General features: G+C 61.4%; 43 protein-coding genes and 2 tRNA genes. 17 read left to right on the plus strand and 28 right to left on the minus strand.

Translation table 11 applies throughout. The annotated features are described in order from the left end of the window. Nucleotide 1 precedes the first annotated feature (1 nt). The 5 genes from AC3ZU9_RS25680 to AC3ZU9_RS25700 all read left to right on the plus strand — a co-directional run bounded on the left by AC3ZU9_RS25680 (nucleotide 2) and on the right by AC3ZU9_RS25700 (nucleotide 5193). A tRNA-Val gene (locus tag AC3ZU9_RS25680) sits at nucleotides 2-77 on the plus strand. Between the two features lie 19 nt (nucleotides 78-96). Beyond that, nucleotides 97-173: transfer RNA gene (locus tag AC3ZU9_RS25685), tRNA-Asp, on the plus strand. A gap of 305 nt (nucleotides 174-478) precedes the next feature. Then, nucleotides 479-2062 (plus strand): BCCT family transporter, encoded by a 1584-nt coding sequence (locus AC3ZU9_RS25690; protein WP_043205103.1) that lies wholly within the window; start codon nucleotides 479-481, stop codon nucleotides 2060-2062. Between the two features lie 87 nt (nucleotides 2063-2149). Continuing rightward, a complete protein-coding gene (locus tag AC3ZU9_RS25695) occupies nucleotides 2150-4159 on the plus strand; it encodes a CocE/NonD family hydrolase (RefSeq protein WP_122810618.1) in 2010 nt (669 codons plus the stop codon). A gap of 83 nt (nucleotides 4160-4242) precedes the next feature. Then, complete coding sequence (locus AC3ZU9_RS25700; protein WP_122810617.1) at nucleotides 4243-5193, plus strand: LysR substrate-binding domain-containing protein; 951 nt, start codon at nucleotides 4243-4245, stop codon at nucleotides 5191-5193. On the opposite strand, the gene AC3ZU9_RS25705 is transcribed toward AC3ZU9_RS25700, so the two are convergent. The 3 genes from AC3ZU9_RS25705 to AC3ZU9_RS25715 all read right to left on the minus strand — a co-directional run bounded on the left by AC3ZU9_RS25705 (nucleotide 5184) and on the right by AC3ZU9_RS25715 (nucleotide 8387). Beyond that, complete coding sequence (locus AC3ZU9_RS25705; RefSeq protein ID WP_012723271.1) at nucleotides 5184-5306, minus strand: hypothetical protein; 123 nt, start codon at nucleotides 5304-5306, stop codon at nucleotides 5184-5186. The two genes, AC3ZU9_RS25700 and AC3ZU9_RS25705, sit on opposite strands and share 10 nt — an antisense overlap. A gap of 109 nt (nucleotides 5307-5415) precedes the next feature. Further along, nucleotides 5416-6582 (minus strand): catalase family protein, encoded by a 1167-nt coding sequence (locus tag AC3ZU9_RS25710; protein WP_012723272.1) that lies wholly within the window; start codon nucleotides 6580-6582, stop codon nucleotides 5416-5418. After that, on the minus strand, nucleotides 6579-8387 hold the full coding sequence (locus AC3ZU9_RS25715; protein ID WP_490091518.1) for a di-heme-cytochrome C peroxidase: 1809 nt from the start codon (nucleotides 8385-8387) through the stop codon (nucleotides 6579-6581). Before AC3ZU9_RS25715 ends, AC3ZU9_RS25710 begins: the two co-directional genes overlap by 4 nt. Before the next feature lie 258 nt (nucleotides 8388-8645). On the opposite strand from AC3ZU9_RS25715, the gene bamJ reads away from it, so the two are divergent. The 4 genes from bamJ (at nucleotide 8646) to AC3ZU9_RS25735 (ending at nucleotide 11027) form a co-directional block, all read left to right on the plus strand. Continuing rightward, entirely contained in the window at nucleotides 8646-9377 is a 732-nt protein-coding gene (bamJ, locus tag AC3ZU9_RS25720) for a BamJ family beta-barrel-assembly machinery protein (protein ID WP_012723274.1), read from the plus strand. Between the two features lie 387 nt (nucleotides 9378-9764). Beyond that, complete coding sequence (locus AC3ZU9_RS25725; protein WP_025859432.1) at nucleotides 9765-10223, plus strand: YkvA family protein; 459 nt, start codon at nucleotides 9765-9767, stop codon at nucleotides 10221-10223. 94 nt (nucleotides 10224-10317) lie between these two features. Continuing rightward, nucleotides 10318-10659: a helix-turn-helix domain-containing protein gene (locus AC3ZU9_RS25730; protein WP_012723276.1), complete on the plus strand. Its 342-nt coding sequence runs from the start codon at nucleotides 10318-10320 to the stop codon at nucleotides 10657-10659. Next, a complete protein-coding gene (locus tag AC3ZU9_RS25735) occupies nucleotides 10656-11027 on the plus strand; it encodes a hypothetical protein (RefSeq protein ID WP_005786715.1) in 372 nt (123 codons plus the stop codon). The genes AC3ZU9_RS25730 and AC3ZU9_RS25735 overlap by 4 nt, the downstream gene beginning before the upstream one ends. On the opposite strand, the gene AC3ZU9_RS25740 is transcribed toward AC3ZU9_RS25735, so the two are convergent. Then, nucleotides 11024-12793, minus strand: a complete 1770-nt coding sequence (locus AC3ZU9_RS25740) for a bifunctional diguanylate cyclase/phosphodiesterase (protein WP_012723277.1) — start codon at nucleotides 12791-12793, stop codon at nucleotides 11024-11026. The two genes, AC3ZU9_RS25735 and AC3ZU9_RS25740, sit on opposite strands and share 4 nt — an antisense overlap. 118 nt (nucleotides 12794-12911) lie before the next feature. After that, complete coding sequence (locus tag AC3ZU9_RS25745) at nucleotides 12912-14993, minus strand: carboxy terminal-processing peptidase (protein ID WP_490091519.1); 2082 nt, start codon at nucleotides 14991-14993, stop codon at nucleotides 12912-12914. Between the two features lie 138 nt (nucleotides 14994-15131). Between AC3ZU9_RS25745 and AC3ZU9_RS25750 the strand changes: the two genes are divergently transcribed. Then, on the plus strand, nucleotides 15132-16094 hold the full coding sequence (locus AC3ZU9_RS25750; RefSeq protein WP_012723279.1) for a zinc-binding dehydrogenase: 963 nt from the start codon (nucleotides 15132-15134) through the stop codon (nucleotides 16092-16094). A 133-nt stretch (nucleotides 16095-16227) separates the two neighbouring features. Here AC3ZU9_RS25750 and AC3ZU9_RS25755 read toward each other — a convergent pair whose 3' ends face one another. The 6 genes from AC3ZU9_RS25755 to AC3ZU9_RS25780 all read right to left on the minus strand — a co-directional run bounded on the left by AC3ZU9_RS25755 (nucleotide 16228) and on the right by AC3ZU9_RS25780 (nucleotide 21588). Next, nucleotides 16228-16881 (minus strand): HAD family hydrolase, encoded by a 654-nt coding sequence (locus AC3ZU9_RS25755; RefSeq protein WP_093546659.1) that lies wholly within the window; start codon nucleotides 16879-16881, stop codon nucleotides 16228-16230. 30 nt (nucleotides 16882-16911) lie between these two features. After that, nucleotides 16912-17901, minus strand: coding sequence for an ABC transporter ATP-binding protein (locus AC3ZU9_RS25760; RefSeq protein WP_093546662.1), 990 nt, complete (start codon nucleotides 17899-17901; stop codon nucleotides 16912-16914). Then, entirely contained in the window at nucleotides 17898-18698 is an 801-nt protein-coding gene (locus tag AC3ZU9_RS25765; RefSeq protein WP_093546665.1) for an ABC transporter permease, read from the minus strand. The genes AC3ZU9_RS25760 and AC3ZU9_RS25765 overlap by 4 nt, the downstream gene beginning before the upstream one ends. Continuing rightward, nucleotides 18685-19521, minus strand: a complete 837-nt coding sequence (locus tag AC3ZU9_RS25770; protein ID WP_012723283.1) for an ABC transporter permease — start codon at nucleotides 19519-19521, stop codon at nucleotides 18685-18687. Before AC3ZU9_RS25770 ends, AC3ZU9_RS25765 begins: the two co-directional genes overlap by 14 nt. After that, complete coding sequence (locus AC3ZU9_RS25775) at nucleotides 19518-20324, minus strand: alkaline phosphatase family protein (protein ID WP_043205111.1); 807 nt, start codon at nucleotides 20322-20324, stop codon at nucleotides 19518-19520. Before AC3ZU9_RS25775 ends, AC3ZU9_RS25770 begins: the two co-directional genes overlap by 4 nt. A gap of 187 nt (nucleotides 20325-20511) precedes the next feature. Then, nucleotides 20512-21588 (minus strand): ABC transporter substrate-binding protein, encoded by a 1077-nt coding sequence (locus AC3ZU9_RS25780; protein WP_012723285.1) that lies wholly within the window; start codon nucleotides 21586-21588, stop codon nucleotides 20512-20514. Nucleotides 21589-21935: 347 nt separating this feature from the next. On the opposite strand from AC3ZU9_RS25780, the gene AC3ZU9_RS25785 reads away from it, so the two are divergent. Then, complete coding sequence (locus tag AC3ZU9_RS25785; protein ID WP_043205112.1) at nucleotides 21936-22649, plus strand: UTRA domain-containing protein; 714 nt, start codon at nucleotides 21936-21938, stop codon at nucleotides 22647-22649. Between the two features lie 156 nt (nucleotides 22650-22805). Here the strand turns inward: AC3ZU9_RS25785 and AC3ZU9_RS25790 are convergent, their stop codons facing one another. The 8 genes from AC3ZU9_RS25790 to AC3ZU9_RS25825 are packed head-to-tail and all read right to left on the minus strand — an operon-like array spanning nucleotide 22806 to nucleotide 28962. Beyond that, entirely contained in the window at nucleotides 22806-23765 is a 960-nt protein-coding gene (locus AC3ZU9_RS25790) for a metal ABC transporter solute-binding protein, Zn/Mn family (protein ID WP_093546668.1), read from the minus strand. After that, entirely contained in the window at nucleotides 23765-24664 is a 900-nt protein-coding gene (locus tag AC3ZU9_RS25795; RefSeq protein ID WP_012723288.1) for a metal ABC transporter permease, read from the minus strand. The genes AC3ZU9_RS25790 and AC3ZU9_RS25795 overlap by 1 nt, the downstream gene beginning before the upstream one ends. Then, nucleotides 24661-25407 carry a metal ABC transporter ATP-binding protein gene (locus tag AC3ZU9_RS25800; RefSeq protein WP_490091520.1) on the minus strand — a complete coding sequence of 249 codons (747 nt, stop codon included), beginning with the start codon at nucleotides 25405-25407 and terminating at the stop codon, nucleotides 24661-24663. The genes AC3ZU9_RS25795 and AC3ZU9_RS25800 overlap by 4 nt, the downstream gene beginning before the upstream one ends. Beyond that, the gene (locus AC3ZU9_RS25805; protein ID WP_093546674.1) at nucleotides 25404-26324 is read right to left on the minus strand and encodes a metal ABC transporter substrate-binding protein; all 921 of its coding nucleotides are present in this window, start codon (nucleotides 26322-26324) and stop codon (nucleotides 25404-25406) included. Before AC3ZU9_RS25805 ends, AC3ZU9_RS25800 begins: the two co-directional genes overlap by 4 nt. 19 nt (nucleotides 26325-26343) lie before the next feature. Then, nucleotides 26344-26904, minus strand: coding sequence for a DUF6162 family protein (locus AC3ZU9_RS25810; RefSeq protein WP_122810609.1), 561 nt, complete (start codon nucleotides 26902-26904; stop codon nucleotides 26344-26346). Next, entirely contained in the window at nucleotides 26901-27230 is a 330-nt protein-coding gene (locus tag AC3ZU9_RS25815; protein WP_012723292.1) for a hypothetical protein, read from the minus strand. Before AC3ZU9_RS25815 ends, AC3ZU9_RS25810 begins: the two co-directional genes overlap by 4 nt. After that, entirely contained in the window at nucleotides 27227-27763 is a 537-nt protein-coding gene (locus AC3ZU9_RS25820) for a hypothetical protein (RefSeq protein ID WP_046036537.1), read from the minus strand. The genes AC3ZU9_RS25815 and AC3ZU9_RS25820 overlap by 4 nt, the downstream gene beginning before the upstream one ends. After that, nucleotides 27760-28962: a PepSY-associated TM helix domain-containing protein gene (locus tag AC3ZU9_RS25825; protein ID WP_102061092.1), complete on the minus strand. Its 1203-nt coding sequence runs from the start codon at nucleotides 28960-28962 to the stop codon at nucleotides 27760-27762. Before AC3ZU9_RS25825 ends, AC3ZU9_RS25820 begins: the two co-directional genes overlap by 4 nt. Nucleotides 28963-29250: 288 nt before the next feature. Here AC3ZU9_RS25825 and leuC point away from each other — a divergent pair, with 288 nt between their 5' ends. After that, the gene (gene leuC / locus AC3ZU9_RS25830; RefSeq protein WP_046036539.1) at nucleotides 29251-30669 is read left to right on the plus strand and encodes a 3-isopropylmalate dehydratase large subunit; all 1419 of its coding nucleotides are present in this window, start codon (nucleotides 29251-29253) and stop codon (nucleotides 30667-30669) included. Further along, complete coding sequence (gene leuD / locus AC3ZU9_RS25835) at nucleotides 30666-31280, plus strand: 3-isopropylmalate dehydratase small subunit (protein WP_490091521.1); 615 nt, start codon at nucleotides 30666-30668, stop codon at nucleotides 31278-31280. Before leuC ends, leuD begins: the two co-directional genes overlap by 4 nt. A gap of 126 nt (nucleotides 31281-31406) precedes the next feature. Here the strand turns inward: leuD and AC3ZU9_RS25840 are convergent, their stop codons facing one another. The 3 genes from AC3ZU9_RS25840 to soxR all read right to left on the minus strand — a co-directional run bounded on the left by AC3ZU9_RS25840 (nucleotide 31407) and on the right by soxR (nucleotide 34036). Continuing rightward, nucleotides 31407-32321: a LysR substrate-binding domain-containing protein gene (locus AC3ZU9_RS25840; protein ID WP_490091522.1), complete on the minus strand. Its 915-nt coding sequence runs from the start codon at nucleotides 32319-32321 to the stop codon at nucleotides 31407-31409. A gap of 54 nt (nucleotides 32322-32375) precedes the next feature. Further along, nucleotides 32376-33251, minus strand: coding sequence for an alpha/beta fold hydrolase (locus tag AC3ZU9_RS25845; RefSeq protein ID WP_490091523.1), 876 nt, complete (start codon nucleotides 33249-33251; stop codon nucleotides 32376-32378). A gap of 335 nt (nucleotides 33252-33586) precedes the next feature. Beyond that, nucleotides 33587-34036, minus strand: a complete 450-nt coding sequence (soxR, locus tag AC3ZU9_RS25850; protein ID WP_012723299.1) for a redox-sensitive transcriptional activator SoxR — start codon at nucleotides 34034-34036, stop codon at nucleotides 33587-33589. A 100-nt stretch (nucleotides 34037-34136) separates the two neighbouring features. On the opposite strand from soxR, the gene AC3ZU9_RS25855 reads away from it, so the two are divergent. Further along, the gene (locus tag AC3ZU9_RS25855) at nucleotides 34137-34502 is read left to right on the plus strand and encodes an antibiotic biosynthesis monooxygenase (protein ID WP_490091524.1); all 366 of its coding nucleotides are present in this window, start codon (nucleotides 34137-34139) and stop codon (nucleotides 34500-34502) included. Here AC3ZU9_RS25855 and AC3ZU9_RS25860 read toward each other — a convergent pair. From AC3ZU9_RS25860 to msuE, 4 genes are read right to left on the minus strand one after another with little or no spacing between them, the layout of a single operon-like run. Further along, nucleotides 34491-35594 carry a sigma-54 interaction domain-containing protein gene (locus AC3ZU9_RS25860; protein ID WP_490091525.1) on the minus strand — a complete coding sequence of 368 codons (1104 nt, stop codon included), beginning with the start codon at nucleotides 35592-35594 and terminating at the stop codon, nucleotides 34491-34493. The genes AC3ZU9_RS25855 and AC3ZU9_RS25860 overlap by 12 nt on opposite strands. A gap of 11 nt (nucleotides 35595-35605) precedes the next feature. Then, nucleotides 35606-36793, minus strand: a complete 1188-nt coding sequence (locus AC3ZU9_RS25865) for an acyl-CoA dehydrogenase family protein (protein WP_046036546.1) — start codon at nucleotides 36791-36793, stop codon at nucleotides 35606-35608. 37 nt (nucleotides 36794-36830) lie between these two features. Further along, complete coding sequence (gene ssuD / locus AC3ZU9_RS25870; RefSeq protein ID WP_490091526.1) at nucleotides 36831-37973, minus strand: FMNH2-dependent alkanesulfonate monooxygenase; 1143 nt, start codon at nucleotides 37971-37973, stop codon at nucleotides 36831-36833. A gap of 9 nt (nucleotides 37974-37982) precedes the next feature. Then, nucleotides 37983-38546 (minus strand): FMN reductase, encoded by a 564-nt coding sequence (gene msuE, locus AC3ZU9_RS25875; RefSeq protein ID WP_093546696.1) that lies wholly within the window; start codon nucleotides 38544-38546, stop codon nucleotides 37983-37985. Between the two features lie 400 nt (nucleotides 38547-38946). On the opposite strand from msuE, the gene AC3ZU9_RS25880 reads away from it, so the two are divergent. The 3 genes from AC3ZU9_RS25880 (at nucleotide 38947) to AC3ZU9_RS25890 (ending at nucleotide 42468) form a co-directional block, all read left to right on the plus strand. Beyond that, nucleotides 38947-39216: a hypothetical protein gene (locus AC3ZU9_RS25880; protein WP_064052260.1), complete on the plus strand. Its 270-nt coding sequence runs from the start codon at nucleotides 38947-38949 to the stop codon at nucleotides 39214-39216. A 233-nt stretch (nucleotides 39217-39449) separates the two neighbouring features. After that, nucleotides 39450-40610 carry a cysteine desulfurase family protein gene (locus tag AC3ZU9_RS25885; protein ID WP_012723305.1) on the plus strand — a complete coding sequence of 387 codons (1161 nt, stop codon included), beginning with the start codon at nucleotides 39450-39452 and terminating at the stop codon, nucleotides 40608-40610. A 49-nt stretch (nucleotides 40611-40659) separates the two neighbouring features. Beyond that, the gene (locus AC3ZU9_RS25890; RefSeq protein ID WP_490091527.1) at nucleotides 40660-42468 is read left to right on the plus strand and encodes an aminopeptidase P family protein; all 1809 of its coding nucleotides are present in this window, start codon (nucleotides 40660-40662) and stop codon (nucleotides 42466-42468) included. Nucleotides 42469-42626: 158 nt separating this feature from the next. Here AC3ZU9_RS25890 and AC3ZU9_RS25895 read toward each other — a convergent pair whose 3' ends face one another. Both AC3ZU9_RS25895 and rhtA read right to left on the minus strand, forming a co-directional pair. Further along, nucleotides 42627-42908, minus strand: coding sequence for a hypothetical protein (locus AC3ZU9_RS25895; RefSeq protein ID WP_012723307.1), 282 nt, complete (start codon nucleotides 42906-42908; stop codon nucleotides 42627-42629). A gap of 164 nt (nucleotides 42909-43072) precedes the next feature. Next, complete coding sequence (gene rhtA / locus AC3ZU9_RS25900; protein ID WP_012723308.1) at nucleotides 43073-43960, minus strand: threonine/homoserine exporter RhtA; 888 nt, start codon at nucleotides 43958-43960, stop codon at nucleotides 43073-43075. Nucleotides 43961-44188: the final 228 nt, after the last annotated feature.

Here is a 44188-nt window from a genome sequence, read left to right on the forward strand (position 1 = left end):
AGGGTGATTAGCTCAGCTGGGAGAGCATCTGCCTTACAAGCAGAGGGTCGGCGGTTCGATCCCGTCATCACCCACCATTCGCTTCATGTGTTACGCGCAGCGGTAGTTCAGTCGGTTAGAATACCGGCCTGTCACGCCGGGGGTCGCGGGTTCGAGTCCCGTCCGCTGCGCCATATTCGGTTACCTGGAACGCTGAACGCCAGGTCACCACAAGAAGCCCGCTCATTGAGCGGGCTTTTTTTCGTCTGCGATTTATCCTCCTGGTGCCTTGCCATTGTGCACTGCCTATTCGCCCTGAACTGTGCGGGTGCGTCATGACGTGGGGGAATACCCCTATGCACATTGGTTGATTGCGCCCTTGGCCGGTTAAACGTTTATCTATAGCCACGCGAAAGACTTCCAGGCGACTCGCTGCAGCAGGATGCTGCGGTGCCCGCCCTCTAACACAAAAAATAGTCTGCAAGGGGAATGGCTCTACATGAAATATCCACTGCGTCCGTTGGTGTTCTGGCCAACTTTCCTGATCCTGCTGGCGGCGGTGATCGCCAGCTACGTCGACCTGAATGCATTCCTTGCGGTCAGCAAACAGCTCAACAACCTGATCCTGAAAAACTTCTCATGGCTGTTCAGCGCCGGCTCGTTTGCCATGGTGGTGCTGACCGCTATCGTCTACTTCTCCGCGCTGGGCAAAGTGCGTATCGGCGGTGAAGACGCCCAGCCTTTGCTGAGCAAATGGCGCTGGTTCATGGTGGCGCTCTGCACCACGCTGGCAGTGGGCGTGCTGTTCTGGACCACCGCCGAACCGCTCTACCACCTGTACGGCCCACCCACCAGCCTGCCGATCGAAGCGGGCAGCTCGGCGGCCAAGAGCTTTGCCATGTCGACGATGTTCCTGCACTGGACCATCACTCCGTACGCCATCTACCTGGTGCCGTCGCTGGTGTTTGCGCTGGTGTTCTATAACCGCCGCAGCAACTTCTCCATCGGCGCCATGCTCGAGCCGCTGCTGGGCGCAGCGCGAGTCAAGCGCTATGCCGGGCTGATCGACACCCTGGCGATGTTCGCGCTGGTGGCCGGCATGGCCTCGTCCCTGGGCACGGGCGCGCTGACCTTGGCCGGTGGCATGGCCCAATACATCGGCGGTGAAACCACCCCATTGCGCCTGGCCATCATCATCACGATCATCGTCATCACCTTTGTCGCCTCGGCCGCCAGCGGCTTGCAGCGCGGTATTGTGATGTTGTCGTCGTTCAACACCTGGATCATGCTCGCCTTGGGGCTGTTCGTGCTGCTGTGCGGGCCGACCCTTTACATGTTCAGCTTGGGCGTCGAGTCCCTCGGCGTGTACCTCGACACCTTCTTCAGCCGCAGCCTGTTCACCGGCGCCGCCAGTGGCGACACCTGGCCGCACAGCTGGACCGTGTTCTATTGGTCGGTGTGGTTTGCCTGGGCCCCGGTGAGTGCGCTGTTCCTCGGCAAGATCGGCCGCGGCTACACCGTGCGCGAATTCATCCACATCAACATGCTCTACCCGGCGTTGTTCACGGCGGTGTGGATCTGCATCTTCTCCGGCACCAGCCTCTACTTCGACGCGCTGGGTGATGGCAGCCTCAACCGTGTGTTGAACGAGCAGGGCGTGGAGCACGTGCTGTACCAGATGTTCCAGCAATTGCCGGCCAGCGGCTTGATGATCGCGTTCCTGCTGTTCGTGGCGTTTATCTCGTTCGTCACCGCGGCAGACTCCAGCACCGATGTGATCGCCAACCTGTGCAGCAAAGGCGTGACCGCCGATTCCGACCTGGACGGCAACCCGCTGCTGAAGATCATCTGGGGCCTGATCATCGGCTCGGTATCGTGGGTGATGGTCGCGTTTGTCGGTGTCGATGGCGTGAAGATGCTTTCCAACCTCGGTGGCTTGCCCGGGATGATCCTGGTGTTGCTGGCCAGTACCTCGCTGATCTTCTGGCTGAAGAACCCGGCGCTGCTCGATGTGAAAAACCTCAGGCCGACCACCGAGCCCGAGCTGCGTGGCGCCAGCCCCGTCGCGGCATTCGCCCGCTAAGCCCGACAACCTGTGTGTCTCCCCCGTACGCTCCCCTCCGGGCGCGGGGGAGCCGTTTGTTTGCAATAAACGCGTTTGGAGTTACCGATGGAAATCGTTACCGAGTTTGCCTACAAGATTCGTGAAATCGAGCACTGCCTGATCCCCTTGAAGGACGGCACGCAATTGGCCGCACGCATCTGGCTGCCGGAAGTCGCCGGCCCGCAAACGTTCCCGGCGATTCTGGAGTACCTGCCGTACCGCAAACGCGATGGCACCGCCGTGCGCGATGCGCTGACCCACCCGTGGATGGCGGGGCAGGGCTATGTGTGCGTGCGCGTCGATATGCGCGGCAATGGCGAGTCCCAAGGGCTGATGGCCGATGAGTACCTGCTGCAGGAGCAGGAGGACGCCCTCGAGGTGATCGATTGGCTGTGCCGCCAGCCTTGGTGCGACGGCAACGTCGGCATGATGGGTATCTCCTGGGGCGGTTTCAACGGCCTGCAAGTCGCGGCGCGCCAGCCCGAGGCGCTGAAGGCAATCATTACCCTCTGCTCCACCGATGACCGCTTCGCCGACGACATCCATTACAAGGGCGGCAACCTGTTGATGGAGAACTTCGGCTGGGCCGCCACCATGCTCAACTTCAGCGCGGCGGTGCCTGATCCTCTGTTGGTTGGCGACGACTGGAAAACCCTCTGGCACCAACGCCTGGAAGCCATGCCGCTGCTCGCCGAAACCTGGCTGCACCACCAGACCCGTGATGACTACTGGCGCCACGGCTCGGTGTGCGAGGACTACTCGCAGATCAAAGCCGCCGTCTACGCGGTGGGCGGTTGGGGGGATGCCTACCGCAATACCGTTTCGCGCCTGATGGAAAACCTGCCAGGGCCGAAGAAAGCCATGATCGGCCCATGGATTCACAAATACCCGCATTTCGCCGTGCCCAATCCGGCCATCGGCTTCCTGCAAGAAGCCAAACGCTGGTGGGATCACTGGTTAAAGGGCATCGATAACGGGGTGATGGATGACGCATCTTGCACCTTTTACCTACAGGATATTCTGCCGCCGAAGGGCAGTTATGCTGAGCGGCCGGGGATCTGGGTGCAGACGTCGGGCTGGCCGGATCCGCAGGTGCAATGGACCGATTTCAGCCTCGGCGAGCACGGCCTGACTGCCGGCGCGCAGCCCTTGGTCACGCCGCGCAGTATCTGCTCGCCGCTGACCTCCGGCCTGCATCAGGGCGAATACTGTGCCATCTGGTTTGGCCCCGATGGCCCGACGGACCAGCGCCGCGATGACGCCCACTCGCTGTGCTTCGATTCCCAACCGCTGACCGAGCCCCTGGCGCTGCTTGGCGATGCGCGCCTCACGCTGCGTCTGGCCAGCGACACCGCCTGCGGGCAATTGGTCGCGCGCCTGAATGCGGTGGCGCCGGACGGCCAGGTCACGCAGATCAGCTACGGTGTGCTTAATCTCACGCTTCGCGAGGACCTTTCCCAGGTAACACCGGTCGTGCCGGGTGAAGCGATGGACGTGCACCTGAACCTCGACCACATCGGCATGCGCCTGCCCGCCGGCTACCGTTTGCGCCTGGCGCTGAGCACCGCGAGTTTCCCGCTGCTGTGGCCGAGCCGCGAACTGACCACGCTGACCTTGCTGCCGACCCTGCACAGCCTGCAGTTGCCGGTGTTCACCGGCGACGCGGTGGAGTGCCCGTTCGAAGCGCCACAATCGTCGACCCCGGCGAACCTGGAGGTACTGCGCGCCGCCGCGCCGAAACGCACCTTGATCGAAGACGTCGGCAGTGGTGAAGTCTGCGTGAAGATCGAAGATGACCTGGGCGCCATGCGCTTTACCGACCATGGCCTATGGGTGGACCAACGTTGCACCGAGCAATATCACACCTTGCCCTGGGACCCGCTGTCGACCCGTGCCGATATTGAATGGCACTACCGTGTCGGCCGTGACCAGTGGACGGTGGAAGTGGAAAGCCACTTGAGCGTGCACGCCGATGCCGAGTGGTTCTACCTCGAAGCGGAACAGACAGCCTGGGAAAACGGCCAACTGGAACACCGCCGGCAATGGAGTAAACGTGTGGCCAGGGTCGCGCTCTGAGCGAGCAACTGGCAGGATGCCTGCCAACGTGATCTCTGCGGGCCTGGGCAAACCCAGGCCCGTAATTGCCAATGGAATTGCTCATGTCGCGCCGAAACGTCGATCTTCCCCCGCTCAACTGCCTGCAGACCTTCGAAGCGGCGGCCCGTCATTTGAGCTTCACCCAGGCCGCCCATGAACTGAACCTGACCCAGAGCGCGGTCAGCCGCCAGGTCAAGCGACTCGAGGAGGACCTGGCCCGGCCGCTGTTTTATCGGCTGGCCCAGGGCCTGAGCCTGACCCCTGCCGGGGTGCGTTACTTCCGCACCATCCAGCGCCTGTTGCGCGAACTGGACCGTGAGTCCGCCGAGCTGCGCCGTCGCGGCGCCGATCGTCAGTTGACCCTGGCCAGCACGCCTACCATCAGCTCTATCTGGCTTGCCGGTTTATTGCCAGACTTCCAGCGCGAACACCCGGACCTGGATATCCGCATCCTGTGCAGCGATAACCCCGGCCGCCTGGATGTGAGTGAATATGACCTGGGCTTGTTCTATCACCTGGACGAACTCCCGGCGCCCCACGGCCTGGAACTGTCACCGGTGTTCGACAGCGAACAGGTCATCACCGTGTGCAGCCCTGGCTACATCGAGCGCCACGGCCCGATTCGCGATGCGCACCATCTGCTGCATGCCCACACCTTGCTGATCGTGGAAGACCACTATCACGACTGGCTGACCTGGACCGACTGGTTCGCTGACATCGGCGCCGACTACTACACCCCGCGCCATGCCTTGCGTACCAACAGCTATCAACTGTTGATGCAATCGGCGGTAATGGGGCACGGCGTCGCGCTGGGCTGGAAGAGCTTGCTGGAAAGTGACCTTGATTCCGGGCGCCTGCAAATGGCGTTGCCCCACACCATGCATAGCCGCGGCCGCCTGCATTTTATGCAACCCCACCACCGCAACCCGCCGTTGGCGGTGCGCAGTTTTCGTCAATGGTTGCTGGCTCAGACCGCTGAGGCGGGGGGCGCGTTGACTGAGGGTCAAGGCTGAGCCGTTTTTTTCTTCTTGGTCTGGCGTGTCGCCAGGTGTTCAAAGCAAAAAGACGCGGTGCCGAACACCGCAATAAGGGTGAGTACGAGCATGCCGAGGGTTGAGTTTTCCACGGTGATTTCCTACGGGTGATGGGTAGGTATTCACGGTAGTGGCGGGGTGAAAACGGCTCAATAGACCCGACGCAATCCTTACGCCGTCGGGCCCATTGTTATGCACTTTTTACGGGGCGTTACGGCTGTGGCGGTAATCGCTGACCGCTTCATACACGGCTTTGCGCAAGCGGTTGATGCCGCCGATGGGGCGGTGGTCCGCAATGCCGAACCAAGGGTTGAACGACTGGTTGTCGCACGCCAGGTTCTGCTCGGGCGTGTCGAAATCCTGCGCCGGGATACGCACCTTGGCCACGGTTTCATACGGCGCATCGCTCTCCTTCCATTCGATGCTGGTGTCTTCGATCGGCATGAATTTCTGCGGGTTCTGCCGCTGGATCTGCAACACGAAACACGCAGGCTTGCGATCGGTGGACAACTGCTGGCTCAACGCGCTACGCAGGAAATTCGGCAGGTCCTGGTTCTGTTTGGGCAGTTGATATTCCGGGCAGCTCTGCGGGTCGGGTGCGACGCGGAACTTGGCGTTGGCGCTGCCGAACTTGTAGGGCGAGACTGAAAAGTAGGTGGTCTGCGTCGGGCTGGCCGGCGCTGGCGCCAGCGTGGCCAGGGCGATAAACAAATGACGCACCTGCCAACTGCGCGGGTCGACCTTGGGGAAAAACGCCAGGACTTTTTTGCCGTCCGCCTGTGCACCGATGTTCTGCGCGTATTCCGCCACATCGCTGACAAAGAAGTTCGGGTGGCTGAACATCACGAAGTCCTGTTCCGTGCGTGTCTGCTGGTCGGCCAGCAGTTGCTTGCCCGGCACGTCCAGCAGCTTGAGCGCCATGCCGCGCGCGTCACGGATGCTGTCGAACTGCGGGTAGGCGTTGCCGTTGGACAGGCGCATCAGCGCCTGCCAGGTCTTGCCCGGCTCGGCGAACACGCCTTGGCGCAGCGTCGGGTCCAGATCGGCCGGCACGCTGACTTCGGCCTTCACGCAGCCATGGGCCTTGGCGTGGGCATCACGCAGGTAGCGCGTGCCTTCGCGATGCTGGTCGACGATGCGCACGGCCGTTTGGATGATGCCTTGGGTCATCGCCGCTTCGCCGGGCGGGATCTGCTCGTTCGGCGACACCGGGCCGCTGTGCTGCCAGGCGTACCAGGCGCTGGCGCCCAGCCAACCGAGCAGGCCGAGGCCAACCAGCCACAGTAAAGTCTTGCCGAGAAACCTGCCGATGCGCAGCCAGAGGCGGGCGAGCAGGGAAGGTTGGTCGTATCGGGATCGAATCATCATGGCAGTTGTTGCTCCAACGGGCCGCCCAGCACTTTGAGGTATTCCAGCAGCGCCCAGCGTTCCTGCGGTAGCAGGCCACGGCCGATGACGCCATTGCCACGAGCGCCTGCACGGAATTCGTGGCCGCTGTTGTGGTTGCCGGTGATTTTGGTATCGAACAGAAAGGCGTTCTTGAATGCCGCGGTCTCGAAGCCGAGATGGCGCGGGTCGTAGTTGAAGGTGCCTTTATAGAAGGTGGCGCTGCGCTCGTCCTGAGGCGAGAGCAACTGGTAGATCGTCGGCACCGAGCCGTTATGCAGGAACGGCGGTGTCGCCCACACGCCGGCCAGTGGCCGCGCTTTGTAGGCGCGCAGCTCGCGCACGCCGATGGGCAGGCCGTAACCGTCCAGGCGCGGGCGCTCGGCCGGGGTCACGCCGGCGGCACGGTAGGCATGCGCTTCGACGAAGGCAGTGACGTAGGCGAGGCCCTTGGCCACGGACATCTTTTTCAGGTCCAGCGGCTCGGTCGGCGTGGGGTGCAGTTCGACGTTGAGTGTGGCCAGTTCCGTCGGGTCCCACTGCAGGGCGCTGAGGTCATAGCGCTGGTCGGCGATGTTGCTGGCGGTGCCGGGGTCGGTGCCGATGTAGTCCACCGGCAGCATTTTCAGCTGTTGCACCGGGCGGCCGTTTTCCTGGGTGACGCTGGGGACGTGGCAGCCGGCGCAGTTTTCGGCGAAGAGTGCACGGCCTTGGGCGGCGAGCGGCTTATCGATAGCGCCGAACAAGTCCTCGGGCCAGGTCGGCGGCTTGAGGCGCTGCAAGGTTTCTTCAATCAGGTTGAGGTCGCGCACGCGTACGCTCGACGGGTAGCGTGCATCGCCCTGGAGCGGCTGGCCGGCAGCGTCGAAAAAGGTCAGGGTCGCGCCCACGCCCAGGGCTTCACCGATATTGCGCGCCATGGGCTGCTGCGCCGAACCGTTCCATTGCACCCAGTCGAAGGTCCAGATATCCCACAATTGCGGGTAGTCCACCGGCGCATTGGCGACGCGATAATTGTCCGGGGAAATGGCATCGCCAAAGCTGGCGTTGGCGATACGGCCAAAGGCGTCCGTGCGGCCGGGGCCTTCTTCGGTGGGGTAGAGGCCGCGGTGGGTGTCGTTCCAGGCCACCTTGAGGAACTTGTTCAGTGACTGCTTGAAGTCCTGGCGCAGTTGCTTGTGCTCTGCGTCGTAGCGGTCGCCCAGCACCTGGCGGGCGAAGCGTTCGAACTTCCACGGGTTGTAATAGGTGGCGGCGAGGCTGGCGACCAGGGCCTGGCCGAAACTGCCGCCGCGCAGGGTGGGGACGCTGGAGGGCAGCACATGCTGGGCCGAGCCGCCGTCAATGCGCAGGGCCTGGCCTTTGAAATGCAATTCGCCGGTATGGCAGGCGGCGCAGGTGATATCCAGGTAGTCGACGTTGCTGTCGGCGTTTTTATGCCGGGCGAAACCCACGGGCAGGTTGCCGGGGTTTTGCGCGGTGGGCACCTGCTTGGGGTCGACCAGGAAACCGAAGCGCGCCAGATACTCCGGCGTGGCGAAGCGTTGTTCGGAAAACGGCAGTTCCAGGGCGGTGAACCAGTCGTAGTGCAGGCCTTTTACTTGAGTGCCCTGGGGCGTGAAGTAATAGGTCTGGCGGTCGGCGGCACTCCATTGGTCCTGGTAGTGCACCTGCTCCACAGGCACGTAGTCCGGTAGCTTGGGGTTGAGGGTGTAATAGAGCACCACGGCCAGAATCAGGCCGAGTGCGGCGAGTATCAGGAGTAAAACACGGGAAAAAATGCGCAAGATGGCTATCCTTGTCTCGGTCTTGTCGACGGGTCGCGTTGTTATGCCACTACGCCACAAGTGCGGCAAGTGGCCATGAGCCTGGTAGTCGGCGGTCCCACGATCCTTCGCGGGACCCCATCATGAATGAAAATGCTTTTAAACACGTGAACTTATCAGAAGTTTCCTGCTCAGATGCCGGTAGCCATTGGTCGTGGCCGCCTGATAAGCTCGCGACTTTATTCGATTGCCCTTTTGGCGCATGAACAAGGAAATAGCATGAAACAGCATCGGTTGGCGGCGGCGGTGGCCCTGGTTAGCCTGGTACTTGCGGGTTGTGATTCGCAGACCAGCGTAGAGCTGAAAACCCCGGCGCAGAAAGCTTCCTATGGCATCGGCCTGAACATGGGCAAGAGCCTTGCCCAAGAAGGCATGGATGACCTGGATTCCAAAGCAGTAGCCCAAGGCATCGAAGATGCCGTCGGCAAGAAAGAACAGAAGCTCAAAGATGACGAGCTGGTTGAAGCGTTTGCCGCTTTGCAAAAGCGTGCTGAAGAACGCATGACCAAGATGAGCGAAGAGTCGGCAGCCGCCGGCAAGAAATTCCTCGAAGACAACGCCAAGAAAGACGGCGTCGTCACCACTGCTTCCGGTCTGCAGTACAAGATCACCAAGAAAGCCGATGGCCCTCAGCCTAAGCCGACTGACGTGGTGACTGTGCACTACACCGGTAAGCTCACCAACGGCACTACTTTTGACAGCTCCGTAGATCGCGGTAGCCCGATTGACCTGCCGGTCAGCGGCGTGATCCCGGGTTGGGTCGAAGGCCTGCAACTGATGCACGTCGGCGAGAAGGTCGAGTTGTACATTCCTTCCGACCTGGCCTACGGCGCACAGAGCCCGAGCCCGGCGATTCCAGCCAACTCCGTGCTGGTATTCGACCTGGAACTGCTGGCCATCAAGGACCCAGCCAAGGCTGAAGCTCCTGCAGCACCAGCCGCCAAGAAGTAATCGGCGCCTGAACACACAACGCCCCGTCTCGACGGGGCGTTGTTGTTTGTGGGAGGGGGCTTGACCCCGATGGCGGTGGATCAGTCACCTTATGCAGTGGCTGATCCCTTGCTATCGGGAGCAAGCCCCCTCCCACATTGAAGCCTCTGCAGATCCGAACGAACGTCTGTAGCGGGCAACAGTCTGATATAAAACCTGAGCATGGCTATCCGCACATCAACGCCAAGTCAATGAAATCTTGGGTTTTTCTTCAGTGCGCAAAAAACGCCCGATCTGACTGAAAGCCATGTAATCCGTGGCTTTCAGCCCGGAAAATGGGCTCTGTTCACAAGGTTATCCACAATTTGTGTGGATAACCTTTCATGTCGCCTGGAACTGGAGTGACAAATGAAACCACCCTTCAATTTCACCCGTTTCCTGCCCATGGCCGCGCGTCTTCTGGGGCGCGGCCGTCTGCCGACGCTGTTGTTCGCGGTCGCCGCCAAAGGCTCGAGCCAGGGGAATCGCCTGGGCAAGCTCAAGGATGACCTCAAGTTGCTTCAGGCGTTGTGCCTGGCGTACTGGCGCGGCGAATACCGGGCGATCAGTCCCAAAGCGCTGATCTCGGTGGTGGCGGGGTTGATGTATTTCCTGAGCCCGATCGATGCGATCCCGGACTTTATCCCCATGTTCGGCATGCTCGACGACATCGCTGTGTTAGCGTGGGTCATGAAGACCCTGGAAGGCGAACTGAGCGCCTTTCGCGCCTGGCGTGACGCCCAGCGTCCGGAAAAGCTCGCCGTGGTTGAGCGCCTGCCTGCGACGCCTGCGCTGCTGTCCAAGGAAAACCCGCAAAAAAACCGATGACACGGGCTATCCCCCTGCGACCTTTGTGGCTGTTAGGATTACACTCCTAAGGAAAGAGCTTACTTAGTAAGTGTTGTTATCCTACGGGGCAGTCATGGATATTCAGATAATTTCACGGAATGGCGAACCCGAATACGCGGTGTTGCCATGGGATCAGTACCAGGCGCTGCTAAAAGCTGCCGGTCAGCAACAACCTACGCTACCTCCTTCTATATCGACTGCCCAAGCCGCCCCCGAACAGGATCTGCGCCCGCTCGCAGACCTGCGCGGCCTGCGCGAAGCCAAGGGCCTGGCTATCGAGACACTGGCCCGCACCGTGGGCATCAGCCCGTCATATCTTGGATTGATTGAAAGTGGTGAACGCCAGCCGGATGCCGCGATCCGCCGCAGCCTGGCCTGGGAATTGGGCGTTGCAGGTTGGAGGGATGAATCTTGAGCCTACGTATCAGCCGTCAACATTGGGATGGGTTACTCAACGAACTGGACCAGGCGCGTCGCCAGCGCCATCTGCTGACGTACCGCGCCTTGCTGGAACGCCTGCAATTTCCTACGCCGGCCATGCAAACCCTGGCCGCGGCCCTGGAACACCTGGCGGCGCTGGATGCCAAGGCCGAGCAGCCGTTGCGCAGCTCACTGGTGATCAGCCAGGGCGCCAGCCGCTTGCCGCGTACCGGTTTTTTTGAATGTGTGGAGCGGCTCGGCCGTTTCAGCGGACCCTCCGATGGCGTGGCCGCTGCCTCCTGGCATGCCTCGGAAGTGGTGCGGGTATTCGAATACGAATACCCGGAATCCGCCGAGGCCTAAAGCGCCTGGGGCAGGGCGTCCATGCTGTCGATCACATGGATACTGTAACCGGCCACGTCCTTGGCATGGTGCTTGGCTTGCGAGGCCAGTTCCGCCAACTGGCTGGCATCGAGTTGTCCACAGGCCTGTGGATATAAATGCACCACGCCGATGGACAGCGACAGCAGCGCAAACTCCTGGCGCACACCCTGGCGGTTCAACGCCACGAAACAGCCGGCGTCGAGGTGTTCGGCGCGGTAGAAGCGCCGGCATTGGGTGTGAAAGTCATCCAGCAATTGATTGAGCCGTTTGCGCCAATCCTGCGGACCCAGCACCAACAAAAAGTCATCGCCACCGATATGCCCGACAAAGTCACGGGTGGGATCGACGCGGTCATTCAGGCACTGCGCCAGGCACAGCAACACCTCATCCCCACGCCCGTAGCCGTAGATGTCATTGAACGGCTTGAAACTGTCGATATCCACGTAGCAGATCACCGACTCCCGTTGTTGTTGCAGCAGGCGTGTGAGGCACTGCTGGATCGGCACGTTGCCCGGCAGCAGGGTCAGCGGGTTAGCGTAGCGCGCCTGCTGGATCTTCAGCTCGGTGATCAGCTTGAGCACGTCGATCACCCGGCCCAGGCCCAGGTAGTCGCCATTGAGCGTGATGATGAAATCTTCTTCGATACGTTGCCGCGCGCGGCTGGTGAGCAGGCGGCTGACTTGTTGCAGCGACTGGCTCAACTCCACCGCCAGGAAGTCGGTGCTCATCAGGCGGCTGATGGGCTTGCGCGCAAACAGGTCGGTGGCGAACGGCTTGAGCAGCGCATCCGACAATAAGTGCCGATGGACGATACCGATCGGCTGCCCGCGTCCGTCCAGCACGGCCAGGGAGTTGAGGTTGGCCTGTCGACGAAACGCTTCGAGCACTTGGGCGGTGGCGGTGTCCTGGTCCACCGCGGGGTGCTCGCTGAGCAAGGCGCTGAGGTCGCTGCCTTCTTCCGTGAGGGTAATGTTGGCTGTGTCGGGCTTGGGCAGCATCTTGCGTGCTTCTTGTGGTGGGTGTTCCTGCGGGCGGCAGAGCAGGTAGCCCTGGACCAGGTCCACGCCCATCTCCGTCAGCACCGCCAACTCCTCCGGCAACTCGATGCCTTCGGCGATCACCTGGGCACGCGAAGCCTTGGCGATCTGCAGGATGGAGCCGACAAACTCGCGCTTGAGCGCATCCTGATGAATGCCGTCGATGAAGTGCCGGTCGATCTTTACGTAATCCGGGCGTAACTCCGACCACAGCCGCAGGCTGGAATAGCCGGCGCCCAGGTCATCGAGGGCGATGGCAAAGCCCATGTCGCGGTAGTGATGCAGGGCGGTTTGCAGCAGGTCGAAGTCGTCAGTGGGTGTCTGCTCGGTGAGTTCGATCACGACCTGGCTGGGTGGAATGCCATAGTCGCGCAGCAGTTGCAGCGTGCGTCCCGGCTGGTGCGCCGTTTCCATCAAGGATTCCGGCGAGATGTTCAGGAACAGCTTGCCCGGCAGCTTCTGTTCGCTGAAACGTCGGCAGGCGCTTTCGCGGCAAGCTATTTCCAGTTCGCTGAGACGTCCCGCATGGCTGGCCACCGAGAAGAGGGCGACGGGGGAGTGCAGGGGGCTGTTGGAGGGGCCGCGGCTCAGGGCTTCGTAGCCAAGGATTCGTCGTTCGGAGAGGCAGATGATCGGTTGGAACAGGCTGTGCAAACTGCCTTGAGCCAAGATAGAGCCCAGTGCATTCAGCTGTTCGGTCATGGTCATGGCGATCTCGATCGAAAAAAAAGGACCGCAGGCGAGAAGCCTGCGGTCCTTCATTTCACGACAGAATGATGTCTATATGATGACACTCCGAGGAGCGACCACATTAAATCGCCATCATTTACTGCTTGGCCACCTGCTTGGTGATTTTCAGGTAGTCCAGCAAAATCCGGCCAGTCTCGGCCAGGTAGGCGTCGTCTTCCGGCTTGGTTTTGTCGGCCTCGGTCGGCAGCGCATCTTCATCTTCTTTCTTCAGCTCCTTGAGTGGATCTTCACCCTTGGCCTTGCGGCGGATGTTTTCCAGTGCAAGTTGCTTGTTTTCGATGTCGCTGTGCTGCGCGCGGCGGTCGACTTCGTTGAGGCTGACGGTTTTTTCTTCCATCAGCTTCTTGGCCAGGGCCAGCTTGTCGCGGATAAACACGAACTCGGCGTCCTTGGCGGAGCGGGTGTCGTGATCAGCCTTCAACTGCGCCAGGAATGGCTTGAACGGATCCGACGCCGGCTTGATCGCAGGGCGGATGGTGTCCCACGGCATGGCTTCCGGCAGGGCGCTTTCGCCGATTTCCTTGGTGTCGATGATCGACGGGAAATCGATGTCCGGCAGTACGCCCTGGTGCTGGGTGCTCTGCCCGGAAACCCGGTAGAACTTGGCCAGCGTCAGCTTCAGCTCACCATGGTTCAGCGGCTGAATGGTCTGCACGGTGCCTTTACCGAAGGTCTGGCCGCCGATGATCAAAGCGCGGTGGTAGTCCTGCATGGCACCGGCGAAAATCTCCGAAGCCGAGGCCGAGAGGCGGTTGACCAGCAATGCCATCGGGCCTTTGTAGAAGGCGCCCGGGTTCTCGTCTTCCAGCACATCCACGCGGCCGTCAGCGTTGCGTACCAACACCGTCGGGCCTTTGTCGATAAACAGGCTGGTCAGCTCGGTGGCTTCCTGAAGGGAACCACCGCCGTTGTTACGCAGGTCGATGACCACGCCGTCGACTTTTTCCTTCTGCAGCTCGGTGAGGATTTTCTTAACGTCGCGGGTGGTGGACTTGTAGTCCGGATCACCGGCACGGAACGCCTTGAAGTCCAGGTAGAAGGCCGGAATCTCGATCACGCCCAGCTTGTAGTCCTTGCCATCCTGCTTGAGGTTGAGGACTTTCTTCTGCACGGCCTGGTCTTCGAGCTTCACCGCTTCACGGGTGATGGACACGATCTTGCTGGTCTGGTCGTTCGGTGCATTGGTGTGCGGAATCACTTCCAGGCGCACCACGCTGCCTTTCGGCCCACGGATCAGCTTGACCACTTCGTCCAGGCGCCAGCCGACGACATCAACCATCTCTTTGTCGGCTTGGGCCACACCGATGATCTTGTCGGCAGGCGCCACTTGCTTGGTCTTGTCCGCCGGCCCCGCCGGCACCAGGCGCACGATCTTGACCTGGTCATTGTCGCTTTGCAGGACGGCACCGATGCCTTCCAGCGACAGACTCATATTGATATCGAAATTTTCCGCGTTATCTGGCGACAGATAATTGGTGTGCGGATCGTAGGACATCGCGAAGGTGTTGATGTAAGCCTGGAAGATATCTTCGGCACGGGTCTGGTCCAGACGTGCCAGCTGATTCTTATAGCGCTTGGTCAACAGCTCCTGGATAGCCTTGGGGTCTTTGCCGGCGATCTTCAAACGCAGCACTTCGTCCTTGACGCGTTTGCGCCACAGGTCGTCGAGTGCGGCGGTGCTGGTCAGCCAAGGGGCGTCCTTGCGGTCCACCAGAAGGGATTCCTTCTGGGTGAAGTCGAGTTTGTCGACACCCTTGTTCAGCTCGGCCAAGGCGAAGTCCAGACGCGCTTTGACGCGGTCCAGGTAACGCTTGTAGATGGTGAAGCCGGGCTGCAGGTCGCCGCTCTTGAGGAAGTCGTCGAACTGGGTTTTCCACTTGTCGAACTCAGCGATATCGCTGGCCAGGAAGTAGCTGCGCGACGGATCCAGCAGCTTGAGGTAGCTGTCATAGATGATCACCGAGCGAGCGTCGTCCAGCGGCGGCTTGCTGTAGTGATGACGCTTGAGCAGTTCGACGACGTTAAGGCTGGCAATCACCTCATCGCGATCCGGCTGAAGGTTGTCCCAGCTGTTGGCTGCGAACGTATTGGTCGGCATCGACGCGAAGCCGAGACCAATGAAAAGAGCGAGGGCGGTGCTGGGGAACAAATGCTTCATGCTGATTCGACGCGGGGGCAATTGATAACGCATATTAGGCCGTCTTTGAGGGAGCCGGTTCCATATGGTCCGGTCGCATAATGCAAAAAGCCCGGCGATACAGCTACGGGCTCAGTCCAGACTCACTATGGAGGCACTGTGAAAGCATTGCAAGGCGTTGACGGTCATGTGGAGTGGTTGGAAGAACCCAGTCCTACCTGCGATGTAGGGCAAGTTCGCATTCGTGTGGCGGCAGCGGGCCTCAATCGCGCCGATTTATTACAGCGTGCGGGGCTCTATCCACCGCCACCGGGCGCCAGTCACGTGTTGGGCCTTGAGTGTTCCGGGGTGATCAGTGAAGTGGGCGCGGGCTCATCCTGGCAAGTCGGCGACCGCGTCTGCGCGTTGCTCGCCGGTGGCGGCATGGCCGAAGAAGTGGTGGTGGATGCGCGCCACGTATTGCCGGTACCGGAAGGCCTGTCGCTGATCGAAGCGGCCGCGTTGCCTGAGGTGTACAGCACGGCGTGGCTCAATCTGTTCCAGCTGGCGGGCCTCAAACCCGGTGAAAAAGTGCTGTTGCACGCTGGCGCCAGCGGCGTGGGTTCCGCGGCGATCCAGTTGTGCAAGGCATTTGGCAGCCCGTGCTGGGTCAGTGTCGGCTCGGCGGAGCGCCTGGCCTATTGTGAGGAACTCGGCGCCCAGGGCGGCGTGGTACGGACCGACGGGATCGAAGGGCTACGGGATTTCGGGCCGTTCGATGTGATTCTTGACCCGGTGGGCGGCAACTATGCGGCGCTGGACCTCAAGCTGCTGGCCCTGGATGGGCGTTGGGTATTGATCGGCTTGATGGGCGGTCGTGACGCGCAGTTGGACTTGGCCCAGGTGCTGGGCAAGCGCATTCAATTGTTGGGTTCGACCCTGCGCAGTCGTGACGACTCGTTCAAGGCGGACCTGTTCAGTGATTTGAGCCAACACGTGTGGCCGTTGTTTGTTGAGGGCCGCTTGAGCCCGCAATTGGCCAAGACCTTCTCGATCCAGGACGCTGAGGCGGCGTTTGAAGCGCTGGCGACGAATCAGATTTCCGGGAAGCTGGTGTTGGTGATTGACGAAAGCCTGAGCTGAATGGGGATGCGGTGAACAATGTGGGAGGGGGCTTGCCCCGATAGCGGTGTGTCAGTGAAGAATGTTTCATCTGACAGACCGCCATCGGGGGCAAGCCCCCTCCCGCATTTGATTGCATTTCACTTCAAGAGAGTCAGATCCAATGGTGGATTGGCCAGCCTGCCTGTTCGGCGTGGGCGCGTAGCACCGGGTCAGGGTTAACGACTTGCGCAAACTCCACCTTACTCAGCAACGGCAAATCATTGCGCGAGTCCGAATAGAAATACGCGCCCTCCAATGTTTCCCCTTCTTGCTCCAGCCATTCCAGCAACCGCGTGATCTTGCCTTCACGATACGTCAGGACACCCACGGTACGCCCGCTGTACACGCCATGGCTGACGTCCAGTTCAATCCCCAGCACTTCATCGATGCCGATTCGCGCCGCAATCGGCGTGACCAAGTGCGTGCTCGAGGCGGAGATCACCAGAATCCGGTCGCCATTCGCACGGTGGCGGGCGATGGTCTTGGTGGCGTCGCTGTAGATCAACGGCTCGATCACATCCTCGACCCACGGCGCCACCAAGTGCTCGATTTCTGCCGGTGTGCGGCCGATCATCGGCTCCAGGCTGAAGTCCATGAAGTCTTCCATCTTCAGCTCGCCCCGGCTGTAGGCATCCATCAATTCGTGGTTCTTGCGCATGAACGACTCGGGATCGACCCAGCCCAGCCGGCCCATCTGCTCGCTCCACAGGGTGGCGCAGTCGCCGTGGATGAGGGTGTCGTCCAGATCAAAAATTACCAATGCCATCCGTCATGCTCTCTCAAATAAAACGTTGCATCAGGCTACTTCACACAGGGCACTGGGGTCGATGGAAAGTGCCAGGCGTTGTCCGTCCGGGTGCAGGTCGTCGGCCGAGCGGTTGAGCACGTCGACCACCAGTTCCACGCCGCGCGCTTCGATGCGGTAGCGAATGACGTTGCCCAACAGGCTGTGGCTGCGCACCAGGGCGTCGAGTTCGCCATTGCGGCTCAGCTCGATGGCCTCCGGGCGAATGGCGATACGGCTGTTGATCGGGCGTTGCAGCAGTTGGGTGGCCTTGTCGGCGTCCAGCAGGTTGTAGTTGCCGATAAACCCGGCGGCGAATACATCCACCGGTGCGGTGTAGAGGGTCTCGGCATCGCCGCTTTGCACGATCTTGCCTTGGTTCATCAGGAAGATCCGGTCGGACATGGTCAAGGCTTCTTCCTGATCGTGGGTCACGAAGATGGTGGTCAGGCCTAGTTCGCGCTGGATCTGGCGGATCTGTTCGCGCAGGTGCTTGCGGATCCGTGCATCCAGCGCCGACAGCGGCTCATCCAGCAGCAACAGGCGCGGGCGGGTCACCAGGGAGCGTGCCAGGGCCACGCGCTGGCACTGGCCGCCGGACATCTGGTGCGGGTAGCGGCCGGCGAGGTCATTGAGTTCGACCAGTTGCAGCACTTCCTGCACGCGCTTGTGGCTGTCGTCGGCGTTGACCTTTTGCATGCGCAGACCAAAGGCGACGTTCTGTTCCACGGTCATGTTGGGAAACAGCGCATAACTCTGGAACACCATGCCGATATGGCGTTTCTGCGGGCTCAGCGGGACGATGTCCTGGCCGTCGAGCAGGATTTGCCCGCTGTCGACCGAAGTCAGCCCGGCGATGCAGCGCAGCAGCGTGGACTTGCCGCAACCGGACGGGCCGAGCAAGGTGACGAATTCGCCCTTGGCGATCTCGCAGTTGATATCACTGAACACCGGGGTGCCGGCGTAGCCTTTTTGCAGGTGTTGGACGCTGACGAAGCTCATTGGCTTTTGTCCTTGTTCAAGATATTGGCGGCCCAGGTCAGCACCAGCACAAAGAAGAAATAAGAAATCACGACGGCGCTGGTGAAGTGGCCGCTGCTGTTGCGCATGTTGTTCAGGTACACCTGCAGGGTTTCGTAGCGGGTGCCCACCAGGATGTTGGCGAACACGAACTCGCCGAACAGGAACGAGAACGACAGCAACAGCGCCACCATCAGGCCTTTGCGCAGGTTCGGCAGCACCACCAGGATCGCCGCCTGCCAGGTACTGGCACCGAGCAGTTGCGAGGCGTCCATCAGGTCGCGCAGGTTGATCGCCTGCAGGTTGTTAGTGATCGCCCGGTACATGAACGGCAGTGCGACGGTGAAGTAACAGCCGATCAGGATCCACGGCGTGCCGACCATCGCCATCGGCCCGGAGCCATACAGTTGCAGCAGGCCCACCGACGACACCACCGGCGGCACCGCGAAGGGCAGCAGGATGAGGATGTTCATCAGCGCGTCGAGCCGGGGGAAGTGATAATGCACCACGAACAGCAGCGGCAAAATCAACACTACCGAGAGGATCAGCGCGCCCACGCACACCAGCAATGACTGCCCGAAGGCCATCAGGAAGCGCGGGTCGCTCCACAGCTGCACGTACCATTTCACGGTGAAACCGGCGGGCAGGATCGTCGCCGACCAACTGCTGGCAATGGAATAGACAAAGGTGCCGATCAGCGGCAACACCAGGATCGTAAACAGCAGGTACACCACCACGCGGTGGTAGAGGGAGGCCGGGCCGGCTTCAGCGCGAGACATGGTAGCTCCTCTTGAGCAGCAGTTGATGGACCACGGTGACCACGGTCATCAACGCCACCAGCACCACGGCCAGGGCGCTGGCCAGGTTCGGGTCGAGCGACACATCACCGGACACCAGCCCGGCAATGCGGATCGGCAACACGTTGAAGTTGCCGGTGGTCAAGGCGTAGACGGTGGCATAGGCGCCGAGGGCATTGGCCAGCAGGATCACGAAGGTACCGAGCAGGGCGGGGGTGAGCACCGGCAGGCCGATATGCCGCCAGAACTGCCAGCCGTTGGCACCCAGCAGGGACGCCGACTCACGCCAGTCTTCGCGCAGCGCGTCGAAGGCCGGGTACAGCAGCAGCACGCCCAATGGAATCTGGAAGTAGGTGTAAAGGATGATCAACCCGGTCTTGGAGTAGAGGTTGAAGTCCTGGATGATTCCCGCCTGCTTGAGCATGAGGGTGATGCTGCCGTTGAACCCCAGCAGGATGATGAACGCAAAGGCCAGGGGCACACCGGCAAAGTTGCTGGTCATGTTGGCGAAGGCGGTGACGAAATTGCGCAGCGGCGAATCCACCCGACGCAGGGAGTAACTGCCCAGGGTGGCGATGATGATGCCGAAGACACTCGAGTAGAAACTGATCTCGAGGCTGAACTGGATCGCTTGCAGGTAGAACTTCGAGCTGAAGATCCGCGTGAAGTTTTCCAGGCCCCAGCCGGCTTCCTCGGTCTGCAGGCTGTTGATCAGTACCCACACCAACGGGGCGATTTCGAACACGATAAAGAACAGTGCGAAAGGCACCAGGCACAGCAGTGCCAGCCATTTACCACGGATCATTTCAACAGCTCCCGGCACACAGGTTTGTCGTGGGGCGCGCCCAGCAGTTCGCAGACGGTGCCGCACAGCTCGGTCTGTTTCGGCGCAGCGTGGGTGTCCAGGCTGAAGGCATCGCCGAGCACAAACAGCGGCACTTCGCGTTCTTCCGGCAGCAGGCCATTGTGGGAGCGGTCGTTGTTCATGCCGTGGTCGGCGGTCACCAGCACTTGGTAACCGGCGTCGAGCCAGGCTTGCAGGTAATCGGCCAGGATGATGTCGGCCGAGCGTGCGCTGTTGCGGTATTGCGCCGTATCGAGGCCGTGCTTGTGGCCGGCGTCGTCGATGTTCATCGGGTGCACCACCAGGAAGTTCGGCGCGTGCTTGAGGCGCAGGCTTTCGGCGTCGGCAAACAGGTGGGAATCCGGGTAGTGGTCATTCCAGTAGAAATGCCCGTGCTGGATCGCCAGCGCCGTGTCGTCGGTGTGACGGTCGCGGGCGGCGAGAAAGGGCGTGCGGTTATACAACTCGCTGACCCAATGGTAGGCCGCCGCTGCCGTGGTAAGGCCGGCGTCGGTGGCGTAATGGAAGATGCTGCGCTGGTTGGACAGGCGCGAGACGTTGTTGTGGACGATGCCGCTCTGGATGGGAGGCACGCCGGTCAGGATGCACTCATACAGCGGGCGGGACAGGGCGGGCAGTTCACATTCCAGTTTGTAGAGGGCTGCGCGTCCTGCGCCGACATAGGCCTGCAAGTGCCCCATGGCGTGTCGGGCAACCTCGAAGTTCAGGCCGTCGAGCACGACTAGGATGACATTGTGCTTCATGGGGGCTGGCGCTCCGCAACGATGGACTTGACTCAATATTCCTGGTGCATCTGGGTTCAAGTGTGTGAGGGGGCTTGCCCCCGATAGCGACGTGTCAGTTTGAATATCTGTGACTGATCCATCGCCATCGGGGGCAAGCCCCCTCCCACATTGGATCTCCAGTGGAGCTCCAATGTGGGTACCCGGCTTACTTCATCTCTACGATGACTTGCTCGTTCCACAGCTGCGGCAGCTTCTTGGACGTCGCTTCCCACGCATCGGCATCCTTGATCGGCTGCGGGTTGGCCTTGGTGTACTGCTCGCCCGGGATCAGGTTCTTGGCGATGTCGGCCGGCAGTTTCAGGTCGGTTTCAGCGCGGATCGGACGTGCATTGCCTTTCGCCAGGTTGAGCTGGCCGGCATCGCTGAAGATGTACTCGCGGGTCAGCTTGGCGGCGTTCGGGTGCTTGGCGTATTTGTTGATGATAGTGGTGTAGCCGGATTTAACCGAGCCGTCCGATGGGATCAACACCACGTAGTCATCCGGGTTGGCCATCTTGGCCTTGTAGCTCAGGCCGTTGAAGTCCCAGACCACGCCCACTTCGACTTCGCCTTTCTCCATGGTGGCGATGGTCGGGTTGGACAGCGAGAGACGGCCTTGCTGGGCGATCTTGGTGAAGAATTGCAGGCCGGGGGCGATGTTCTTTTCGTCGCCTTTGTTGGCGATGGCGGCTGCCAGTACACCGTTGGCCGCTTGTGCCGCGGTGCTTACGTCACCAATGGAGACCTTGTACTTGCCGCTCTGCAGGTCAGCCCAGCTTGTAGGTACTTCAGAGCCGTGCAGCAGCTTCTTGTTGACGATAAACGCGATGGTGCCGGTGTAGGCCAATGCCCAGTGACCGTCTTTGTCTTTAGCCCAATCCGGCACCTGGGCCCAGGTGGACGGTTTGTACGGTTGGGTGACTTCCTGCTTCACCGCGATTGGACCGAACGCCGCGCCGACGTCGCCGATGTCGGCGCTGGCGTTGTCTTTCTCGGCCTTGAACTTGGCGATTTCCTGGGCCGAGCTCATGTCGGTGTCGATGTGCTTGAGGCCGTATTTCGACGCCAGGTCTTCCCAGGTGCCTTTCCAGTTGGCCCAGTCATCGGGCATGCCGACGCTGTTTACAGCGCCTTCTGCCTTAGCGGCAGCTTCCAGGGTTTTTAGATCGGTATCAGCGGCCATGGCGGCGGTGCACATGGCAATGGTCGAGCCTAACAGTGATGCCAGGAAAAGCTGTTTCATCCGAAGCTCCTTTGGGCGTTTTCAACGCGGCGTTTGTTTCGACGGTGTTGTTGGTCTAGGTCAGAGCAATACCTGAGCCAATCTAGACGCGATGGATGACAGTTTCATGTCGATGTCGTTTTCAAAGCGCTGATGTCGCTGCGCGCTGACTTAGCGTAGACCATGCCCAAGTGCCCGTAGGGATTGGACTTGGCCGATGTATTGCAGGGTGTGCTGTGGAAGATGTACACGGACTGTCATCTGTCGGTCATCTGTAATGCCTAGGCTGGCACGCAGTAAGGCAAGCCCGATTACGGAGCGGTTTGTGCACCTCATCGGTGCTGGTCTAGTCCAGATAGGTAACGTTGATGCGAGATGAGGCAATCAAGGCGGTGACCTCCATTGGCCTGGCGCTGCAAGAGCAGATTGACCACGGCCTGTTGCCGCCTGCCAGCAAACTGCCCGCCGAGCGCAAGCTCAGCGAGTTGTTTGGTACCACTCGGATCACGGTGCGGGAAGCCTTGTTACAACTTGAGGCCCAAGGCCAGATCTATCGCGAGGAGCGGCGCGGCTGGTTTGTCTCGCCGCCGCGACTGGCCTACAACCTGATGCAGCGCAGCCATTTTCACGCGATGGTCAGCGATCAGGGGCGCGTGGCGTCCACCGAAGTGATCTCTGCACGGCTGCAACCGGCGTCGGCGGCGGTGTGTGCGTGGTTGCAACTGCCGGCGCTGTCCAGCGTGATCCAGATTTGTCGGGGCCGGCGGATTGATGGGCGCTTGGTGTTGTATGTGGAGCACTACCTGAACCCGCAGTATTTTCCGGGGATTCTGGACTGCGATTTGAATCAGTCGATGACCGAACTGTATGCGCGCAAGTACGACCTGCACTACGGGCGCGTACGCTTTGAAATCGTGCCGACGTCACTGCCGGTCGAAGCCGCCGCCGCGTTGCGCGTGTCGGTGGGCAGCCCAGGCTTGCGGATCGCCCGGGTCAACTATGACCAGCACCAGCGTTTGATCGACTGCGACCTGGAGTTCTGGCGGCACGATGCCATCCACGTCGGCGTGGATGTGGTCTGAGACATGTAGTGAGCGGGCTTGCCCTGCGCTGGGCGGCGAAGCCGCCCCAACCGAGCCCCCCTCAGTGTGTCAGGTGCACCGCGGTGTCGGGTTTTGGGGCGGCTTCGCCACCCAGCGCGGGGCAAGCCCGCTCACTACAACAATTCTATTTAGATGTTAGGGTGTGAGCGCCTTGATCACCTGGTCCACATTGGTTTCCAGCTCTGTCACCGGCTCCGCACCGTCGACATTCAGCACCAGCAACTGCGAACCGCCGGCTGCAACCGCGGCCTTGACCGCCTCATTCGGCTGGCGATGATGCAGCACCACCGCGACGTCGTTGTCCTTCAACTCGGCACTGAGTGCCTGCAACGCCTCGGGTGTCCAATCGGCGTCAGGCCGTGCGTCGGTGCTGAGCACTTCCAGGTTTAAACCGCTGACCAGGTACGCGAAGTGATCACTCAAGCTAACCACGCTCAGGTTATCCGCCTTGGCCAGTCGCGCTTCGCTGTCGGCGGTGAGCTTGAGCAGGCGTTGCTTGAGGGCGGCGAGGTTGGCGTCGATCTTCGGCTTGGCGGTGGGCGCCAGGCGGCTCAGGTCGGCGGCCAGCACATCGGCCATGCGGCCCATATTGTTGCTCGACTGCCACGGCTGGCTGTTCAGGCCATCGGTGACGCCTGGCTGCACCGCGATGCCCGGTAAACCGCCATCCACCGGGCGGGCGGCGTCGACTTCAACGATGCGGATATTGCTGCGTCGCGCCACTGGGTACAGCGGGTCATCGGCCCACAGCGAGCGCAGGCCGATGGCGGCGTCGGCGTCCAGCGCCAACGTGCTCAGGGCCTGCGCGCCGCGGCCGGTGAAGTAGGACACCTGGCGCGAACCGGGCAAGTTGGCCGGAGCGGCTCGCTCCAATTGCACGTCGGTGCCTTTGAGCAGCACCTCGGCCAGGCCGTAGGTGATCGGCAGCGAGGCAAGGACCTTCACCGGTTTTACAGACTTGGCTTTGCTCAGTGCGGCGTGACCCAGGCCGGGATGGATTTTGAGGGTCTTGGGTTCTGCACCGTCGACAGCCAGTGCCGAAGTGCTGATCAAACAAGCGATGGCCAGGGCCAATGGACGAAAGACAGGGCGCATTATCCAAGATTCCCTTTGAGGCTGGGCACGGTGCCGCGCGCGATGGCGGCCAGGGCGAAGGCGATACCGGCAACCAGAATGATCGCGGCGCCGGATGGGATCGGCAGGTCGAAGATGATCGGCAGCAGGATCCCGCACAGTGTGCTGACGGTGGCAATCACCACCGAGACCCAGAAGAACCCCTTGAGCGACTGGCTCAGCAGGCGCGCCGCTGCGGCCGGAATCACCAACAGCGCGCCTACCAGGATCGCGCCGATGACCTTGACCGCCGCCACGGTGATCAGCGTCACCAGGATCACGAACAGGTAATCCAGGGTCTTGACCGCCACGCCGCGCACTGCCGCCAGTTGCGGGTTGAAGCTGGCGAGCATGATGCGGTTGTACAAGGGCAGCGCCAGGGCCATCACCAGCGCGCCGACAATTGCCAGCACCGCCAGATCGTTGCCATTGACCGTCAGCACTGAGCCAAACAGCACGTTTTCCAGGATATGCACGTTGATCTTGCCGGCCAGGATCAGCAACAGGCTCGCCCCCAATGCCAGCGACACCGACAGGAACACGCCGATCAAGGTATCCGGCGCCAGGCCCGTGCGGTTGCGCAGGTAGTTGAGCAGGATGCCGAACAACAGGCAGTAGCCGAACAGGCTGCCGTAGGGCCCGGTGTAGGGTTCGCCGAGCAGAATGCCCACGGCGACCCCGGTCAGCGCGGCGTGGCCGACCGCTTCGGAGAAAAACGCGAAGCGCTTGACCACCACCAGCGTGCCCAGGCCGCCCAGCACCGGACCGATCAGCAGACCGGCGAGCAGGGCGTTGACCACAAAACCGTAGGCCAGTGCCTCCGGCAAATAGCCGGAAGAGGCCCAGCCCTGGACCATCAAGCGAAAGGCTTCATAACTCATTGCGCCGGGCTCCGAGGGTGGGTGGAGAACAGGGTCAGCAGGCGGTCCGGGGTCAGCGCCTCCTTGGGCGTGGCGTCGAACAGCACACGGCGGTTGAGACCGGTGACGCGGTCGGCCAGGCGGCCCACGGCTTCCAGGTCGTGCTCGATCCACAGCACGGTGATCCCGGCCAGGCGCCAGTCATTGAGCAGGCGTTCGAACACCTGGATACCGGCTTCGTCGAGGGCCGACATCGGTTCATCCAGCACCAGCAGTTGTGGCGCCGGGATCAGCCCCTGGGCCAGCAACACGCGCTGGCGCTCACCGCCAGATAACGCCCCCATGCGGCGCTTGCGTTTGTCCTGCATGCCGACTCGCTCCAGCGCCTCGCCAATAGCACCGGCGTACTGCTTGGACAGGCCGAGAAACGCCGGGCGTCGCTGGCACATGGCAGCCATGAAGTCATCGACGGTCATCGGCAGTCCGCGATCGAACTCCAAGGCCTGGGGCACATAACCGATGGTGCCGGGCGTGGTCGGCCAGTGCAGGCTCAACGTGCCCTGATGCGGGGTTTGCCCCAGCAGTGTCTTGATCAGCGAGCTTTTCCCGCCGCCGTTCGGCCCGACCAGCGCATGGATGCTGCCCGGCTGTACCTGGAAACTCACGTCATTCAGGATCGCGGTGCGACCCAAGGTCAGGGAGACCTTATCGAACTCAATCGTCGGGCCGACGCTGACCGCCTTCAGTTGTTCCACCGCCGTCATGCGCCCGACTCCTGAATCGCCCGCACCACGGTATTGAGGTTGCCGGTCATTTCCACTTCGTACTTCTCGGCGCTGTATTCGCCGTAGGAAATATGCGACAGCGGGTACAGCTTGACCCCGGATTCACGCTGGATGGTGTCGACGTAGGTGGACGGGAAGTCCATCTCCGAGAAGATCACCTTCACGTCCAGGGCCCGCAGTTCATCGATGGTTTTCTTCAACTGGCTGGGGCTGGGCTCGATGCCGTGGGCCGGTTCGACCACGGCGGTGACTTCCAGGCCGAATTCGCGCAGCAGGTAGTCGTAGGCGGCGTGTACGGTGGCCACGCGCAGGTCGGGGTTGGGGGCGTTGGTCAACTTGGCCAGGGCATCGGCGCGCATCTGGCGCAGGCGCTTGCCGTAGGCGCGGGCGTTCTGGGTGTAGGCCTTGGCGTTGTCCGGGTCGAGCTTGCCCAGTTCGCGGGCGATGTTGTTGACCTGGGCAATCGACGCACTGATCGACAGGAAGGTATGCGGGTTGACCACCTTGCCCGCACCGCGTGCGGCATTGCCGGTAGCGGCCAGCAGCGGCACGTTGGCGTTGGCCTCGACCACCGGGATGTCCGGGCGTTCGCTGGTGGCGATCATGCGGTCGGCGAAGTCATCATGGCCGACGCCGTTGAGCACGATCACGTCCAGGGTGCCGATGCGCTTGATGTCTTCGGCGCGTGGCTCGTAGGCATGGGGGTTGAAACCGGCCGGAATCAGCGGCACCACCTCGGCTTTGTCGCCGACGATATTGGCCACGTAGCTGTAATAAGGGTGCAGGGTGATGCCGATTCGCAGGCGTTTACTCGCTTCGGCATTGGCGAGCGGGGCGAGCATCAGGCTGAACAGGCCAACCAGCAACAGGCGCAACAGGGGGGATGAAGTAGACATGGGCAATCGGTCTTCTCGTTCAGTGGCGGTGCTGGCGAGTGACGCCGGCATCGAATTGCGCGACCACCTGCTTCCAGCCGGCTGCGATCAGGGCCTGGTCAGAGAGGTCGGAAGGGGCGGCGAGGTTGGCTTGGCGGTTGAGCCAGATATCCGGCTCGGCACCGTGCACGCGCATCAGCAGCGAGCCGCTGGTACCCGGCGCCTGGCTCAAGCCCAGGTAGGCCGAGGGGGCCAGCAATTGCCAACGATGATCACCACGGCTGACCGAGCTGGCGTCCTGGGCAAACGGCGCGAAGCCTTCTTCGGCCAGTTGCGCCGGGCTGGGCAGCGCGCTTTGCTCCTGCTGCAAGAGCTGGATCTCATCCAGGGTCACCCGAAGGTCGGCGTAGATGCCTTGCTCGGCGGCGCTCAGGTCGCGGCGGGCGTCCAATTGATGGCTGGGGACGGCCGCCACTTCCTGGGATTCACCGTGCAGCGCGATCACCGAACCCGCCACCGCCAGGATGATCAGGCACAACAACAGCACGTAGAGGGTTTCGTGACCGGCACCGGCGGGGCGTACAACCTGTGTGGTACTCATTGTGGCTGGATATCCGCTTGGTCGATTTCCACCACGTGGCCGGGGCCTGCATCAAACAGCACATAGAACTCGGCGGACGGCTTCTTGAAGGTCAGCGTGGAGTCCTCGCCAAGCTTGCCGGGCAGCAGGATGGTTTCGTCGTAGCCGATCACATCCAGGGTCACGCCGGGCGCGCCGCTGCCGTCGGAGAAACCGCCTTTGCACTGGATCTGCTCGCCGGGGATTTCCTTGCACTCGCACATCGGGTTGTGGGCCAGGGCGACGGTACTGAAACCGGCGCTCAGCAACAGCACGCCGCAGGCGCGGGTCAGGCGCATCAAAGTCATGGTTTAACTCCTTGCTTGTTCAGCCAGGCAATAGTGGCAGGCGAGGCCTGGCTCAACGGGATGGAACCCTGGTGCATGCTGCCGTCCCAGCCTTCCATGGTGATCCAGACTTCAGCATCGGCTGGCGTGCGTTCCGGAATCGGCAGGGCGGCGCCCATGCGGTACGGCGTGCCGAAGAAGATCACCCCAGCGGCCCGCAGGCTGCGCGGTTTGCCGATACGCAGGTAGGTGGCCTTGACCTGGTTGGCGCAGGTGTCGCACAGGGATGCGTTGAAAAACTTCATCGGGCCGGCCGGGTCGGGGCTCGGGCCTTCATTGCGAAATTCCGCGAGGGTCAGGCTCCAGGGCCCGACCTGCACTTCGCCGGCCACGCGCTCGCCGATACCGGCATCGCCGCGAAACAGCGCCGCATCGGCGAAGTACTTGGGCATGAAGCCCAGGGGCACCAGCAACAGCAGCACATTGATATGGAAGCGCCATTTCAGCCAGAAGGCGCGCAACGGCGACGGCGGTACAGCAGCGACCTTGCTCATCGGTGGGCCTCCGAGGTTTCAGCCTGCATGGCCGGGATGGCAATGGGCTTGTGTTGGGCCTTGGCTTCACGCTTGAGCGCATTGAGCGTTGCCAGGGCGGTGCGCTTGGTCCAGATCAGCAGGCCACTCAACACCATCATGCTCAGTACCAGGCCAAAAAATGCCCAGATCAGCTTGATCCACAGGCCACCGAAGTCGCCGGTGTGCAGGGGGCGCATGGATTCGGTGACGAACTCCAGGGTGGTGCGGTCGGAGAGCAGGTGCGAGACGGCGATTTCACCGTTATAGGGGTTCAGTTGCGCGGTCTGGAACATCAGCGGGTACCAACCGCGCCCGCCAATCTGCAGATGGCTGTAGGCGTTGAGCGGCAGGAACGCGAACGTTGCGTCCAGGCCCGGAATGCGTTGGGTCGCGATCTTGATGGCGTCGTCGAGCGGGATCATGGGCGCCGGTACGCCAGGGGCGGAAGTCGGCACTTTCTCGCGGGCAATCACCGGGACAATCGGCTCGCTGGAGATGGAGATCTGGTTGTCCCCAAGGAATGCCTGGATCAGGAACCAGGTGCCGGTAATCGAGATAACCGCGATAAACCAGATCGACCAGATGCCGCTCAGGCGGTGGAAGTCGCCCCAGAAGATCCGCGCTCCGTGGCGGATACGCAGGGTCGGCCGGAAAAAACCTTTCCAGAACCGCTTGTACACCACCAGCCCGGTGACCAGTGACGCCAACAACGGCAAGCCGAGGAAGGACACCAGGTACCAGCCCCAGCTATAGCCGTTGGTAAACGGCACCAGCCACCAGCCGTGCAGTGCGCGCGTGAATTGCTGGAAGTTGAATGCCGGGCTGATGCCCTGGATCGCGCCGGTGTAGGGGTTGGCGTAAGCCTCGACCGAACGCCCGTCGGGGTAGCTCAGGCCGACGCTGAGTGCAAAGTGCGATTCGTCGGGGCGGATGATCGAGCGGACGATCACCTGGGGCTCGTCACGCTTGATCGCGGCGATCACCTGGTCAAAGCTCAGCGGTTCGGCGTCATCCGACGGTTTGCTCGCACGGATATCCGGGTTGGCCAGCCAGACGATCTCCTGGCTGACCACCGCCAGGGTGCCGGTGACGCAGACGATCAGTACAAAGAACCAGATGGGCAATGCCAGCCAGCTATGCACGAGAAACCAGAGTTTGGAGCGCGACTTCTTCGACATGTGAATGAGGGTCTTGATCGGAGGGGGGCAGTGAAGGCCCGAAAAAGGCCAGTCGTAGCTTTTGCTGACGCGACAGGCTGTATCTAAGTTAAGACGGATGAGAATGAGAAATCCCTAAGGCGTATATGAAAGAAAATGTTTCAGGTTCACATTCAGGGCGCTTTAACGCCTCGATCGAACACGAAACATGTTCCAAGCCATCACCCTGGCGGCATTGATGGGGCGGGGCGGCTGCGTAGGATGGGCGCATGCCGTTGAGCGAGCGCCTACAAAAGTGAGCCCAGGAACATGACTGCCAGAACCCTCTACGACAAACACATCGATTCCCACACGGTGTGTGCCCTGGATGACCAGGGCCATGTCCTGCTTTATATAGATCGCCAGGTGATCAACGAGTACACCAGCCCCCAGGCCTTCAGCGGCCTGCGTGAGGCCGGGCGCAACGTTTGGCGCCCAGGCACGGCGCTGGCGGTGGTCGACCATGTGAACCCGACTACGCCCAAGCGCATAGCGGCGATGCCGGATGCCGGCGGCGCGCGGCAAGTGTCTTACCTGGCGGAGAATTGCCGCGACTTCGGCATCGAACTGCTGGACATCCTCGACAAGCGCCAAGGCATCGAACACGTGGTCGCTCCGGAACAGGGCTTTATCCTGCCGGGCATGGTGATTGCCGCCGGCGACAGCCACACCACCACGTACGGCGCCCTGGGGGCCTTCGGTTTTGGCATCGGTACCTCGGAAATCGAACACCTGCTGGCTTCCCAGACCCTGGTCTACAAGCGCCTGAAAACCATGCGCGTGAGCGTATACGGCGACCTGGCGCCAGGCCTGACGTCCAAGGACGTGATCATGGCGCTGATCGGCAAGATCGGCGCCTCGGGAGCCACCGGTTATGCCATTGAGTTTTGCGGCGCCACTGTCGATGCGCTGAGCGTCGAGGCGCGCATGACCCTCTGCAACATGGCGGTGGAAGCCGGGGCGCGCGGCGCGTTCATGGCGCCGGACGAAAAAGTCTTCGCCTACCTCAAGGGCAAGCCGCGCGCGCCACACGGCGCGCTGTGGGAGCAGGCGCTGGTGGGCTGGCGCTTGCTGCACTCGGATGCCAACGCGGTCTTCGACCAGGAGGTGCAACTCGACGTCGCCACCCTGGAACCCATGGTCACCTGGGGCACCAGCCCCGACCAAGTCGCACCCATTGGCGCCCGCGTGCCCGACCCGCAGGAGGTCAGCGACCTGATCCTGCGCCAGGACATGCGCCGCGCCCTCAGCTACATGGGCCTGGAAGCCGGCATGCCGTTGAGCGATATCGTCATCAGCCATGCGTTTATCGGCTCCTGCACCAACGCCCGCATCGAAGACCTGCGCGACGCCGCCCGCGTGGTGCGCGGCAAGCAGGTGGCCGAGCACGTACGGGCGATGATCGTGCCGGGCTCCACCGAAGTGCGTGACCAGGCCGAAGCCGAAGGGTTGGCAGCGATTTTTATCGACGCCGGCTTTGAATGGCGCCAGTCCGGCTGCTCGATGTGCCTGGCGATGAACGACGATGTGCTGGCCCCCGGCGATCGCTGCGCCTCCAGCACCAACCGCAACTTCGAAGGCCGCCAGGGTGCGGGCGCACGCACCCACCTGATGAGCCCGGCGATGGTTGCCGCTGCCGCCATTACCGGCCGCCTCACAGATGTCCGCCACTTTGGAGCGCGCCCATGAGCTTGCAACCCTTCATTCTGGTCACCGGCAAGGCCGCGCCGATGCTGGCGGCCAATATCGACACCGATGTGATCATGCCCAAGCAGTTCCTCAAGGGCATTGACCGCAATGGCCTGGACCGGGGGCTGTTCTTCGACCTGCGCTTCTTACCGTCCGGCGAGCCCAACCCCGAGTTCGTGCTGAACCAGCCGGCCTGGCAGGGCGCACGTTTCATGGTGGTAGGGCCGAACTTCGGTTGCGGCTCCAGCCGTGAGCATGCGGTATGGGGGCTGAAGCAAATGGGCATCCGCGCCTTGATCGGCAGCAGCTTTGCCGGGATCTTCTATGACAATTGCCAGCGTAACGGGGTGCTGTTGATTACCCTGGACGAGGCGGTGTTGCAGTCGTTGGGCAAGGCTGTCAGCCAGGCGAAACAGGCGCAGATCAGTATCGACCTTGAAGTCCAGCAGATCCATTTGGCGGATGGCCAGGTGATCCCGTTCCAGATCGATACCCTGCGCAAGACGGCGTTGTTGCTTGGCCTGGATGCCATCGGCAGTACGTTACAACGCAGCGAGCAAATCAAAGCGTTCGAACAACGCCACCTGCAAGCCAATCCCTGGCTCAACTGACACACTTAAATCCAAATGTGGGAGGGGGCTTGCCCCCGATGGCGGTGGGTCAGTCAACTTTTGAGTGACTGACACCCTGCAATCGGGGGCAAGCCCCCTCCCACATTTTTGATTGGGTTTGTGACCTCAGATTGAGAGCCCCTTGAAGTGTGCCTGCAAAAACTCCACGCAGGCGCGCAGCCTCCCGGAATACGCCAAGCGAGTCGGGTACACCGCCCACACGTTGGCGCTCTGGGTATAACCGTGCAGCACCTGCACCAGCTGGCCTTGCTCCAGCAGCGGCTTTACATCCCACATCGAACGCAATAACACCCCGCGCCCATCCAACGCCCACTGCAACACAATTTCGCCATTGTTCGACGACAGCGGCCCCCGCACGCGCACGCTTTCCTGGGCGCCGTCGTGTTCCAGGTTCCAGATGCCAAACGCGTTGTCGCGCTCCTTGAGGACCAGGCAGTCGTGCTGCTCCAGGTCGCTCAATTGGTGCGGTGTGCCGCGTCGTTGCAGATACGCCGGGGCGGCGCATAGCACGCGACGGTTGCTCACCAGTCGACGGCCGATGTGCTGGCCGGGGATGTCGTCGCCCACGCGGATCTCCAGGTCGAAACCTTCGCTGACGATATCGACCACACGGTCGAGCAGGTCCAGGCGGATCTCCAGGTCCGGGTACTGCTCGGCCAGCAACGACAGGGCAGGCGCCACATGGTTGCGGCCAAAGCCGAACGTGCTGCAGATATGCAGGCGGCCACGCGGGCTGTGATGCGCGTCGCTGAGTTCATCGGAAAGTTGCTGGAAGTCTTCCAGGATGCGCACGGCCCAGCGCTGCACCCGCTCACCGTCTTCGGTCAGGGCGATGCGCCGGCTGGTGCGGTGCAGCAGGCGGGTGGCCAGGGTGGTTTCAAGGATCTGGATGCGCTTGCTGACATACGCAGGCGACAACCCGAGCTCATCAGCTGCCGCAGCGAAGCCGGCCTTGCGGATCACGGTCAGGAACACCCGCAGGTCTTCGGGTAGGGGCACGGTATCTTTCTTATTCGTCATCAGACACAAGCGTGGCGGCATGAGCCGCCAGAATAGCATTGCGCTGGACACGGCTCAGCGCAGGAAGCTCAGGACTTCGCCCAGCAACAACTCTGGGGCTTCTTCGGCGATGTAATGGCCGGCCGGCAAGGCCTTGCCGCGCACATCAGTGGCGACTTTCTGCCATTCCTTGAGCGGCTCGAAACAGCGGCCGACGGTGCCTTCGGCGCCCCACATCACCAGCAGCGGCAGGTTCAGGTGATGGCCGGCGTCGATGTCCGCCTGGTCGTGCTCAAGGTCGATACCGGCAGCGGCACGGTAGTCTTCGCAGATGCCGGTGGCGGTGCCCGGCAGTTTCAGGCAACGCAGGTATTCGGCGAAGGCTTCATCGGTGAACGGCTTGAGCCCGGCACTGCGGCTGCCCATTACGCTGCGCAGGTACAACTCCGGGTTGCTCTCGATCAAGGCCTCCGGCAGCGGCGCCGGGCGGATCAGGAAGAACCAGTGCCAGTAGGCGCGGGCGAAGGCTTCGTCGGTTTGCGCATACATCGAGAGGGTGGGGGCGATATCCAACAGCACCATACGTTGCACGGTGGCCGCATGGTCCAGGGCCAGGCGATGGGCCACGCGGGCGCCACGGTCGTGGGCCAGCACCGAGAACTGTTCGAAGCCAAGGGCTTTCATCAGCTCCACGCTGTCGCGGGCCATTTCCCGTTTCGAATAGTTGGAGTGATCGTCATTGGCGGGCGGTTTGCTGCTGTCGCCATAGCCGCGCAGGTCGGCAGCCACTACCGTGAAGTGTTCAGCCAGTTGCTCGGCGACTTTGTGCCAGATAACGTGGGTTTGCGGGTGCCCGTGCAACAGGAGCAGGCCGGGACCTGTACCGCCTGTGCGGTAACTGATGCTGACGCCGTTGACGTGGCACTGGTCTTTCTGGAATCCGGCGAACATGGAATGACTCCTTGTGATGAGTGCTTGCATCCTGGAATCACGCGGCGTTCGGGGCAAGGGCGAAAGCGTGGAGGGGGTGTTCATGAAGTGTGTGGGCGCGGTGAGTGACGACTCGATCTTTCCAGCAATGGAGGTCACCTGTGGGAGCGGCGGTGCGTCGCTCCCACCGTTAATGTGTGTGGTGTTCAGCCGATCTCAGCTTTGCTTGAACCTCTCCATGGCTCGCTATCGTTCTCCTTGACGGTGGTGGCGGAGGGACGGCTTTTTCACTACAGGCCACGTATTGCGCGGCCTGTAGGCAACCGGCGCGGTGCTCTCCAAGCACTGGGAACGGGTCAGCGGTGTGGAGTGGGCTCCAGCAGTTGGGCGCCCGGACCGCACTCACCGAGCTTGTCGCCCTGATTGCGCAACGGACACGCCTCCATCGACAAGCACCCACAGCCAATACAGCCATTGAGTGTGTCGCGCAGCAGCGTCAGCTTGTTGATGCGCTCATCCAGGTCTTCCCGCCATAGCGCCGATAAGCGTTCCCAATCCCGGGCGTTGGGTGTGCGCCCCTCCGGCAACGCCTGCAACGCTTCGCCAATCGTTGCCAGCGGAATCCCCAGGCGCTGGGCGATCTTGATTACCACCACGCGCCGCAACACATCCCGTGGATAACGCCGTTGGTTACCGGCATTGCGATTACTCTTGATCAGCCCCTTGGTCTCGTAGAAATGCAACGCCGTGACGGCCACACCACTGCGGGCGGCGAGTTGGCCGACGGTGAGTTCCTTGTTCAGCATGAAAAACTCCCAAACAACGCTTGACCTTGACTTAACTAGAGGTTTTACCCTGCGTGGCATCGAATCGCAAGATTCCGCCTACAGAGAAAGGGGAGTGTTCATGCAGGTATCAGAGAAAAATCGCAGCTTCACTCAATTGATCGAATTTCAGATCGAGCCCCGGCAACAAAGGGCGCTGGTGGCGGCCCTGTCCACCCAAAGCGAGCGCCTGGCCCAGGGCCATGGCGGCTTTATCAATGCGAGTGTGCAGGTCAGCGACGACGGGCGCCGGGTGCTCAATTACTTGCAATGGCGCTCGCGCGAGGACGGCGAGGCGGCCTTCAAATGCTTTGAGCATGGCGAAGAAGATTTCTGGGCGTTGATTCGCGCCCACCAGGCCACGGCCGTGACCTTTGGTTCGTTCCAGGTGCTGCGCAGTTTCGAGCGCAGCCATGACAACGCGCTGCATTGCCGCCTAAATGGATAGATGCAACATGCGTTCGCCCTGCACGTTTTCGCCAGGGCGGCGCTTGTTCACCGCCAGCTCGCCGATCTTGATCAGGCGCGTGCGCGTGACGTTGCGGCTCAAGCCCAGCAGGTTGGCGGTGTGCACTTGGTTGTAATGGCTGAAACGATAAGCAGCGCGTAGCAGGGCATCCTCGACTTTTTCATGCAGGGCGCCGGCCTGTTCCTCGAAGAGTTTCTGGAAGGCGCGCGCCAGCAAGGCTTCGGCGCTGTTGTCGGTGCTGTGCTGGCTGTCGTCCTGGCGCTCGATGCGCATGTTCGACAGGCGCAAATCGTCGCGTTCGATCACGCCGTTGCGGCAGATCAACAGCGTGTGGTGGATCACGTTTTCCAGCTCGCGGATATTGCCCGGCCAACTGTAGCTTTTGAGCTTGTGCTCGGCCTCGCGGCTGATGGTGATCGGGCCGTAGCCCAGGCGCTGGCTGTAGGCGTCGATGAAGTGCCGGGTCAGCGGCAGGATATCGCCGGGCCGCTCGCGCAACGGGCTGAGTTCCAGGCTGACCACGTCGAGGCGGTAGTAGAGGTCCTCGCGGAAATGCCCGGCGTTGATGGCTTTTTCCAGTTGCACGTTGGTGGCGGCAAGCACACGCACATCAATCGCAATGCTCTTGCGCGAACCCAGGCGCACGACTTCGCGTTCCTGTAGGACGCGCAGCAGCTTGACTTGGATCGCCATCGGCAAATCGCCGATCTCGTCCAGGAACAAGGTGCCGCCGTCGGCCTCTTCGAACCAGCCGGCCTTGGCGCTGAGGGCACCGGTGAAGGCGCCTTTTTCATGGCCGAACAGTTCGGCTTCCACCAACGATTCGGAGAACGCCCCGCAGTTCACCGCCACGAACGGCCGGTTGCGTCGCGCGCTGAGGTTGTGAATATGCCGTGCCACCAGCTCTTTACCGGTCCCGGTCTCGCCGATGATAAGCACGCTGGCTTCGCTGGGCGCCACTTGCTGGATGTGGTCGAGCAGCGCCTGGGATTTGGGGTCTTCGAAGACCTGGGCCGTGGCGCGGATCGACGTCGCGAGGGCGGGCGAGGGCGGTAGGGTCAAAAGCTGCATGGGCACCTCTCTTAGGAATAGAACGTCGGAATCGGCAGGGATTGGTTCAACGCCCAATCCCCCAGTTCATGGAGCTTGTAGTCCACCGGGTCGTGCAGGGTTTGCGTGCGCAGGTTGCGCCAATGACGGTCCAGGCGCAGCGATGCATGGGTTGCGCGCGCGCCAGTGACTTCGAACAGACGGCTGCACAGGTCCAGGCCTTGGCGGGTCGCGGCAACTTTGGCGGTGGCAATGGCGATAGCCAGTTGGCCGCGCTCGCTTTCGCTGAGGTTCGGGCCCTTCGCCCAGGCGTGGTCGAGCAACTCGGCAGCGCGTTCCACCAACAGGCGCACACCTTCCAGGGCGACCCAGAATTCGCCGTAGTGGTGCAGCACGTAAGGGTCCTGGCGCACGTCTTCGGCGCTGGACTTATGCCACGAGCGGGTCTCGGTGAGCGTGTAGTTGCGCGCTTCTTCGAAAGCGCCTTCGGCAATACCGAGGAACATATGCGTGAACGTCAACTGCGCGATCAACGGGCGCAGACAGGCGAAAGGTGTGCTCAGCGGGCCTGGGTCGAGCAGCAGTTCCGATTCTTCGACGCGTACCCGCTCGAAGCTGGCGCTGCCGCTGTCGGTCTGGCGCTGGCCAATATTGTTCCAGTCGTTGTGCAAAGTGATGCCGCTGCGACCGCTGGGGATGGCCGCGATCAGCAGCTTGCCGCCGGCGGTTTCATCCACCGCCGAGGCGATCAGCATTTCCGAGTCACTGGCGCCGGAGCAGAAGCTCTTTTTGCCGGAGAACTCGCGCCAGCCGCCGAAATCCTTGACCACCGTGCGCGTGTCCAGTGGGTTGAGGGCGTTGCCCCAGAACCAGTTTTTGCGTGCGGTCTGTTCGAACCAGGGTTGCCATTGGTCCGGGCGCGAAAACAGGCGCACGGTGGCGAGCATCAGGTGGTGAAAACCGAAGACATGCGCAATGGAACTGTCGACCTTGGCGAACTCGCGCACGATGCCCAAGGTGTCGCTCCAGCGTGCGCCGAGCCCGCCGTATTGGGTGGGAATACTCAGGGCCAGCAGGCCGCTCTGGCGCAGGGCATCGCGTTCGGCTTTGGGCGTGCCTGCGCGTTCGTCACGTTCGACGGCGGTGAGGGCGAATTCAGCGGCCAGCAGTTTGGCAGTCTGCAAAGGAGACGGCAGGACGCTGTGGGGGGTGGCTGTCACGCGGTGTTCCTCAATGATTTGGTCGATCTCATTGCATTCAGGCCTTTGTTGTTGGCAACACATCGTTGGCGATCATTTCGCCGAACGGGCCAGTGAGGTTGGTAATGCCGCGCCCAGCAAGGCTGGCATAGGGTTCCGGTAGCAGTGGGAACACAAACTCGGCAAAGCGATAAGCCTCTTCCAGGTGCGGGTAGCCGGAGAAAATGAAGCTTTCGATGCCTAGGTCGGCGTATTCCTTGATGCGCTCGGCGACTTGTTGCGGGTTGCCGACCAACGCGGTACCGGCACCGCCGCGTACCAGTCCGACGCCGGCCCACAGGTTGGGGGCGATTTCCAGGTTGTCGCGGCGCCCGTCGTGCAGGGCGGCCATGCGGCGCTGGCCTTCGGAATCAAAACGCGAGAAGGATTTTTGCGCGGCCGCGATGGTGTCGTCGCTGATGTGCTCGATCAGCTTGTCGGCGGCTTTCCAAGCCTCTTCTTCGGTCTCGCGAACGATCACATGCAGACGGATGCCGAACTTCACGGTGCGCCCGCGGCGTGCGGCGCGCTCGCGGACATCCGCGAGTTTTTCCGCAACGGCGGCGGGCGGTTCGCCCCAGGTCAGGTATACATCGACCTGCTCGGCGGCGAGATCGTGGGCGGCGTCAGAGGACCCGCCGAAATACAGCGGTGGATAAGGCTTCTGCACCGGGGGGTAAAGCGCCTTGGCATTCTGTACACGCAGGTGTTTGCCTTCGAAATCCACCGATTCGCCCTGCAACACGCGGCGCCATATCTGTAGGAATTCGTCGGAGACTTCGTAGCGTTCGCTGTGATCGAGGAAGCTGCCATCGCCACGGTTTTCGTCAGGGTCACCGCCGGTAACCACGTTGATCAGCAGACGACCGTTGGACAGGCGATCAAGGGTCGCCGCCATGCGCGCCGAGACCGTGGGCGAGATGATGCCCGGACGAATCGCCACCAGGTAACGCAGGCGCTCGGTCAGCGGCACCAGCGCGGAGGCGATCACCCAGGAGTCTTCGCACGAGCGCCCGGTCGGAATCAATACGCCGTAGTAACCCAGGCTGTCAGCGGCCTGGGCGACTTGCTTGAGGTAATTGAGAGTGACTGGCCGTGCACCTTGGGTCGTGCCCAGGTAATGACCGTCGCCGTGAGTGGGCAGAAACCAGAAAACATCCATGACAAATCCTTACGCAATTTTCAGCAGAGAGGGGGAGTGCGCAGCGAACAAAGGCGCTGCACGTTCTGCCGCGAGTTGAATACGGGCTTTTAAGAGTTCGCTGGTTATCTGGTAGTCGGTGAAGTCAGCCTCGGTGGCGTAGACGCCGATCGGCAGGGTCAGCGCCTGGAAGAAGCTGAACAGCGGTCGTAACTGATGATCGAGGACCAGTGCGTGGCGTTCGCTGCCGCCCGTGGCTGCGAGCAATACCGGTGTGTTGATCAGCGCATTGAGGCCGATCAGGTCGAACAAATGCTTGAGCAAGCCTGGGTAGGACCCGCGATAGACCGGTGCGGCGACGATCAGCAGGTCGGCCTGTTCGATAGCCAACAGTTGCGCTTCGACTTCAGTGGGCAGTTCATCGCGCGACAGTGCACCGCCCAGCGGCCGGGCGATGTCGCCCAATTCGATCAGGGTGGTCTGGATCGGCAGCAACGTGGCCAGTTCAGCCAGCACAGCCTGGGTCAGCACCAGGGTGCGGGACGGACGCCAGGTTCCGCCGGAGAGGGCAACGACATTCAGTGGACGTGTCATGAACAGTTCCTTTTTCAACAGTGGTTCATAGCAGGTGGGTTGCAACCTGTTGAGCAAGAGCTGTACCAACGGGTGCAGGCCTTGATTGGCGTGGGTTGCAGGCTCACTGCTGAAAACTGCTGCTGTTGGCTGCCTGGTGATTTGTTGAATGACTGTTGGGTGGGCAACAGTTGCGTGGGCAACAGTGTCGTTGCTGTGTAGCGACATTTATAGAGGGTTAGTTTTATTCCGTAAATGAACGTATTTCCATATTTATAGATCATAAAGAAATATAAAGGTGGAGCTATCGAAGGTGCTTAAGCGGTTGATAGCAACTATCACGGGAGGTGATTTTTCAGCGTGCAGGGGCCGGAGTAGCCTGTGTTCATTGACTCGAAACCTCCTTTGCAGGGCTACCGCCATGAACCGATTCCTCGCTGTTTCCTTATTGATTGTCAGCTCCGTCCTTGCCGGATGTGCGAACCATCCTTCACCTGAATTGCGTCCCTACACGGCGGAAGAAACCAAACAGTTGGCCCTGGAAGCATTGAGCCGCCGTGGTTTGTCGTTTGATGAATACCAACAGCAGCGCGCCGCACTGACCGGCCAGCCACAGAAACCCTTCGGCTTTGATCGCCAAGGTGAAATGAATGCCGAGCGCAGCGTGACCTTGCACGGTCGTCCGAGTTGAGTTCGCGCCTGGCGACAAAAAGCCCGAGGTTTCCCTTAAGAAACCTCGGGCTTTTTGTTTGCCATTGGGCGACTTCAGCCTGTTAAGCTGAATTTCAGGAGCGTTCCTACGCACATTTACATAAAGTGGTCCTTCTTTAATGGCATTCGATCGGTTAAACCTGACGACCTCTGTCCCGGTCCGTGCCCCTGAGACGCTGCTCTCGGGAACCTGCTCTGCGAGTTTCTAACGTCATGAATAAACGTCCGCTGTATTTCGACTACGCCGCCACCACGCCGGTGGATGAGCGGGTCATCCAGGTGATGGTCGAGTGCCTGGGCTTCAATGCCAATTTCGGTAACCCCGCGTCCAGTTCCCATGCGTTCGGCCAAGCAGCCCGGCAAACGGTTGAACAGGCGCGTCGCCAGGTGGCCGAGCTGGTCGGTGCCCAACCTGAACAAATCGTCTGGACCTCCGGCGCCACGGAATCCAACAACCTTGCGATCAAGGGCGTGGCCCAGGCGCGGGGCGTGGCGGGTGGGCATATCATCACCAGCCAGATCGAACACAAGGCCACCCTGGATACCGCGCGGCAACTGCAGGAAGCTGGCGTAGCCGTGACCTACCTGGTGCCGGATGCCGATGGGTTGATCAGCGTCGAGGCGGTCAGCGAAGCGCTGCGCGAGGACACCTTCCTGGTGTCGCTGATGCTGGTGAATAACGAGCTTGGCACCCTCAACGACATCCCGGCCATTGGCGCTCGCGTGCGTGAACACGGCGCGTTGCTGCATGTGGATGCGGCGCAGGGCGCGGGCAAGGTGGCGATCGACCTGGCGCAGTGGCCGGTGGATCTGATGTCGTTTTCGGCGCACAAGCTGTATGGCCCCAAGGGTATCGGCGCGTTGTATGTCGGGCCACGGGCGCAACAGAAAGTCCTGGCGCAGATTCACGGCGGCGGTCACGAAGGCGGCCTGCGCTCCGGCACGTTGGCGACTCATCAGATTGCCGGCATGGGCACCGCGTTCGCCTTGGCGGCGGCGTCGTTCGCTGAAGAAAAAGCCGTGATCGTTGCCTTGCGCCAGCGTCTGCTGGATCAGTTGGAATCGATTGCCGGCGTGCGCCTCAATGGCAGCGCTACACAACGTATTCCACACACCCTGAGCCTCACCTTCAGTGAAGGCGAATTCAATGCCGCTGCGTTGAGTGCGGGGATCGCGTTTTCCGCGACGTCCGCCTGCAATTCGGCGAGCAATACGCCGTCCCATGTGTTGCTTGCCTTGGGCCATGATGCACGCAGCGCCGGCCGTACCATTCGCTTGAGCCTGGGCCGGTTTACCACCGAGCAGGATATCGATCAGGCTGTGCAGTTGATCAAAGCGACCCTTGCCAGTGCACCGGCGTTCTGGGCGGTCTGATTCATTTATCGCAACACATAATAATTATTCGTGGTTAGCAGGAGACACAATGAGTACGCAGCCCTTGACCCATGGAACGGTACCCCAGCGCCTGGCGCTTACCCGTGAACTGATGAGCCGCGAGGGCATTCACGCCCTGCTGGTGCCGTCGGCCGACCCGCACTTGTCCGAATACTTGCCGGGTTACTGGCAGGGGCGGCAATGGTTGTCGGGCTTTCATGGTTCGGTGGGGACATTGATTGTCACCGCGGACTTCGCCGGTGTGTGGGCCGATAGCCGCTACTGGGAACAGGCGAGCAAGGAGCTCAAGGGCAGCGGCATCGAATTGGTCAAGCTGCAGCCGGGTCAACCCGGTCCGCTGGAATGGCTGGCCGAGCAAACGCCGGAAGGGGGTGTCGTTGCGGTCGACGGTGCGGTGATGGCCGTGGCCTCGGCGCGCACTCTAGGCGGCAAGTTGGCGGAGCGTGGTGCGCGCTTGCGTACTGATATCGATCTTCTGGATGAAGTCTGGCGGGACCGCCCGGCTTTGCCGAACCAACCTATCTATCAGCACCTGCCACCGCAAGCCACCGTCAGCCGTGGTGAAAAACTCGCCTCACTGCGTGCCGCCTTGAAAGAGAAGGGCGCCGATTGGCACTTCATCGCCACCCTGGATGACATCGCCTGGCTGTTCAACCTGCGCGGCGGAGACGTTTCGTTTAACCCGGTGTTTGTGTCCTTTGCCTTGATCAATCAACAGCAGGCCACGCTGTTTGTGGCGCTGAGCAAAGTCGATGCGCAACTGCGGGGCGTGCTGGAGCAAGATGGCGTGACGCTGCGCGACTACAGCGAAGTGGCTGACGCATTGCGCGCGGTACCGGCAGGCGCCAGTTTGCAGGTCGACCCGGCTCGCGTCACTGCGGGCTTGCTGGAAAACCTCGATGCGGGCGTCAAGCTGGTCGAAGGACTCAACCCGACCACATTGGCCAAGTCCCGCAAGAGCCTGGCCGACGCGGAGCATATCCGCCAAGCAATGGAGCAGGATGGCGCGGCGCTGTGCGAATTTTTCGCTTGGCTGGACAGTGCACTGGGCCGCGAGCGCATCACCGAGCTGACCATTGACGAGCACCTGACTGCGGCACGCACCCGTCGCCCCGGTTATGTGTCGCTGAGTTTCAACACCATCGCCGCGTATAACGCCAATGGTGCGATGCCGCATTATCACGCCACTGAAGACGAACATGCGCTGATCGAAGGTGATGGCCTGTTGCTGATCGATTCAGGTGGCCAGTACCTGGGCGGCACCACCGATATCACGCGGATGGTGCCTATCGGTACGCCGAGTGACGAGCAGAAGCGTGATTGCACCCGCGTACTCAAGGGCGTGATCGCCTTGTCCCGTGCACATTTCCCGAAGGGAATTCTGTCGCCGCTGCTGGACGCCATTGCCCGCGCGCCGATCTGGGCTGAAGGCGTGGACTACGGCCACGGTACCGGGCATGGCGTAGGCTATTTCCTCAATGTGCATGAAGGTCCGCAAGTGATTGCCTATCAGGCCGCCACCGCGCCGCAAACGGCCATGCAGCCGGGGATGATCACCTCCATCGAGCCGGGCACTTACCGTCCGGGCCGTTGGGGCGTGCGCATCGAGAACCTGGTGCTGAACCGCGAAGCGGGCGAGACCGAGTTCGGTGAGTTTCTCAAGTTCGAAACCCTGACCTTGTGTCCGATCGATACCCGTTGCCTGGAACCGTCGCTGCTGACGGCGGATGAACGTGAGTGGTTCAACGCTTACCACGCGCACGTGCGTGAGCGTTTGAGCCCGTTGCTCAGCGGTGCCGCGCTGGAGTGGTTGCAGGTACGCACTGCCGCTATCTGATCGGCTGCAGTTCAGGAGCCTGGGCGAGGGCGTCGGCCATAGAGTCGACGCCCTCGCCTGGGGCCGGCTGTCGCCGATACCGCATGGATTGGCGTCAATGAAGGGCCGAATGTGTATCTGGCGTTTAATAGGAGCAGTCAGGGAGACTGCTCGAGCGATTACTTGCAGATGACGATCATGCTGCGGCTGGTGTAGCCCGCAGGGTTGAGGCCGAAGGGGTAATCCCCTGGTTCCTCGGAGTTGTCACCGGACTTTGCGATTACCCGGTAGCCCTTGACGCCGCAGGAGTTGGTTGCACTGGTGTAGCACTGGTCCCAGGAAGAGGACAGGCCGGAACAGTTGATATGCAGCCCTTTTTTGCCACGTTTTACTTCTGTCTTGGTGGTCGCGGCGCAGCCAGCAATGGCCATGACCATTAACAGTATCAAAATTCGCTTCATTCCTATCCTTAATAGCCGCCTCGCACTGTTAGAGGCAGGCTCTACTCGCTCTCGGGTGTAGCGTTCGCGCTGTCCTTGTCGAAACTCTCCATGAATGACATTCGTTTGCGGCTTAAACATGGCCTAAATGCGTGCTAAATGCCAGAGCTACATTCAAACAGAATTCAATCCGCGGGAACCAACGGCTTTGACTCGCTGCGCATCGTCACTGTGGCACCTACGGAGGCCAGAATGATGCAGGTGATTGCCAGCCACTGCGCGATGGATAAGTGCTCATGTAGGAATAGAAGGCCGGAAACAGCTCCGAAAGCGGGTTCGATGCTCATCAGCGTGCCGAAGGTGCGGGCGGGGAGGCGCGTCAGTGCCACCATTTCCAACGTGTAAGGCAGAGCCGTGGACAGAATGGCGACGCCGATCGCGACCGGGATCAGTGCAGGCGTCAGCAATGCGCTGCCCGCATGGACGATGCCGATAGGCGCGACGAACAATGCGGCGATCATCACGCCAAGAGCGGCGGTCTGGACGCCGTTGTCATTACCGGCTTTCTGCCCATATAGAATGTAGAGCGCCCAGCAGACACCAGCACCCAGCGCGTAACCAGCACCGAGCAAATCGATGCCACTGCTGGCTTCCCCCATGGGGATGAGTAGGAGAAGGCCGATAATTGCGAGGACAATCCACAGGAAGTCTACTGCGCGTCGAGAGGCATAGATGGCTACGGCAAGCGGCCCGGTAAACTCGAGGGCGACCGCGATACCCAGAGGCACGCTGCGCAAGGACATATAGAAGAGGAAGTTCATGCCACCCAGTGCCATCCCATAAACGATGACGGTGCGCAGGGATTTGGCCGTCAGCTTGGCGCGCCAAGGACGTAGGAGAAGCAGCATGATAACGCTGGCGAAAATCAGACGCAGGGCTGTGGTGCCTTGTGCGCCGACGATAGGAAACATGCTCTTGGCCAGCGAGGCGCCGGACTGGATGGAAGCCATGGCGATCAACAGCAGGCCGACGGGGAACAATGTCGAGGCCAGGCTGCGGGGGGAGGTGGTCATTGGAAGTGTTTGTCCGAGGTCATATTGATAGAAGCGTGGGCGCTATGATGCTTAAGTGTTTGCTGTTGAGCAATATAGTGCTCAATTATCCTTTCCGACACCCTTTAAGGGGCCATGTTGGCGGTTTTCAGGTCCTTTGATAGAAAAAGCAAATTAAGGGTTGACGGCAGATTCTGGAAGTCTATAATTCGCCCCACTTCCGGCGCAGTCGAAACGGAAAACTCCTTG

Source organism: Pseudomonas sp. A39 (genome assembly GCF_058145955.1).

Excerpts from the sequence above, each read along its gene's own strand:
- AC3ZU9_RS25840 (WP_490091522.1), bottom strand. The coding sequence starts at position 32,321 with ATGACGAATAAGAAAGATACCGTGCCCCTACCCGAAGACCTGCGGGTG.
- AC3ZU9_RS25880 (WP_064052260.1), top strand. The coding sequence starts at position 38,947 with ATGAACCGATTCCTCGCTGTTTCCTTATTGATTGTCAGCTCCGTCCTT.
- AC3ZU9_RS25825 (WP_102061092.1), bottom strand. The coding sequence starts at position 28,962 with ATGTCGAAGAAGTCGCGCTCCAAACTCTGGTTTCTCGTGCATAGCTGG.
- AC3ZU9_RS25845 (WP_490091523.1), bottom strand. The coding sequence starts at position 33,251 with ATGTTCGCCGGATTCCAGAAAGACCAGTGCCACGTCAACGGCGTCAGC.
- AC3ZU9_RS25775 (WP_043205111.1), bottom strand. The coding sequence starts at position 20,324 with ATGAAGCACAATGTCATCCTAGTCGTGCTCGACGGCCTGAACTTCGAG.
- AC3ZU9_RS25795 (WP_012723288.1), bottom strand. The coding sequence starts at position 24,664 with ATGAGTTATGAAGCCTTTCGCTTGATGGTCCAGGGCTGGGCCTCTTCC.
- AC3ZU9_RS25805 (WP_093546674.1), bottom strand. The coding sequence starts at position 26,324 with ATGTCTACTTCATCCCCCCTGTTGCGCCTGTTGCTGGTTGGCCTGTTC.
- AC3ZU9_RS25765 (WP_093546665.1), bottom strand. The coding sequence starts at position 18,698 with ATGTCTCGCGCTGAAGCCGGCCCGGCCTCCCTCTACCACCGCGTGGTG.
- ssuD (WP_490091526.1), bottom strand. The coding sequence starts at position 37,973 with ATGGATGTTTTCTGGTTTCTGCCCACTCACGGCGACGGTCATTACCTG.
- AC3ZU9_RS25790 (WP_093546668.1), bottom strand. The coding sequence starts at position 23,765 with ATGCGCCCTGTCTTTCGTCCATTGGCCCTGGCCATCGCTTGTTTGATC.
- msuE (WP_093546696.1), bottom strand. The coding sequence starts at position 38,546 with ATGACACGTCCACTGAATGTCGTTGCCCTCTCCGGCGGAACCTGGCGT.
- soxR (WP_012723299.1), bottom strand. The coding sequence starts at position 34,036 with ATGCTGAACAAGGAACTCACCGTCGGCCAACTCGCCGCCCGCAGTGGT.
- rhtA (WP_012723308.1), bottom strand. The coding sequence starts at position 43,960 with ATGACCACCTCCCCCCGCAGCCTGGCCTCGACATTGTTCCCCGTCGGC.
- AC3ZU9_RS25855 (WP_490091524.1), top strand. The coding sequence starts at position 34,137 with ATGCAGGTATCAGAGAAAAATCGCAGCTTCACTCAATTGATCGAATTT.
- AC3ZU9_RS25820 (WP_046036537.1), bottom strand. The coding sequence starts at position 27,763 with ATGAGCAAGGTCGCTGCTGTACCGCCGTCGCCGTTGCGCGCCTTCTGG.
- bamJ (WP_012723274.1), top strand. The coding sequence starts at position 8,646 with ATGAAACAGCATCGGTTGGCGGCGGCGGTGGCCCTGGTTAGCCTGGTA.
- AC3ZU9_RS25690 (WP_043205103.1), top strand. The coding sequence starts at position 479 with ATGAAATATCCACTGCGTCCGTTGGTGTTCTGGCCAACTTTCCTGATC.
- AC3ZU9_RS25770 (WP_012723283.1), bottom strand. The coding sequence starts at position 19,521 with ATGATCCGTGGTAAATGGCTGGCACTGCTGTGCCTGGTGCCTTTCGCA.
- AC3ZU9_RS25780 (WP_012723285.1), bottom strand. The coding sequence starts at position 21,588 with ATGAAACAGCTTTTCCTGGCATCACTGTTAGGCTCGACCATTGCCATG.
- AC3ZU9_RS25745 (WP_490091519.1), bottom strand. The coding sequence starts at position 14,993 with ATGAAGCATTTGTTCCCCAGCACCGCCCTCGCTCTTTTCATTGGTCTC.
- AC3ZU9_RS25710 (WP_012723272.1), bottom strand. The coding sequence starts at position 6,582 with ATGATGATTCGATCCCGATACGACCAACCTTCCCTGCTCGCCCGCCTC.
- AC3ZU9_RS25725 (WP_025859432.1), top strand. The coding sequence starts at position 9,765 with ATGAAACCACCCTTCAATTTCACCCGTTTCCTGCCCATGGCCGCGCGT.
- AC3ZU9_RS25810 (WP_122810609.1), bottom strand. The coding sequence starts at position 26,904 with ATGAGTACCACACAGGTTGTACGCCCCGCCGGTGCCGGTCACGAAACC.
- AC3ZU9_RS25890 (WP_490091527.1), top strand. The coding sequence starts at position 40,660 with ATGAGTACGCAGCCCTTGACCCATGGAACGGTACCCCAGCGCCTGGCG.
- AC3ZU9_RS25800 (WP_490091520.1), bottom strand. The coding sequence starts at position 25,407 with ATGACGGCGGTGGAACAACTGAAGGCGGTCAGCGTCGGCCCGACGATT.
- AC3ZU9_RS25860 (WP_490091525.1), bottom strand. The coding sequence starts at position 35,594 with ATGCAGCTTTTGACCCTACCGCCCTCGCCCGCCCTCGCGACGTCGATC.
- leuC (WP_046036539.1), top strand. The coding sequence starts at position 29,251 with ATGACTGCCAGAACCCTCTACGACAAACACATCGATTCCCACACGGTG.
- AC3ZU9_RS25740 (WP_012723277.1), bottom strand. The coding sequence starts at position 12,793 with ATGACCATGACCGAACAGCTGAATGCACTGGGCTCTATCTTGGCTCAA.
- AC3ZU9_RS25755 (WP_093546659.1), bottom strand. The coding sequence starts at position 16,881 with ATGGCATTGGTAATTTTTGATCTGGACGACACCCTCATCCACGGCGAC.
- AC3ZU9_RS25895 (WP_012723307.1), bottom strand. The coding sequence starts at position 42,908 with ATGAAGCGAATTTTGATACTGTTAATGGTCATGGCCATTGCTGGCTGC.
- AC3ZU9_RS25785 (WP_043205112.1), top strand. The coding sequence starts at position 21,936 with ATGCGAGATGAGGCAATCAAGGCGGTGACCTCCATTGGCCTGGCGCTG.
- leuD (WP_490091521.1), top strand. The coding sequence starts at position 30,666 with ATGAGCTTGCAACCCTTCATTCTGGTCACCGGCAAGGCCGCGCCGATG.
- AC3ZU9_RS25695 (WP_122810618.1), top strand. The coding sequence starts at position 2,150 with ATGGAAATCGTTACCGAGTTTGCCTACAAGATTCGTGAAATCGAGCAC.
- AC3ZU9_RS25730 (WP_012723276.1), top strand. The coding sequence starts at position 10,318 with ATGGATATTCAGATAATTTCACGGAATGGCGAACCCGAATACGCGGTG.
- AC3ZU9_RS25885 (WP_012723305.1), top strand. The coding sequence starts at position 39,450 with ATGAATAAACGTCCGCTGTATTTCGACTACGCCGCCACCACGCCGGTG.
- AC3ZU9_RS25815 (WP_012723292.1), bottom strand. The coding sequence starts at position 27,230 with ATGACTTTGATGCGCCTGACCCGCGCCTGCGGCGTGCTGTTGCTGAGC.
- AC3ZU9_RS25700 (WP_122810617.1), top strand. The coding sequence starts at position 4,243 with ATGTCGCGCCGAAACGTCGATCTTCCCCCGCTCAACTGCCTGCAGACC.
- AC3ZU9_RS25760 (WP_093546662.1), bottom strand. The coding sequence starts at position 17,901 with ATGAGCTTCGTCAGCGTCCAACACCTGCAAAAAGGCTACGCCGGCACC.